Annotated in this window: 53 protein-coding genes and 1 pseudogene (2 of these 54 only partly in view); 17 read left to right on the top strand and 37 right to left on the bottom strand. The window is 62.4% G+C overall.

The annotated features are described in order from the left end of the window. Window positions 1-368: the 5' portion of a YkgB family protein gene (locus GYA95_RS14675; protein ID WP_003464991.1), read on the bottom strand. 151 nt of this gene lie to the left of the window's left edge; the window shows 368 of its 519 coding nt (coding positions 1-368); its start codon is at window positions 366-368; the stop codon falls past the left edge of the window. A 274-nt stretch (window positions 369-642) separates the two neighbouring features. Next, window positions 643-1077: an Hg(II)-responsive transcriptional regulator gene (gene merR, locus GYA95_RS14670; protein WP_000429838.1), complete on the bottom strand. Its 435-nt coding sequence runs from the start codon at window positions 1075-1077 to the stop codon at window positions 643-645. Window positions 1078-1148: 71 nt separating this feature from the next. Between merR and merT the strand changes: the two genes are divergently transcribed. The 6 genes from merT to merE are packed head-to-tail and all read left to right on the top strand — an operon-like array spanning window position 1149 to window position 4296. Then, window positions 1149-1499, top strand: coding sequence for a mercuric ion transporter MerT (gene merT, locus GYA95_RS14665; protein WP_001294667.1), 351 nt, complete (start codon window positions 1149-1151; stop codon window positions 1497-1499). Window positions 1500-1514: 15 nt separating this feature from the next. Beyond that, the gene (merP, locus tag GYA95_RS14660) at window positions 1515-1790 is read left to right on the top strand and encodes a mercury resistance system periplasmic binding protein MerP (RefSeq protein ID WP_000735441.1); all 276 of its coding nucleotides are present in this window, start codon (window positions 1515-1517) and stop codon (window positions 1788-1790) included. Between the two features lie 2 nt (window positions 1791-1792). Then, the gene (gene merF / locus GYA95_RS14655; protein ID WP_000654684.1) at window positions 1793-2038 is read left to right on the top strand and encodes a mercury resistance system transport protein MerF; all 246 of its coding nucleotides are present in this window, start codon (window positions 1793-1795) and stop codon (window positions 2036-2038) included. After that, window positions 2035-3681: a mercury(II) reductase gene (merA, locus tag GYA95_RS14650; RefSeq protein WP_000136268.1), complete on the top strand. Its 1647-nt coding sequence runs from the start codon at window positions 2035-2037 to the stop codon at window positions 3679-3681. The genes merF and merA overlap by 4 nt, the downstream gene beginning before the upstream one ends. A 16-nt stretch (window positions 3682-3697) precedes the next feature. Further along, complete coding sequence (gene merD, locus GYA95_RS14645; RefSeq protein ID WP_003465059.1) at window positions 3698-4063, top strand: mercury resistance co-regulator MerD; 366 nt, start codon at window positions 3698-3700, stop codon at window positions 4061-4063. Beyond that, window positions 4060-4296, top strand: a complete 237-nt coding sequence (gene merE / locus GYA95_RS14640) for a broad-spectrum mercury transporter MerE (protein WP_001087809.1) — start codon at window positions 4060-4062, stop codon at window positions 4294-4296. The genes merD and merE overlap by 4 nt, the downstream gene beginning before the upstream one ends. A 52-nt stretch (window positions 4297-4348) precedes the next feature. On the opposite strand, the gene GYA95_RS14635 is transcribed toward merE, so the two are convergent. Genes GYA95_RS14635 through GYA95_RS14620 form a run of 4 tightly spaced genes read right to left on the bottom strand, consistent with a single transcriptional unit; the run spans window position 4349 to window position 8831 of the window. Next, on the bottom strand, window positions 4349-4963 hold the full coding sequence (locus tag GYA95_RS14635) for a recombinase family protein (RefSeq protein ID WP_000904941.1): 615 nt from the start codon (window positions 4961-4963) through the stop codon (window positions 4349-4351). Between the two features lie 60 nt (window positions 4964-5023). After that, entirely contained in the window at window positions 5024-6241 is a 1218-nt protein-coding gene (locus tag GYA95_RS14630; protein ID WP_009288528.1) for a TniQ family protein, read from the bottom strand. Continuing rightward, window positions 6238-7146, bottom strand: a complete 909-nt coding sequence (locus GYA95_RS14625) for a TniB family NTP-binding protein (RefSeq protein ID WP_013741668.1) — start codon at window positions 7144-7146, stop codon at window positions 6238-6240. Before GYA95_RS14625 ends, GYA95_RS14630 begins: the two co-directional genes overlap by 4 nt. A gap of 2 nt (window positions 7147-7148) precedes the next feature. Beyond that, window positions 7149-8831, bottom strand: coding sequence for a Mu transposase C-terminal domain-containing protein (locus GYA95_RS14620; RefSeq protein WP_011494284.1), 1683 nt, complete (start codon window positions 8829-8831; stop codon window positions 7149-7151). 193 nt (window positions 8832-9024) lie between these two features. Here GYA95_RS14620 and GYA95_RS14615 point away from each other — a divergent pair, with 193 nt between their 5' ends. Then, window positions 9025-9642, top strand: coding sequence for a recombinase family protein (locus GYA95_RS14615; RefSeq protein ID WP_049277571.1), 618 nt, complete (start codon window positions 9025-9027; stop codon window positions 9640-9642). Here GYA95_RS14615 and GYA95_RS14610 read toward each other — a convergent pair. The 6 genes and pseudogenes from GYA95_RS14610 to GYA95_RS14580 all read right to left on the bottom strand — a co-directional run. Then, window positions 9557-9832: pseudogene (locus tag GYA95_RS14610) on the bottom strand (putative ATP-dependent zinc protease); the annotation flags it as partial. The gene GYA95_RS14615 and the pseudogene GYA95_RS14610 sit on opposite strands and share 86 nt — an antisense overlap. A gap of 150 nt (window positions 9833-9982) precedes the next feature. Then, window positions 9983-11227 carry an HD-GYP domain-containing protein gene (locus tag GYA95_RS14600; RefSeq protein WP_049277576.1) on the bottom strand — a complete coding sequence of 415 codons (1245 nt, stop codon included), beginning with the start codon at window positions 11225-11227 and terminating at the stop codon, window positions 9983-9985. Window positions 11228-11301: 74 nt separating this feature from the next. Beyond that, window positions 11302-12624: a methyl-accepting chemotaxis protein gene (locus GYA95_RS14595; protein WP_049277574.1), complete on the bottom strand. Its 1323-nt coding sequence runs from the start codon at window positions 12622-12624 to the stop codon at window positions 11302-11304. 584 nt (window positions 12625-13208) lie between these two features. Then, complete coding sequence (locus tag GYA95_RS14590; protein WP_161551419.1) at window positions 13209-13586, bottom strand: hypothetical protein; 378 nt, start codon at window positions 13584-13586, stop codon at window positions 13209-13211. A gap of 88 nt (window positions 13587-13674) precedes the next feature. Continuing rightward, window positions 13675-13881 (bottom strand): hypothetical protein, encoded by a 207-nt coding sequence (locus GYA95_RS14585; protein ID WP_161551418.1) that lies wholly within the window; start codon window positions 13879-13881, stop codon window positions 13675-13677. A gap of 51 nt (window positions 13882-13932) precedes the next feature. Beyond that, window positions 13933-14154 carry a helix-turn-helix domain-containing protein gene (locus GYA95_RS14580; RefSeq protein WP_028632437.1) on the bottom strand — a complete coding sequence of 74 codons (222 nt, stop codon included), beginning with the start codon at window positions 14152-14154 and terminating at the stop codon, window positions 13933-13935. Between the two features lie 140 nt (window positions 14155-14294). Between GYA95_RS14580 and GYA95_RS14575 the strand changes: the two genes are divergently transcribed. After that, window positions 14295-14603 carry a hypothetical protein gene (locus GYA95_RS14575; RefSeq protein WP_161551417.1) on the top strand — a complete coding sequence of 103 codons (309 nt, stop codon included), beginning with the start codon at window positions 14295-14297 and terminating at the stop codon, window positions 14601-14603. Between the two features lie 586 nt (window positions 14604-15189). Here the strand turns inward: GYA95_RS14575 and GYA95_RS14570 are convergent. The 5 genes from GYA95_RS14570 to GYA95_RS14550 all read right to left on the bottom strand — a co-directional run bounded on the left by GYA95_RS14570 (window position 15190) and on the right by GYA95_RS14550 (window position 19544). Further along, complete coding sequence (locus tag GYA95_RS14570) at window positions 15190-15846, bottom strand: hypothetical protein (RefSeq protein WP_232914264.1); 657 nt, start codon at window positions 15844-15846, stop codon at window positions 15190-15192. Between the two features lie 371 nt (window positions 15847-16217). Further along, window positions 16218-17510 carry a site-specific integrase gene (locus GYA95_RS14565; protein WP_161551416.1) on the bottom strand — a complete coding sequence of 431 codons (1293 nt, stop codon included), beginning with the start codon at window positions 17508-17510 and terminating at the stop codon, window positions 16218-16220. Between the two features lie 384 nt (window positions 17511-17894). Next, window positions 17895-18452 (bottom strand): hypothetical protein, encoded by a 558-nt coding sequence (locus GYA95_RS14560; protein ID WP_223997978.1) that lies wholly within the window; start codon window positions 18450-18452, stop codon window positions 17895-17897. 106 nt (window positions 18453-18558) lie between these two features. Beyond that, entirely contained in the window at window positions 18559-18984 is a 426-nt protein-coding gene (locus GYA95_RS14555; RefSeq protein ID WP_015271150.1) for a hypothetical protein, read from the bottom strand. Between the two features lie 137 nt (window positions 18985-19121). Next, the gene (locus GYA95_RS14550; protein WP_015271149.1) at window positions 19122-19544 is read right to left on the bottom strand and encodes a helix-turn-helix domain-containing protein; all 423 of its coding nucleotides are present in this window, start codon (window positions 19542-19544) and stop codon (window positions 19122-19124) included. An 82-nt stretch (window positions 19545-19626) separates the two neighbouring features. Here GYA95_RS14550 and GYA95_RS14545 point away from each other — a divergent pair, with 82 nt between their 5' ends. Beyond that, window positions 19627-20115, top strand: coding sequence for a DUF2938 domain-containing protein (locus GYA95_RS14545; RefSeq protein ID WP_015271148.1), 489 nt, complete (start codon window positions 19627-19629; stop codon window positions 20113-20115). A gap of 387 nt (window positions 20116-20502) precedes the next feature. Further along, the gene (locus GYA95_RS14540; RefSeq protein ID WP_013973508.1) at window positions 20503-20778 is read left to right on the top strand and encodes a hypothetical protein; all 276 of its coding nucleotides are present in this window, start codon (window positions 20503-20505) and stop codon (window positions 20776-20778) included. 181 nt (window positions 20779-20959) lie between these two features. On the opposite strand, the gene GYA95_RS14535 is transcribed toward GYA95_RS14540, so the two are convergent. Beyond that, window positions 20960-21727: a substrate-binding periplasmic protein gene (locus GYA95_RS14535; protein ID WP_015271147.1), complete on the bottom strand. Its 768-nt coding sequence runs from the start codon at window positions 21725-21727 to the stop codon at window positions 20960-20962. A 123-nt stretch (window positions 21728-21850) separates the two neighbouring features. Here GYA95_RS14535 and dnaX point away from each other — a divergent pair, with 123 nt between their 5' ends. The 3 genes from dnaX to recR all read left to right on the top strand — a co-directional run bounded on the left by dnaX (window position 21851) and on the right by recR (window position 25215). After that, window positions 21851-23923, top strand: coding sequence for a DNA polymerase III subunit gamma/tau (gene dnaX, locus GYA95_RS14530; RefSeq protein ID WP_161551415.1), 2073 nt, complete (start codon window positions 21851-21853; stop codon window positions 23921-23923). Window positions 23924-23987: 64 nt separating this feature from the next. After that, a complete protein-coding gene (locus tag GYA95_RS14525) occupies window positions 23988-24323 on the top strand; it encodes a YbaB/EbfC family nucleoid-associated protein (protein WP_003259671.1) in 336 nt (111 codons plus the stop codon). A gap of 289 nt (window positions 24324-24612) precedes the next feature. Then, window positions 24613-25215 carry a recombination mediator RecR gene (gene recR, locus GYA95_RS14520; protein ID WP_003259670.1) on the top strand — a complete coding sequence of 201 codons (603 nt, stop codon included), beginning with the start codon at window positions 24613-24615 and terminating at the stop codon, window positions 25213-25215. A gap of 144 nt (window positions 25216-25359) precedes the next feature. On the opposite strand, the gene GYA95_RS14515 is transcribed toward recR, so the two are convergent. The 16 genes from GYA95_RS14515 to ccoN (GYA95_RS14440) all read right to left on the bottom strand — a co-directional run bounded on the left by GYA95_RS14515 (window position 25360) and on the right by ccoN (GYA95_RS14440) (window position 41041). After that, on the bottom strand, window positions 25360-25908 hold the full coding sequence (locus GYA95_RS14515; protein WP_009683910.1) for an adenine phosphoribosyltransferase: 549 nt from the start codon (window positions 25906-25908) through the stop codon (window positions 25360-25362). Between the two features lie 55 nt (window positions 25909-25963). Beyond that, entirely contained in the window at window positions 25964-26698 is a 735-nt protein-coding gene (fnrA, locus tag GYA95_RS14510; protein ID WP_015271145.1) for a Crp/Fnr family transcriptional regulator FnrA, read from the bottom strand. Window positions 26699-26882: 184 nt separating this feature from the next. Beyond that, a complete protein-coding gene (hemN, locus tag GYA95_RS14505; RefSeq protein WP_015271144.1) occupies window positions 26883-28265 on the bottom strand; it encodes an oxygen-independent coproporphyrinogen III oxidase in 1383 nt (460 codons plus the stop codon). A gap of 185 nt (window positions 28266-28450) precedes the next feature. Then, window positions 28451-29134, bottom strand: coding sequence for a sulfite exporter TauE/SafE family protein (locus tag GYA95_RS14500; protein ID WP_015271143.1), 684 nt, complete (start codon window positions 29132-29134; stop codon window positions 28451-28453). After that, window positions 29127-29342, bottom strand: coding sequence for a cbb3-type cytochrome oxidase assembly protein CcoS (gene ccoS / locus GYA95_RS14495; protein WP_013973501.1), 216 nt, complete (start codon window positions 29340-29342; stop codon window positions 29127-29129). The genes GYA95_RS14500 and ccoS overlap by 8 nt, the downstream gene beginning before the upstream one ends. Further along, on the bottom strand, window positions 29321-31795 hold the full coding sequence (locus GYA95_RS14490; RefSeq protein ID WP_015271142.1) for a heavy metal translocating P-type ATPase: 2475 nt from the start codon (window positions 31793-31795) through the stop codon (window positions 29321-29323). Before GYA95_RS14490 ends, ccoS begins: the two co-directional genes overlap by 22 nt. Before the next feature lie 155 nt (window positions 31796-31950). Continuing rightward, a complete protein-coding gene (locus GYA95_RS14485) occupies window positions 31951-32475 on the bottom strand; it encodes a FixH family protein (RefSeq protein WP_015271141.1) in 525 nt (174 codons plus the stop codon). A gap of 15 nt (window positions 32476-32490) precedes the next feature. Then, a complete protein-coding gene (ccoG, locus tag GYA95_RS14480; RefSeq protein WP_015271140.1) occupies window positions 32491-33906 on the bottom strand; it encodes a cytochrome c oxidase accessory protein CcoG in 1416 nt (471 codons plus the stop codon). Window positions 33907-34165: 259 nt separating this feature from the next. Further along, window positions 34166-35146, bottom strand: coding sequence for a cytochrome-c oxidase, cbb3-type subunit III (gene ccoP, locus GYA95_RS14475; protein ID WP_015271139.1), 981 nt, complete (start codon window positions 35144-35146; stop codon window positions 34166-34168). After that, on the bottom strand, window positions 35143-35340 hold the full coding sequence (locus GYA95_RS14470) for a CcoQ/FixQ family Cbb3-type cytochrome c oxidase assembly chaperone (RefSeq protein ID WP_015271138.1): 198 nt from the start codon (window positions 35338-35340) through the stop codon (window positions 35143-35145). The genes ccoP (GYA95_RS14475) and GYA95_RS14470 overlap by 4 nt, the downstream gene beginning before the upstream one ends. Before the next feature lie 5 nt (window positions 35341-35345). Next, window positions 35346-35954: a cytochrome-c oxidase, cbb3-type subunit II gene (ccoO, locus tag GYA95_RS14465; protein ID WP_013973496.1), complete on the bottom strand. Its 609-nt coding sequence runs from the start codon at window positions 35952-35954 to the stop codon at window positions 35346-35348. After that, window positions 35954-37396 carry a cytochrome-c oxidase, cbb3-type subunit I gene (ccoN, locus tag GYA95_RS14460; RefSeq protein ID WP_015271137.1) on the bottom strand — a complete coding sequence of 481 codons (1443 nt, stop codon included), beginning with the start codon at window positions 37394-37396 and terminating at the stop codon, window positions 35954-35956. The genes ccoO (GYA95_RS14465) and ccoN (GYA95_RS14460) overlap by 1 nt, the downstream gene beginning before the upstream one ends. A 460-nt stretch (window positions 37397-37856) precedes the next feature. Next, complete coding sequence (gene ccoP, locus GYA95_RS14455; protein WP_015271136.1) at window positions 37857-38798, bottom strand: cytochrome-c oxidase, cbb3-type subunit III; 942 nt, start codon at window positions 38796-38798, stop codon at window positions 37857-37859. Beyond that, a complete protein-coding gene (locus GYA95_RS14450; RefSeq protein ID WP_015271135.1) occupies window positions 38795-38989 on the bottom strand; it encodes a cbb3-type cytochrome oxidase subunit 3 in 195 nt (64 codons plus the stop codon). The genes ccoP (GYA95_RS14455) and GYA95_RS14450 overlap by 4 nt, the downstream gene beginning before the upstream one ends. Before the next feature lie 5 nt (window positions 38990-38994). After that, the gene (gene ccoO / locus GYA95_RS14445) at window positions 38995-39603 is read right to left on the bottom strand and encodes a cytochrome-c oxidase, cbb3-type subunit II (RefSeq protein ID WP_013973492.1); all 609 of its coding nucleotides are present in this window, start codon (window positions 39601-39603) and stop codon (window positions 38995-38997) included. A gap of 13 nt (window positions 39604-39616) precedes the next feature. Beyond that, complete coding sequence (gene ccoN, locus GYA95_RS14440) at window positions 39617-41041, bottom strand: cytochrome-c oxidase, cbb3-type subunit I (RefSeq protein WP_013973491.1); 1425 nt, start codon at window positions 41039-41041, stop codon at window positions 39617-39619. A 50-nt stretch (window positions 41042-41091) separates the two neighbouring features. Here ccoN (GYA95_RS14440) and GYA95_RS14435 point away from each other — a divergent pair, with 50 nt between their 5' ends. Next, the gene (locus GYA95_RS14435) at window positions 41092-41784 is read left to right on the top strand and encodes an alpha/beta family hydrolase (RefSeq protein ID WP_015271134.1); all 693 of its coding nucleotides are present in this window, start codon (window positions 41092-41094) and stop codon (window positions 41782-41784) included. Window positions 41785-42090: 306 nt separating this feature from the next. Here the strand turns inward: GYA95_RS14435 and ppnP are convergent, their stop codons facing one another. Together ppnP and GYA95_RS14425 are read right to left on the bottom strand one after the other, a co-directional pair. Then, window positions 42091-42375 (bottom strand): pyrimidine/purine nucleoside phosphorylase, encoded by a 285-nt coding sequence (gene ppnP, locus GYA95_RS14430; protein WP_012315400.1) that lies wholly within the window; start codon window positions 42373-42375, stop codon window positions 42091-42093. 75 nt (window positions 42376-42450) lie between these two features. Next, entirely contained in the window at window positions 42451-43002 is a 552-nt protein-coding gene (locus GYA95_RS14425) for an exonuclease domain-containing protein (RefSeq protein WP_015271133.1), read from the bottom strand. Between the two features lie 172 nt (window positions 43003-43174). Between GYA95_RS14425 and GYA95_RS14420 the strand changes: the two genes are divergently transcribed. Then, complete coding sequence (locus tag GYA95_RS14420; RefSeq protein WP_015271132.1) at window positions 43175-43975, top strand: substrate-binding periplasmic protein; 801 nt, start codon at window positions 43175-43177, stop codon at window positions 43973-43975. A 63-nt stretch (window positions 43976-44038) separates the two neighbouring features. Further along, window positions 44039-45052, top strand: coding sequence for a GNAT family N-acetyltransferase (locus GYA95_RS14415; protein WP_015271131.1), 1014 nt, complete (start codon window positions 44039-44041; stop codon window positions 45050-45052). A gap of 53 nt (window positions 45053-45105) precedes the next feature. Here GYA95_RS14415 and GYA95_RS14410 read toward each other — a convergent pair whose 3' ends face one another. Then, entirely contained in the window at window positions 45106-45636 is a 531-nt protein-coding gene (locus GYA95_RS14410; protein ID WP_015271130.1) for an RNA polymerase factor sigma-70, read from the bottom strand. Window positions 45637-46317: 681 nt separating this feature from the next. Here GYA95_RS14410 and GYA95_RS14405 point away from each other — a divergent pair. Then, window positions 46318-56334 carry the 5' portion of a non-ribosomal peptide synthetase gene (locus GYA95_RS14405; protein WP_015271129.1) on the top strand. The gene runs 2937 nt beyond the window's last position, so the window shows 10017 of its 12954 coding nt (coding positions 1-10017); it begins with the start codon at window positions 46318-46320; the stop codon falls past the right edge of the window.

Genomic DNA, 56334 nt, shown 5'->3' with positions numbered 1-56334 from the left:
GTGGAAAACATAAAGCTAAGGGTTGTGAAGAACAGGCCTGCAGACAGAGCGCCTCCTACCACGGATAGTTTGGGCGACAGCATGCGGCCTGCGATCAGAGTGCCGATCGAAATCTCTAGTATGCCGAGCAGGCTGGAGAACATGTCGACCGAAAAAATGCTATACACCCATCCCAAAAGCGGGCTGTTGCTCACCAGTGGAACCAGGCCCTCGGCCTCGTAGTGGGTAAATTTCATGCCGCCGAACCAGAAGTAAATAATAGCGAGAGCCAAGTACGCGCCATAGATACCTAGCCCCATAGTTTTGGTTCCAAGCGTTAAGTGGGCCTGTACGCTGGACTTCGAGTTTTCAATGCCTATGGTTTTCATGTCTGAGCTTCCAGTAGTGAGTGAGAGTGTGTTGGCTGCCGAACGCCGTATGCGTTGGCGATGAGATTATTATGGCTGGCATCTCTAATCAAGAGGCATCAGAAAGTATTGATTTCAGTGCAGATCGTCTTGGGCGGTGCAATTCGCGATGAAGGGATCGCCGTGGAGAGCGATGAGTGCACTATTTCGATAAAGGAGTCGTTTTACATAGGTCGATGAAGGAGTCGCCTCAGAAAACGGAAAATAAAGCACGCTAAGGCGTAGTTCCCTCGGGCTACACCGCGTCCGCACTGCGCGGTTCTTTCTTCCCTTGCAGTGACGCAATCAGCGGGCAGGAAACGTTCCCCTTCCGCGCATGGCAGGCGCACACCAAATCAGACAGCACGGCCTCCATGCGCGCCAGGTCAGCCATCCTCTCGCGCACGTCCTTGAGCTTGTGCTCGGCCAGGCTGCTGGCTTCCTCGCAATGGGTGCCATCCTCCAGCCGCAGCAGCTCGGCGATCTCATCCAGGCTGAAGCCCAACCGCTGGGCTGATTTCACGAAGCGCACCCGCGTTACATCCGTCTCGCCATAGCGGCGAATGCTGCCGTAAGGCTTGTCCGGTTCCGGGAGCAAGCCCTTGCGCTGATAGAACCGGATGGTCTCCACATTGACCCCGGCCGTCCTGGCGAAAACGCCAATGGTCAGGTTCTCCAAATTGTTTTCCATATCGCTTGACTCCGTACATAACTACGGAAGTAAGCTTAAGCTATCCAATTCAGATTCGAAAGGACAAACGTATGTCTGAACCTCAAAACGGGCGCGGCGCGCTCTTCACTGGCGGGCTGGCCGCCATCCTCGCCTCGGCTTGCTGCCTCGGGCCGCTGGTTCTGATCGCCTTGGGGTTCAGCGGCGCTTGGATCGGCAACTTGACGGTGTTGGAACCCTATCGCCCCATCTTTATCGGCGTGGCGCTGGTGGCGTTGTTCTTCGCCTGGCGGCGCATCTACCGGCCGTCAGCCGCCTGCAAACCGGGTGAGGTTTGCGCGATTCCCCAAGTGCGAGCTACTTACAAGCTCATTTTCTGGGGCGTGGCCGTGCTGGTTTTGGTCGCGCTCGGATTTCCCTACGTCGTGCCATTTTTCTATTGATCACAGGAGTTCACCATGAAAAAGCTGCTTTCCGCCCTTGCCCTCGCTGCCGTTGTTGCCCCCGTGTGGGCCGCCACCCAGACCGTTACGCTGTCCGTACCGGGCATGACCTGCTCGGCCTGTCCGATCACTGTCAAGAAGGCGATTTCCAAGGTCGATGGCGTCAGTAAAGTTGACGTGACCTTCGAGACGCGCGAAGCGGTGGTCACCTTCGATGATGCCAAGACCAGCGTGCAGAAACTGACCAAGGCTACCGAGGATGCGGGCTACCCATCATCAGTCAAGAACTGATCATGAAAGACCCGAAGACACTGCTGCGGGTCAGCATCATTGGCACAACCCTCGTGGCGCTGTGTTGCTTCACCCCTGTTCTGGTCATTTTGCTCGGTGTGGTCGGCTTGTCCGCGCTGACCGGCTATCTGGACTATGTGCTGCTGCCTGCGCTGGCGATTTTCATCGGCTTGACCATCTACGCCATCCAACGAAAACGCCAAGCCGATGCCTGCTGCACCCCGAAATTCAATGGAGTAAAAAAATGACCGAAATCACCGTGAATGGCATGACCTGCACATCCTGCGCCACCCATGTCAAAGATGCTTTGGAAAAGATTCCCGGCGTGAATGCCGCTGTGGTGTCCTATCCAGAAAGCCGCGCGCAAGTCATGGCAGACACCGCCGTGAGCCACAACCAACTGCTGGCCGCCATCGCCGCATTGGGTTATCAAGGCTCGATCCGGGTTGGTGATTTCAAAGATGAACCAAAAATCCGTGATGCACTTGAGGGCGCCGGTTTGCATATCGCCATCATTGGCAGCGGCGGGGCCGCGATGGCGGCGGCGCTGAAGGCCGTCGAGCAAGGCGCGACGGTCACGCTGATCGAACGCGGCACCATCGGCGGCACCTGCGTCAATATCGGCTGTGTGCCGTCCAAGATCATGATCCGCGCTGCCCATATTGCCCATCTGCGCCGGGAAAGTCCGTTCGACGGCGGTATTGCGGCAACTGTGCCTGCGATTGACCGCAGCAAACTGCTGGCCCAGCAGCAGGCCCGTGTCGATGAACTGCGGCACGCCAAATACGAAGGCATCCTGGACGGCAATCCAGCCATCACCGTTTTGCACGGTGAAGCGCGTTTCAAGGACGACCAGAGCCTGGTCGTCCGTTTGAACGAGGGTGGCGAGCGCGAGGTAACGTTCGACCGCTGCCTGGTCGCCACCGGTGCCAGTCCGGCCGTGCCGCCGATTCCGGGCCTGAAAGAGTCACCCTACTGGACTTCCACCGAAGCGCTTGTCAGCGACACCATTCCCGCACGCCTGGCCGTGATCGGTTCGTCGGTGGTGGCGTTGGAACTGGCGCAAGCCTTTGCCCGGCTCGGCAGCCAGGTCACGATCCTGGCACGCAGCACCTTGTTCTTCCGGGAAGACCCGGCCATCGGCGAGGCCGTGACAGCCGCTTTCCGCGCCGAGGGCATCGAGGTGCTGGAGCACACGCAAGCCAGCCAGGTCGCCCATGTGAACGGCGAATTCGTGCTGACCACCGGACACGGTGAATTGCGCGCTGACAAGTTGCTGGTTGCCACCGGTCGGGCACCGAATACGCGCAGCCTCGCGCTGGACGCGGCGGGGGTCACTGTCAATGCGCAAGGGGCCATCGTTATCGACCAAGGCATGCGCACGAGCAACCCGAACATCTACGCGGCCGGCGACTGCACCGACCAGCCGCAGTTCGTCTACGTGGCAGCGGCCGCCGGCACCCGTGCCGCGATCAACATGACCGGCGGCGACGCAGCCCTCAATCTGACCGCGATGCCGGCAGTGGTGTTCACCGACCCGCAAGTCGCCACCGTGGGCTACAGCGAGGCGGAAGCGCACCACGATGGCATCGAGACCGACAGTCGCACGCTGACACTCGACAACGTTCCGCGAGCGCTTGCCAACTTCGACACACGCGGCTTCATCAAGCTGGTCATCGAGGAAGGTAGCGGACGGCTCATCGGCGTGCAGGCGGTGGCCCCGGAAGCGGGCGAACTGATCCAGACGGCGGTGCTCGCCATCCGCAACCGCATGACGGTGCAGGAACTGGCCGACCAGTTGTTCCCCTACCTGACAATGGTCGAGGGGTTGAAGCTTGCGGCGCAGACCTTCAACAAGGACGTGAAGCAGCTTTCCTGCTGCGCTGGATAAAAAAAGGAGGTTTTCAATGAGCGCCTACACCGTGTCCCGGCTGGCCCTTGATGCCGGGGTGAGCGTGCATATCGTGCGCGACTACCTGCTGCGCGGATTGCTGCGTCCGGTGGCGTGCACCCCGGGCGGCTATGGCCTGTTCGATGATGCCGCCTTGCAACGGCTGTGCTTCGTGCGGGCGGCCTTCGAGGCGGGCATCGGCCTGGACGCGCTGGCGCGGCTGTGCCGGGCGCTGGATGCTGCGGACGGCGATGAAGCGGCCGCGCAGCTTGCCGTTCTGCGTCAGTTCGTCGAGCGTCGGCGCGAAGCGTTGGCCGATCTGGAGGTGCAGTTGGCCACCATGCCGACCGAGCCGGCACAGCACGCGGAGAGTCTGCCATGAACAGCCCCGAGCGCTTGCCGTCCGAGACGCACAAACCGATCACCGGCTACCTGTGGGGCGCGCTGGCCGTGCTCACCTGTCCCTGCCATTTGCCGATTCTCGCCATTGTGCTGGCCGGCACGACGGCCGGCGCGTTCATCGGAGAGTACTGGGGTATCGCAGCCCTCACGCTGACCGGTTTGTTCGTCCTGTCTGTGACACGACTGCTGCGGGCCTTCAAAGATCGATCATGAGCGCTTCCCATTGAGACAAACCACGCTGTCGCTACGTTGCCTCATGCCGGCATCAAATTCGGCTGAGTAGCTTCTCGCCATCTGGACGTAGCTCACCCTTGGGTGAAACATGCCGATACAGGGTCTGCCGCGTGACGCCAAGTTCCTGGCACAGGTCGCCGACCTTGGTCTCTGGCTGACCCATTGCCGCCATCGCCAGCCGCAGCTTGGCGGCGGTCATCTTGAACGGCCGGCCGCCTTTCCGCCCGCGCGCGCGGGCCGAGGCTAGGCCGGCAATCGTGCGCTCCGCGATCAACTCGCGCTCGAACTCGGCCAGGGCGGCGAAGATGCCAAAGACCAGCTTGCCGGCGGCGGTCGTGGTGTCGATGGCCGCGCCGTGCCCGGTTAATACCTTCAAGCCGATGCCGCGCCCAGTCAGGTCGTGCACGGTGTTGATGAGATGTCGCAGGTCGCGTCCGAGCCGATCCAGTTTCCACACGACCAGTGTGTCGCCAGTTCGCAACGCCTTCAGGCAGCTCGTCAAGCCGGGCCGATCCTCGCGCATGCCGGATGCCTGGTCCTCGTAAAGATGTACTGGATCGACCCCGGCGGCAATCAGCGCGTCGCGCTGCAAATCGGTAGCCTGGGAGCCGTCCGCCTTCGATACCCGCATGTAGCCTATCAGCATGTCGTACCTGTCACATATACGTTCGATTATGTGACAGTTTGCATCGGGAAGCTCTGCACGTCAAAATTTGTCACTTAACCCGTCATTCTGTCTAAGGCATGCAAAGGGTAGGCTAGGCTCATAATGTGACAGAAATTCCGGGGGGATGCCTTCCTTCGCGAAGGTGGCGCGCAACTGTTCCAAGGAAGCGGGGTCGCGCCGACCATAGGAAGCCAACGCGAACAGCGAGCGTGCCGTCTCGGGGTTGTGTCGTGCTTCAATGATGGCCTCATCAATGGCCTGGATTGCACGCTGCCAGTGATCGACGGGTTCGGGCTTCGGCGCTTTCGCCGGCAGGCCACTGGTGAACCCGGTTTGGGGCTCGGACCAGAATAGCTTTGCGTGCTCGCCTGGCGGGCTTATATCCCTCACCTCAATCAAGCTGATTGCCGTTGCCGCCGCCTCCAGCATCTGCAACCGTACTGCCGGGTTCAGGGTTTCATACGGTCGCCACAGACTTTGCCCAGCACGCAGCGGATGCCCGCAGCATTCCCAGATTTGGCGGAGATACCCCGCGTAGGTGCCGCACGTCGAAAGCGGGGTGTTCAGCTCATCGAGCAGCGTGCGTAGCAGCCTAAACCACAATCCGGCGTGGATGCGTCGGCGCGGCAACTCCACGTGGCCGGTCGTCAGTGCCTGCCAGGTACGCTGGTCCATCGCCGCAATCGCGTCGCTGGCAGTGCGCGGTTCGGCGTCGGCGTTCTCCCAGCCGAGAAACCGCCCTGGCACGCCCCAATAGGATTCCAGCCAGCAGCCATGCAGTGGGCAGCTCAGCATCAGGGGCAGCTTCCACGCGAGCAGTACGGCTTGGTTCTCCGGATCGTTCAGGCAGAGCGGACAGGCGCGGTGTATCGGTTGGGTGGGCAGCCAGGCACGCCAGCTCGTGATGGATCGCGTCTTACGGCGGAGTCTCGGCAGCAGTACCGAGAGCTGGAACGCATAGGTTTCCAATGCGGCTGGAATCTGATCATCAAGGCTGTCCAGTAGCCAAGGCACCCAGCCGGCGAAACTCATGCAGCGCAGCCGATCCAGCTCGATACCGCTCCGCTGGGAGAGCATCGCCAGCAGCGCCAGTGGTGGCGCGGTGTCCAGGTCATCAACCTGGCCGTGACCAAGATCGTGCTCCAGCAGCTCGGACACTTCCATGTGATAGCAAAGGGCCACGCGGTTGAGCCACGAAGACAGGGCTTCGGCTTCCCTGGGTGCCGGATGCAGTGGCCAGCGTGGCGCTGGCTTCACATCAGTTCCCGCTCGAATTGCCGCCGCCGCTCGCTGGGACCGGTGTAATCGGCCATGCTGAGCGTGCGGTGGTTGATCGCTTCCTCACCACTCTCCACGGCGGCCACGGCCGCCGCCATCAAAAGGTGCGCCAGCTCGCCAATAGTGCCCTCGCTGCGCGTGAGCAGGTAGCGAGCCATGTCCAGCGTGGCAATCGACGAAGGTCGCCGCAGCGGGAGCGAAGCCGCGAAGCTGGCCAGCAGTGAACAGCAATCGTCGTTGGCCTCCCACACCGGCAGCATCATCGGCTCGAAGCGATTTTCCAACTGGTCATCCGAGCGGATGGCCAGGTAGGCGTCGCGTGTGCCCACACCGACCAGCGGGATGCGCAATTCGTTGCCGAGGAAGCGCAGCAGGTTGAGGAATTCCCGGCGGTTGACGCTGTTGCCGGCCAGGACGTTGTGCAGCTCGTCGATCACCAGCAAACGCACACCGAGCTTGCGCAGCAGTGTCAGCGCCAGTTGCTCTATTTCCGGCAGCCGTGGGCGCGGTCGCAATGGTGCTCCCATCGCCGCGAGCAGCGCGACGTAGAAGCGGATCACCGATGGCTCGGACGGCATCTGCACGACCAATACCGGGATGTGCTCCTGGTCGGCGTCGGAGCTGGCCGGGTGGGCGCGGCGGAACTTCTCGACGATCATCGACTTGCCGTTGTTGGTTGGACCGACCAACAGCAGGTTGGGCATGCGTTGTTTGTTTGGCCACGTATACAGGGCTTCCAGCCGGTTCAACGCCTCGACTGCTCGCGGATAGCCGATCCAGCGGTCGGCGCGAAGGCGATGGATGCGCTCGTCCGCCGGGAGACGGGCCAAGCCCTGGGCCGCCGGCAGCAGGTGGGACAGGTCGATGATGGGATATTCGTCCACGGCTACCACTCCTCAATCTGGTCGAACGGTTTGGCAGGTGGCTGGTTGTCCGCCTGCGGGTCTGCCATGTCCGTGTCCGCTGGTGGCGTGGTTTTGACAGGTTGTTCCGTTGACTTGAGATGCTGGCGTCGATCCGCGTCGCGCCGCGCCTTGCGCGTGGCTTTCTGCGCAGTGGTCACGATTTCGCGCATCTGCCCGATCATGCGGAACAGCGCCGACTCATCCACCTGTTCGCGCCCTTGCTGCCGCAATTTCGCCAGCGCCTGCCGTTGTTCCCAGAGGGTGACAGCCGGGTGCGACAAGGTACGGTATGGAATTTCCAGATAGTGCTGCCCCTCCGGCTCCAGCACCCAAATGCGGCTGATGTCGCGTGGGTCGCGCCGGATCAGGAACGCAGGCAGGCGGTCGCGCCGAGCTATCCACGGCTTGAGCGCATCGGCGTAGTAGTGGATGTGGTCGATGACGAAGCCAGTGCGGGTCAGGGTGCGGCGGAGGACGGGCAGGAAATCGACCAGAAAAGCCGTGGTGCGAGTGATGACGGTTGGAACGCCGGTACGCGCGACAGCTTCGGCCCAGCGTGCGGCCGGCGGTTGGAGCAGGCCGTTGTGCACGGAGCCGTGATAGGTGCCAACCGCCAATGCGAGCCAGCGTTCCAGCTCGCGCAGTGTCAGGGCGGCCATCTTCTCGGAGGCGTATTCCCCGCGCTGGTCAGGGTTGGAGAAGGTCGTCCCCGGCAATTCGTCGTGGATCATTTGCATCGCCGTGCCGATGATCCGTTCCACGATGCCGCCATAGTGCGGCTGCCCGAGAGGCCGATAGTCCAACCGGATGCCATGCTGCTCGCAGCCACGGCGTAGCGCCTCGCTCTTGAATTCGGCCGCGTTGTCCAGGTAGAGCAGCGCGGGCTTGCCGCTCATCGGCCAGTCCATTTCCACGTCCAACCTTTCCAACCAAGGGCGCTTGTCGCAACCGGCGTGTGCGAGGCACAGGCCGACCGAGACGGCAGATGGCGCTTCTAACGTGACCACCATGCCAACCACGCAGCGGGTGAACACGTCGATGGCGAGGGTCAGGTACGGACGGCCAATCGGTTGCCGGTCGCGCTCGTCCACCACGATCAGGTCGATGACTGTGTGGTCGATCTGTACCTGCTCCAGCGGTGCGGAGACTGGCGGAGGAACACCGCCAACACCTTGCAGGATGCGGGACGCATCCTGGCCTTCCCGAAGTCGAGTGGTCTTGAGTGGATCAAGGCTGGCGATCCGCAACGCGACCGTGTTGCGCGCCGGCATCCGCAGCTTTTGCAGCTTGCACACCCGCGCAACTTCACGGTGGAACGCCGCCAAGCTGCGCTTCTGCTTGGTCAGGAAGCGCTTTTGCAGTAGCTCGCGGATGATTCGTTCGACCGACTCCGGCAAGCGGCCTTTACCTTTGCCACCGCTCGACTGTCCAAGAGCCAAATCAGTGACCAGCCCCGAACCTTGCCGGGCACGGCGGATCAGGACGTAGACCTGCCGCCGGGACAGACCCAGCGCCTGGGCTGCTGCGTCGGCCGCTTCATGCCCGACCGTCTCCGACTGCGCCAACGGCCCAATGATCTCCGCGCGGCAGCGAGCACGCTCCCATGCCTGTTCTGACAGGGTGGCTACGCCGCGCTCGGCAATCGGTACGGTATCGGTCGCCATGCTCGCCTCGCTTTGGTGCACACGAGTATTGAGCATAGACGAGTTTCGTGCAGAGGAGTCCTGATATCGGGCTGTCAGGAGCCGTATGCACAGCAGGCTTCATGTCTCGTTGATTGGTGCAGTCGTCTTCTGAAAATGACATCCCGATGCAAACTGTCACATAATCGAACGTATTTGTGACAATGGGGGCGGTATGCTGATCGGCTACATGCGGGTATCGAAGGCAGACGGCTCCCAGACAATTACTCTGCAACAAGATGCTTTGATTGCTGCCGGAGTGGCAGCTGCACATCTGTATGAGGACATGGCTTCGGGACGGAAAGATGATCGGCCCGGATTGGCCGCGTGTCTGAAGGCCCTGCGTGAAGGCGATACCTTGGTGGTTTGGAAGCTCGATCGACTAGGGCGTAACCTTCGCCACTTAATTAACACTGTCCACGACCTTACCGCGCGTAGCGTAGGACTGAAGGTGCTTACCGGCCACGGTGCGGCCATCGACACTACTACTGCGGCGGGAAAGCTGGTGTTCGGGATTTTCGCGGCACTGGCAGAGTTCGAGCGGGAGTTGATTTCTGAGCGGACGGTCGCCGGGCTCGTCTCGGCGCGTGCTCGCGGCAGGAAAGGGGGGCGCCCGTTCAAGATGACCGCTGCCAAACTACGCCTAGCGATGGCGGCCATGGGACAGCCGGAAACCAAGGTGTCGGATTTGTGTGAAGAGCTGGATATTACCCGTCAGACGCTCTATCGACATGTCTCGCCCAAGGGCGAGCTGCGGCGTGACGGAGCGAAACTACTGGAGAGAGCCCAATGAGTTGCTCAGAATCCTGATTCTCAAGAGTATGACGCCCGATCAGAACGGGGTAGTTCATCTTGCCTTGATTCTTCAAGGAGAACTGCTCGTTATAGATCTGGTCTCCAATGCAAATAGTCATCTGCACCACCGGTTGGTGCTCGGCGCCACCGGCACCCCGGACTTTTAAATTACGCTCAACCTTATGCTCGAACGGACAAGTTGTTTTACCTTCTGTCCATTATGGTTCACCCTCAGTCACGCAAGCGGCTGAACACATAGCCGTGATCTTTTTGTGAGGTATGGCAGGCAAAGCAGGCGGTTGTCGCGTTGGTCCTCACGACGCGATTGCCGTCGATGTTTAATCGAAATGCGACCTCTTGCTGGCGGGGAGGCCCGACCATAGCTCCTCGATGTTCTTGAAACCCCAGTCGCTAGCCGACTCGCGGCCGACGATCTTGTCACGACCGGCCAGTTTGCTAAGATCAACCAGTTCCTGGGCAATGGGCATTTTCGTGCGGGTCGAGAAGAACACCTTGACCATGGGTGTCAGCAGTGAACTCTTGTGCTGCTCCATGATGACGCCGAGACGCCCACTTTCTAAGCGCACCAAGGCGCCAACCGGGTAGATGCCCACCGACTTGACGAAGGCCTGGAACACCTGGTCGTCGAAGTGTCCCTTCCATTCAGCCATCTTGCGAATCGCTATGGCGGGATCCCAGCCCCTCTTGTAGGGGCGCTCCGACGTGATCGCGTCATACACGTCACACACCGCGCCCATGCGCGCGAACAGACTGATTTGCTCACCGACCAGGCGATAGGGGTAGCCGGAGCCATCGACCTTCTCATGATGGTGCAGGCAAACGTCGAGCGTGAGCGCGCTGACCTGGCGGCTTTTCAGCAACATCCTGCCGCCCGCTCTGGGATGGCTGCGCATGATGCTGAACTCGGCGTCGGTCAGTTTGTCAGGCTTATTGAGGATCGCATCCGGTATGGACACCTTGCCGATGTCGTGCAGGAGGCCGGCCAAGCCTGCCTCCCGGACTTGGTCGGCCGACAGGCCAAGCTGGCGGGCCAGGGCAATCATCAATGCACACACCGCCACAGAGTGCATGTAGGTGTATTCGGCGGAAGTCTTCAGACGTGCCAGGCTGATTAAGGCATTGGGGTGACGCAGTACCGAGTCGGAAACTTCCTCCACCAGCGCCGCGACGTGCTCCAAGTTGATAGCTTGGCCCATGCGCGCCTCGTTGAACATCTCGACAATGGCGACTTTGGAGCGGGCGCAGAGCTTGAGGGCACGTGACAGCTCTTCAGTCATCCCGGCTAGAGGCGGCAGCGCCGTGTTGTCCACGGCTAGCAATCGGGCTTCGGTTTCAACCTCAACTTCTTCGAGCGTATTGCTTGCCTGGCCTTGGGCAGTGTCCTGCCCCTTGCTGGTGTCGATCCATAGCGTCGTCACATTGGATTTGAGGATGCGCTGTCGATCGTGCTCGCTATGGAGCAACCAACGCGCTCTCCAGAAAGGGTGGTCCATCCATGAACCACAAAGCTCATGGATGTACATGCCGAGGCGGACCTCGGTAACCGCGATACGTTTCAGCACGATGAAGATCTCCCCATAGGATTTGACCACACGTCTGTTATGCGCAGTGCCGATGATCCGGCTGTTCGTGAGTTCTACCGGGTATGACCATGCTCCTTGGCCAGCATACTCACCGCCTGCACCGCATTGCTGGCACCGTCGCTAATTTGCTGGATCACCGCGCCCGCCTGATCCGCCAGGTCGACGCCTTTAGTGGCCCGGTCACGGGTGCCTTCCATGCTCTTGATGGCTAGCTGTGTTTCGTTCTGGATCATGCCAATCATCCCGGAAATCTCCGCCGTCGAGCCACTGGTGCGTGCGGCCAACTGACGGACTTCATCGGCCACCACCGCAAAGCCGCGACCTTGTTCACCCGCTCGAGCGGCTTCGATAGCAGCGTTCAAAGCCAACAGGTTGGTCTGATCGGCAATTCCGCGGATGGTGTTGACGATGGTGGTGATCTGCTCGGAGCGTTCGCCAAGTTTGGTGATGAGGGCTGACGAACCTTCGATATTCGAGGCAATCTCCCGCATTTCACTCGCTGCTTGTTGGATCACCGTGGAGCCATGTTCAGCCGCTTGGCGTGTCTCGACCGAGATGTGATACGCCTCGCTAGCGCTCTGAGCGTCCTGCGCATGCTTCTCCATCTTGGCGGTGATGTCTGTAGCAAACTTCACCACTTTGCATAACCGTCCGCTAGCGTCATACACCGGGTTGTAGTTAGCTTCCAGCCACAAGGTTTGCCCGCGCTTGCCTACCCGTTCGAATTGCCCACTGAAAAACTCGCCCTGATTCAGGCGTCGCCAGAAGTCCTGGTACTCGCTGCCGTTGGCCAGTGCTGGACGGCAGAACAGTTTGTGATGTTTGCCCTTGAGTTCGGCCAGACTGTAACCGACCACATCCAAGAAGTTCTGGTTGGCGTCAATAATGCTGCCGTCCAGATTGAACTCGATGATGGCCATGGACCGGTCTATGGCCTGCAACTTATTTTTGGCTTCACTCTCCTGTTGTACCCACAAGGTGACGTCAAGGGCATACTTAACCACCTTCACCACGTTACCAAGCTCGTCCTTGACCGGGTTATAGCTGGCTTCCAGCCAGATCGTCTGGCCATTGCCGGCAATTCGCTCGAAGGTGCCCGACTCGAACTGGCCGGCGTTGAGACGGGACCATAATTGTGAGTACTCGCCACTGCGGGCATAGGCAGGCGTGCAGAATTGGCGGTGCGGCTGGCCGAGCACTTGCTCCAGGCGATAGCCCATGGTCTTTAAAAAGTTGTCGTTGGCCCGGAGGACGATGCCATTGAGGTCGAATTCGACTACCGCCATGGAGCGGTTGATGGCTTCGAGCAGACTGGCTTGCTGGGCGATGGTTTGTTGCAGGGCGCTGATATTTTTTTTATTAGAATTGAATAGCACGATGGCAATAGCTCTGAAGTGGAAACCGATGAAAGTCCGTCCATAGTGATCGCGCTTGCCAACCAAAAAACCTTGCTCATCGGTGTAAGCGGCTCAATGTCTCCGTCCATGGTTACCGTTGCAAGATGCTGAATGTTGGAAGTTTATGCAACGACTATTAGTGTCTATTTGCTACCACTCGTGTCCTGCAAGACGCTATTAGCATGAAATGTCCATCTGGCGGCATGCCATAGCTGTCAGTACCCCAGATTGACTAGCGTCAGGTTACTCATTTTCCTGACACACCTTTGCCTACAAATTTGCGAGTGGTGGGGTGGGGCTCGGATGTACATGACCTATAGAGATCCTCTCGTGCCAGCCCATGAGTCCGCAACAGCGAGGGCTTCCTCAGTAGTGCAATCGACTTCTGACCTTAGGTGCAATCGACTTCTGAAAATGACAGGCCTTGGGGCTGTGGGTGTTCATGGCTTGCTATCCTTTAATATCTCTTTCGATAGATCAATGATAATGCAATCATTTGTCTATCTGCAATAGAGATATGATAGTTGGCACATGCCAGCACTCTTGCTACCAAACAAGTAGACTCATTTGATAGAGCTGACAGGGAACAAGAGGCTGAAGTCTTCCAGTCTGCTGACCCCCTCTGAAGCTGATTCAGTTGCTAGATGGTTATCAATCGTAGACGCAGTCAATGAGCCTAGCCCACCAGCCAGTGCTCCTATGACCACCCCCTCACCTACAGATGCGTCGATAGCATCGGTTACAAGGTAAGCGCCAACACCTGCCAAGACTGTACCCGTAACGCCGCCAACACTGAGACCGTTCCCCTTGTCAGTCATGGCATCAATGCCAACTCCAACAGCAGTGACCACGGCAGTAAATTTGGCGCCAAAGCCTGCCTGTCGATGGCCTCTGATTGACGTCATCGGCTTTGCTTGGTGATCCAATGGTTTGTCGGTCATGCTCAATCCCTCAGCAAGGCGCACCTGATAAAGTGGCATATTGGCATCAACTGTCAGTAGCGGGCCAGTAGCGAGACCTACCTATCGCTTAGGACCGAAGCGATTCTATGCCCTTGGCGATGCCCTCTACATTCGCATCGAGAGTGGCCAGTGCACTCAATACATTGTCATGCACGTTGGTTGACCCGCGTTGACTGATCCACAGGCTCACCTCTTCCAAGGCTGCACGTATGGCGATTTGATTGAGGTGCAGCAATTCAAGTGTGTCAGCGGTGATTGAAGTGCGGTCATCCATGTCTGTAGTCCTGTAAGGGATCGTGCATGAGTGTAGCGGCGATCTACGTGACTACAGACCTTCAAGCAGTTCAGACAGGGACATGCTCAGCCCGTCAGCAAGCACCTTGGCAGCTTCAAGGCTGGGATTTGCGGTGCCCGTCTCAATGCGAGACATGTAAGTACGGACAAAGCCGCATTTGTCAGCGAACGCTTCTTGGCTGAAGCCTTGGCTGCTGCGTAGGTTTCGGATTCGTTGGCCAAAGGCCTTTCGTAGGTGTTGGTTTGTCTGCATCCCGGCATGATGGTTGGATGCACCCTGATCGTGAACACATTGATCGATGACACTCCAATCGTTGACACACTAACTGATACAATTGTCTCAGGCCCCCATACGCTGGGGAAGCGAACGCCTAGCCCTGAGAGACCAATGAAATGAACGAAAAACTGTTCGTGCTGACCAGTCGCAAGAAGAAGACAAACCACATCCTGCACCTGATCCTGACCGTTCTGACTGGAGGGCTTTGGTTGATCGTGTGGGGCATCACAATGCGAAGCAACGAGGGTCAGAACAAGAAGATCGATAGGGAAATCGACCGGATCATGCACTACAAGTCTCAGGGCTTGAGCGATGCTGCCACGCACCAGCAGATCAAGACAGACAAGCTGAATGCTGATGTGCTTCAAGGAAGGGTGATTTTCGTTGTGTTGGTGGTAGTGTTCCTGTACTTCTACCTACGGTAGATGCTGCGCACCTTCAGCGGAGCGTCAAAGCAAATTCCTTGATCAGCTCCGCTGGGCGTTTGCACCGAAAGCGGCAAGCTTTCAGTGATTGCACTGTGTATGACCGTAGGTCAGGATCGTGGACACCTAACGGTGTAGAGGGGGTGAAACAACCAAAACCCCCAACCTACTAATCCGTACTATCCACAGCTGACGCTGTCCCTGTGCACAACATCCGATCCGCAGGACTGAGTTTTGCACAATCAGAGCGTAGCTCTAGTGGCTGCTCGCAGTCTTGTTGTCCAACCATGTTCTTGGTTGGTTGGACTAGTACGCTTGGTTGTTAGGGTCAGCTAAAAATGGCATCTGTTTTCATTTGGGATAACTTTGTGGTTTGTTGTCCCGGTGTACGACCCATTGCTTGCGCAATAGGGGAAGGGGGTAGTACCTGAGTCAAAATCTACCCAGTGCAGAACTTTCTGCCCGAGAGTAGCCCTTGGGTAATGCGAGAAGATTCCTATCTATAATAAGAGTTCTTCAGATCCCTTGATTTTCTTGGCTTGCAAGGCATTTCTTGCGTAACTTTTCTAAAAAATCTACGCATGTGCTACGCAGCAACATTGAAAAAAGCACCACTCTGCATTGCAGATTCCGGTCTTGAAGGCAGCCCGTCTGTAGGGCGATACCAATCTTGAACGTACCGATCGCGGGCCTTGTCCGATCCTCTGAAAATCAATCGAGGGTTGATGGCAAGCTTGATCTCACCAGTGCGGATATTACCGCTTCGCGAGGTGGTGACGCGCAACAGGTTCGCCCCCGTCAGCACGTTCAATTTCTTCATCAGGTTTGATTCTTTAGTACCCAGTGCAAGCGCCAAATCGGCTTGCGTGGTGTAAATGACATTACGGTAAAGTACAAGTTGATGCAGTGCTTCCAGCAACCGCTGTTGAGGCAGTGTAACCCGGCAATCAACTCCAGTGCGAGACCACTCGCCCCTGCAGTGATCCACTGTATCTCTCAAACTGTGCAGAGTGTGGTCTGGCAGCTTGCGTCGATCAACGAATTTCAAATGGTGGTGAAAATCATCCATGCTTCGACAGTCGCGGAGGCTTGGTTGATGGTCGACAGAGCTGGAAAGTACTGATGGTTTATCATCGTAACCATGAATCTCCCCTGTGAGCTTGTCTATTACGAGACCGTCAACAGTGATCAGGTTTGTCGAGATGGTGGTGCTGGGGGAGTTTGAGGCGAGCGGGTACATCATGGGATTGGTCTCCTTTTCAAGTTAATCGCATAGGCATTCCTCTCAAGTTGTGCCGGTTGGGGTATTGGTAAATCGCAGGCGTTAAAAAGCCCCCTTGCAAGGCACCAATTCGGTGGTCGCGGTGGAGGCTTCTAAATTTTTTGTCTACCTACTGGGTAGGGGAGAATCATACTCTTTAGCAGGCTCATCTGTCAACTAATAATACTTGACAGGACGGATTTCCCGAAAAACCAATTTCAGGGAGAGAAACGCCTTTTGCTTAGTTCAGACCTCCCTTTTGCCCCGTAAACATTGGGTTTGGCGTGAAAGGCGGCTGGATATCATCCCGCTGAAGGGAAGGTTTACCGAGGTTATTGATGGGTTATTCGAGGTTATTTGATGTGCTTCATGGCCTCGATCATCGCCTTGATTGGCGTCCTGCTGCCGTAGATGCCAAAGGTCACGGAGCTATCTTCATGACCCACCATCCGCTTGATCAGTGAGTCTTGCACGCCAGCATCACGCAGGTCATCGATGAAGGTGTGGCGGAAGCTGTGGAAGGTTTTGCGCGGGTCGGTGATGCCGAGTTTCGTCTTGTAGCGTCCAAACCATTTAGATGCCGCGTGACCTCGTTTACCGCGTACTGCTTCAAGCTCGGGGAACAGGCGATCAGCTCCATCTGTCCTCACCGATTCAGCGTACTGCAACAATCCCAGCACAATCAGTGAAGGGTGCAGGGGAAGTACTCGGCGGCTGCTGGCATTCTTAAGGTTCTGGCCTTCACGGCTGTCGTCGATGCGGATGCACTGGACGCCCTGTTGCTCAATGAAGTCATCGACACGCAGTTGGCACAGTTCTTCCAGTCGTGCCCCAGTGGTTCGTCCAAGGAGTGGCAGCCAGTAACGCCACGGGTGTTTTCGGGCTTCTCTTCGCAGTACATCGTGGTTCAGCAGGGCATTTAGGTCGTGTCGTTCAAAAGACAGCCGGGCTTCCTTCGCTGATCCTGTCATCACTTTCATGCCCGTCAGTGGGTTGTCTGTGACGTACCCATTCGTTTTGCACCAGTTCAGGAAGGCAGTGAGCTTGCGTAGCCGATTGTTCACTGTGACAGCGGTAATGGTCTTGTAAGAACTTCCTGAGTCAACCACCTGCCTCAGCGTCTTTCCCTTGAACTCGGGGCGTAAGCCGAAATATTGCGGGGATAGGCTGAGCCGTTCCTTTAGAAGGCGTGCTTGGTGCGCATCGAAGGCTTTAGCGGGCATGTCACCCACCAACTCGAAAAGGTCTGATAAGGCTCGCTCGACTTCCTCGGTGCTGACCTGTCGCCATGTGCCTCCCCGTTTCCCTTCCTCTAAATAAAGCTTGGAGAGTGCAGCGAGGGTAGGGCTGTCGCTATTCCGTTTCGCTGAGACTGCCGTAGCGATCCGTGGAGCGGTTTGGATAGTGGGCGTGGGTGTAGAGTCCCGCCACTGTGAACACAGCGTACGAAGCGTCTGGAGGTCTGCAAAAGGGTGCTCGCTAAGGTGGTGATGCAACCGCTGCACCAGTGACGTGGCAATGAAGACGGCGCTTTGACGATGCCGTATGTTCAGGCTCAAACGCAAAGTGTTACACCTCGGGAATAGGTGCTTTGGCAGCTTGAGATTCAGGTAGTAGAGCGCCCCGCGCTTGATGATGTAGGCCATGGGTGTGACACCAAAGTGTTACAGGAAAGTGTGACAGTGCTGGCTACACCCAAGTTTTGAGCACCCATGCTGGGTGTGCGTACCGGTAGAACTCTGGTTGCCCCATCAGCCTGAAACCCTTGCCCCATAAGGTCTGCATTGATTACCAGCATGCTTGCATGCGACCTCGGCAGGCCCGGAAGGGAGCAGCCATAGCGGGAACATCGAGTGCCGGGGTGTGGCTGGTGGGGCCGCCTCCATTTCAGGTCCTTGAATTCTCAAGGATTTCTCGCTTTACCCAACTTCGCTCTGGTTTGGCCGCCAGTCCTGCCGCGACCGCGCCGATGCAGCGGAGTAGGCGCTGTCGTCCTACCCGCATCGAAAGCCGCTATCAGCAGGCGTTCATTACTTCAAAGAAACCTGTCTGGTCTCAAGTTTGAGTTCCTTCAGGCGCTTCAGCAGCGTGTTGATATTTGTGCGTGCCGAACCTTCATTGGCCAGGCGCAGGCGCTTGATCGCGATAACGGAGTCGCCAACGCCAGCGGTAAAGGGCGTCCTGATGATCTCTCGGAAAATTACGGTGTTTGTAGCGGACTCGGTCAACGTATATTCAGCCTCGCAGGTAACTTCGAAGTCCAGGCCAAAAATGGGTTGGTCGACGCGTAGCAGGTTGGCGCGCAGGGTGTAGGCGGCTGGTGCTTCGCCAAGCAGGTCAGCACTGGCAAGTGATTGTTTGAGTGCAGCGCCAAAGTCCGGGCCGTCGATTTCCGAAGTCCAGAGCGGGTTGGTGGCGTCTCCGCCATTTACTTCGGTTACCTGAATATTGCGATGCAGGCGTTGATCGTAAAACTGCGCATCGGTCTGGTCGGATGCCACGGACATTCCGGAGATTTGAGCAGGCGAAGCGCACCCTGTGCAAAGGGCAATAAATACCGAGACCAGAAACACACGGAAGTAGGTCACTTTAATAATCCTTGAGTGAGATGCCGGTAGTGCAAGACGAAAGCCATACATCGTGTATGGCTTCAACTATTGAAAGGCCGAGCGTCGCGCTGTGCGGCAGATGCCTTTACAGGTTGTATTTCTCATCGATTCTGCGTTTGTCGAGCGTGTAGCGCTTGAGGTCGATCGAGTCGGATTCCAGCTTGGCATCGAGTTCGTCCATGTCGTGCTTTTTCAGCGTTGCAACATGGGCTTTGGTGGCTTGGTAGTTGATCATCTCTGCAGCGTCATGCCCACTCACCGGGTCCCACAGAATGGAAAGCGGCCAGAACAGCAGGTTCACCACGCCAAAGCCATATGCACGACCATAGAACGAGCCGCCACCTGGAAGCAGGCCAAGGCCGGCAGCAAGCCCTGGGCTTTTTTCTTCAACCGCGAGGTTTCTGGCGCGATAGCTGGCAAGTTCCGACTCTTGGGCCGAATTGAGGCCGGTAGCACAACCAGTGGTCAGCGCTATCAGTGCGGCAGCGGTCAGATTTCGAATTGTGGACATGCAACATTTCCTGAGTGTGAGTACTGTTCTCGGCGCACGGCTGGGCGCGGAGGCGCGTAACTCTACACTGAGCAATGGCGTTTTGATATCGTATTGCCATTACTCTATTCAGATGATGAAGCATTCAGATGGTGGTTTTATCCTGGGCGCTTAAAGGTAGCTGTTGAACTGCCCTGTTTTTTCCCATGCCCTGCCGCCGACAGCTTCATCAGCCGCTGGAATTTCGGGCATTCCAGATGATCTTCCTCAGGGCACTGCGCCGCATGCCGCAGGCCTTTGCTCATTGCCTGCAAGCGCCTGATTCGTGCGTCCAGTTCGTCGGCCTTGGCGATCAGCATCTGCCGGTCGACCTGCAGGTCCACCAGCATCGCCCCCACTTCATCCAGCGAAAACCCCGCAGCCTGGCCCAGGGCGATCAGCGCCAGCCGGTCTGCAACATCGGCTGCGAACTGCCGCCGCTGGCCAGGCCCGGCGAGTGACTTGAGCAGGCCTTTCTTCTCGTAGTAGCGCAGCGTCGAGGCGGGTACGCCTGTGCGCTTGGCGACGTCGGCAATGTCCATTTCGGGCCCTTGACTTGAAGTTGACTTCAACTTCTATGCTGCGCGGCATGGTGATGACCGTCAATCTTGGAGGGCTTGTTCAATGACCTTTACTGCGATGTTTTCCGCTGCCTTGCCGATTGGTATCGGTGCCACGATGGTGATGGACTTGTGGGGGCTGCTGCTTAGGCGAATGGGTGTCGCCACGCTGAACTTCGCCATGGTCGGGCGTTGGGCGGGGCATTTGCTGCACGGGCGTGTGCGGCACCAGGCGATTGCCAAGGCGGAACCGGTGCGGCATGAGCTGGCGTTGGGGTGGGGGATTCATTACGCCATCGGCGTGCTGTTCGCGATGCTGCTGGTCATGATCGTGGGGGAGGGCTGGTTGCTGGCACCGACATTGTTGCCCGCGCTGGTTGTCGGTGTGGTGACGGTGGTGGCGCCTTTGTGTTTCATGCAGCCGGCGATGGGTGCGGGGTTCTTTGCGTCGAGGACGCCGACGCCTGTGCGCAACTGCCTGAAGAGCCTGGCCACGCATTTTGTGTTTGGCGTGGGGATGTTCTTGAGTGCGGGTTTGGTTGCGGCTGTGTGAGAGCGGCGAGGTGCAGGGCCTGAGGGGTGCGACACATTCCTCAAGACGAGCAGTCGGTAGCAATAATGCGATCTGCTTTCAGGATGCTTCCTACAGCTGTCAGGGCAATTTCCCGCTTTTGCTGTAGGAGGTGTCGAAATATCCTACGCACTCCGTCGACTCCCATCTGATTGTCCCGGGAATCACCGCCCACTAGGCTTTTGCGGTCGCTGTCGGTTCAGCGATCGGGTGTGGAAGCCTGGGGTGTGGTGGCTGTCGTCATGACAGTTGTACGTGGGAGGCCTCCGGCCTGCCGGGCTCACCATACCCCTGGTCTTCCACCCCGCGTACAACTGTCGCCCTACGTGTGGAAGCGAAAGGGTGTTCTCAGCCCGGTATGGTGAACCCATGAAAAAACTGGTCCCCGATCCACCCCACGTTTTCGAGCTTCCCCAAGGTAAATCCCTTTCCCGCGCCATCAGCGAAGGCATCGTGCCGATGGAGTTCGCGTTGATGAATGTCACCCACTACCTGATGTTTGCCTATAGCGACAGCCGGCGTGCGCTGGAGCGTATCCAGGACGAGGAGACGCGGCAGTTGCTGGAGCACGGGTTGCGGGCCATGCAGATTGCCTGGGGGCAGGCGGATGCTGTGGCACTGGCAGTTGAGCGTAGAAGCCAGTGAAGTCGGCCTTGGAGTAAGTAGAGATAGCAGGGATATCAATTAACCCTGTGGGAGCGGGTTGACCCGCGAAGAACGCGACGCGATGGATGGCACCGGCTTTGCCGGTGTTCGCGGGTGAACCCGCTCCCACAGCGGTCGTGCAAGCTTCGGGCGGGTTTGTCTTTCATCAGGTATGCGTGGCTCAGGGGCGAGCCACAGACATGGGTTCTTGGTTGGCCATCCCCCCATACCGCTGCACCATCCGCTCGATCTCCCCCGACTGCTTCATTCGCACCAGCGCCCGCAGCAGCTCTTGGGTCGGTATCGCCGGGTCATTGCGTACCATGCACCCCAGGTCCTGTTCTTCCAGTACTGCCAGCGCCTGCAATTGCTGTTCGGTGGGCAGGCCCTGGTTGAACCACTGCAACGACAGCTGGTTGCTTACCGCATGCCGATAGCGCCCGGCTTGCAGCTTCTGCAGCACCAGCAACTGGCTGCGGCTGTCCTCGCGGTGCAGGCGGCCCTGGTCGAGCAGCGGTTGCAAGGTCGAATAGGTGTAGCCAAGCACTGTGCCGATGGTCTGGGCAGGCAGTTGTTCCGGGGGCAGCGGAGTACTGTCGCCAGCGCGGCCTACCAGCAGGTCTCGCTGGTGCAGCAGTGGAATGCTCCAGACAAAATCCCCTGGCCGGTCATTGAACCACTGGGTGCTGACATAGCAGCGCACATCGATATCACCGCTGTTCATCGCCTCCTGCAGGCGCAGGCGGGCCATGACGTGGTATTCAGGGCGGATGCCCACTTCCTTGGCCAAGGCATGCATCAGGTCGTACAGCATGCCTTCCACCGGCTGGTCGCCTTCGATGCGCACCAGCGGCATGCTCCAGCTCTCGGCGACAGAAAAACGCACCACGGGCTGTTCAGCCTGGTTATAGGTGCTCCACAGCAGCAACAGGGCCAGCAGTGTTCGCAAAGGCAATCCTCCCTGGATGGCGCGCCAGTTTCAAAGCTTAGACGACTTGCGCAGGGTGCAATTTTGCCCCCGCTCCGCTAGCATTAGCGATCTTCCGCTCGATCAGGCTGCGATGGTTTTTCGATGAGTTATCAGGTTCTTGCACGTAAATGGCGTCCGCGCTCGTTCCGCGAAATGGTCGGCCAGACCCATGTGCTCAAGGCCTTGATCAATGCCTTGGACAACCAGCGCCTGCACCATGCCTATCTGTTCACTGGTACCCGGGGTGTGGGCAAGACCACCATTGCCCGTATCATCGCCAAGTGCCTGAACTGCGAAACCGGCATCACCTCCACGCCCTGCGGCACCTGCTCGGTGTGCCGGGAGATCGACGAAGGCCGTTTCGTCGACCTGATCGAGATCGACGCCGCCAGCCGCACCAAGGTCGAGGACACCCGCGAACTGCTCGATAACGTGCAGTACGCGCCGAGCCGTGGGCGCTTCAAGGTCTACCTGATCGACGAAGTGCACATGCTCTCGACTCACTCGTTCAACGCCTTGCTCAAGACGCTGGAAGAGCCACCGCCCTACGTCAAGTTCATCCTCGCCACCACTGACCCGCAGAAACTGCCGGCCACCATCCTGTCGCGCTGCCTGCAGTTCTCGCTGAAGAACATGAGCCCGGAGCGGGTGGTCGAGCACCTCAGCCATGTTCTGGCCGCCGAGAACGTGCCGTTCGAGCCGGATGCCCTGTGGCTGCTGGGGTGCGCGGCCGATGGTTCGATGCGCGACGCCATGAGCCTGACCGACCAGGCCATCGCCTTTGGCGAAGGCAAGGTGCTGGCCGCCGATGTGCGGGCCATGCTCGGCAGCCTTGATCATGGCCAAGTCTACGGGGTGCTGCAGGCGCTGCTCGAAGGCGATGCCCGGGCCTTGCTCGAGGCCGTGCGCAACCTGGCCGAGCAGGGGCCGGACTGGGCTGGCGTGCTGGCCGAGATGCTCAATGTGCTGCACCGCGTGGCCATTGCCCAGGCGCTGCCGGAAGCGGTGGACAACGGCCAGGGCGACCGTGAGCGGGTGCTGGCACTGGCCTCGGCATTGCCAGCCGAGGACGTGCAGTTCTATTACCAGATGGGCCTGATCGGCCGCCGTGACCTGCCACTTGCGCCGGACCCGCGCGGCGGTTTCGAAATGGTCCTGCTGCGCATGCTGGCGTTCCGCCCCGCCGACACCGACGACGCGCCGAAGCCGGTACTAAAGCCAATGGGGATCAGCCAGGCCACAGCTGATCCTGCAACACCGGTGGCAGCGCCGGCGGTTGCCGTGGCGCCGCCGGCCGCTGCTGTCGTGGCGCCGGTTGCACCGGTTGCCGAGCAACAAGTGCAGGCGCCCGCACCGGTCGAACCAGCGCCACAGCCGGTTGTCGAGCCTGTGGTGGCAGCTGAGCCTGCCCCGGTCAGTGAACCTGAGCCAGCACCAGAACCCGTGGCAGAGGTGGTTGACCTGCCATGGGAAGAGCCTGCGCCAACGCCCGCACCGGTAGTGGCCGAGCCTGCGCCGGCTCCTGCACCGGCCGCTGCGCCCACGCCGGCACCTGCCGCCCCGGCGCACGACGACGAGCCACCCTTCGACCCGTCCGCCTATGCCGCCGTGGGCATGGATCGCGACGACGAACCGCCCCTGGACGAGGACTATTACGGCGGCGAAAGCGACCCGGTCGGCTTCAGCTACCTGGACGAACTGGCCGAACACGTCCAGGAAGAAGCACCCAAGCCGGCAGCCGAACCGCTGCCCGCAGCCAAGCCGGCCACCGGCCTGGCCCTGCAATGGCTGGAATTATTCCCACAGTTGCCTGTATCCGGGATGACAGGCAACATCGCGGCAAACTGTACGTTGATTGCCGTCGATGGCGACGACTGGCTGCTGCACCTGGACCCTGGCCAGGGGGCGCTGTTCAACGCCACCCAGCAACGGCGCCTTAACGAAGCGCTCAACCAGCACCTGGGGCGCACGCTGAACCTGCGCATCGAGTTGATCCTGCCCGAGCAGGAAACCCCGGCCCAGGCGGCGGCGCGCAAACGCGCCGAGCGCCAGCAGGACGCAGTCACCTCGATCGAGCAGGATCCGTTGATCCAGCAGATGATCAAGTTGTTCGGCGCCAAGGTGCGGCAGGATACTATTGAGCCTGTAGAAGCCCTGGTTAATCAGGGCCAGTAACGGATAACCATGCGGCCGGCCCGGTGCCGGGCCGCATCACATGACCCAATCGAGGTATACCCCCATGATGAAAGGTGGCATGGCCGGCCTGATGAAGCAGGCCCAGCAGATGCAGGAAAAGATGCAGAAGATGCAGGAAGAGCTGGCCAACGCCGAAGTCACCGGCCAGTCCGGTGGTGGCCTGGTGAGCGTGGTGATGACCGGTCGTCACGACGTCAAGCGTGTCAGCATCGACCAGAGCCTGATGTCGACTGATGAAGACGACAAGGAAGTGCTGGAAGACCTGATCGCTGCGGCACTGAACGACGCGGTGCGCAAGGTCGAGCAGAACAGCCAGGACAAGATGGGCAGCATGACCGCCGGCATGCAGCTGCCGCCGGGCTTCAAGATGCCGTTCTAAGGGCATTTGCGTTACCGAAAACCGCCGCTGATACCAGCGGCGGTTTTTTGTGCGTTCCTGCAGCCTGCGCGGTCTTTGTAGGAGCGGCCTTGTGTCGCGAAAGGGCTGCGCAGCAGCCCCGGCAATCCATGCTGAGAAGCTGATAACCTGGGGCCGCTTCGCGCCCCATCGCGACACAAGGCCGCTCCTACAGGGACCGCGCAAGCCTTGCGATGTGCGCATGGCTGATTTGACGCCACTGCCCCCGCTGGGTATAAACCGCCTCTTATTGATTTGTCAGGCCTTTCCCATGAGCTTCAGCCCACTCATCCGCCAACTGATCGACGCCCTGCGTATTCTCCCGGGTGTTGGCCAGAAAACCGCCCAGCGCATGGCCCTGCAACTGCTCGAGCGTGACCGTAGCGGTGGCCTGCGCCTGGCACAGGCCTTGACCCAGGCCATGGAAGGGGTTGGGCATTGCCGTCAGTGCCGTACCCTGACCGAGCAGGAGCTGTGCCCGCAATGCGCCGACACGCGCCGTGACGATACCCAGTTGTGTGTGGTCGAAGGGCCGACCGATGTGTATGCAGTGGAGCAGACCGGCTACCGTGGTCGCTACTTCGTGCTCAAGGGCCACTTGTCGCCGCTGGACGGGCTGGGGCCCGAGGCGATCGGGATTCCGCAGCTGATGGCGCGGATTGAGGAGCAGGGCACCTTCACCGAGGTGATCCTGGCAACCAACCCGACGGTGGAAGGGGAGGCGACGGCGCATTACATTGCCCAGTTGCTGAGCGAGAAGGGCCTGGTGGCGTCGCGGATTGCCCATGGCGTGCCGCTGGGTGGCGAGCTGGAGTTGGTGGATGGTGGAACCTTGGCCCATGCGTTTGCAGGGCGTCGGCCGATTTCGCTCTGATTCAGAATTGTTGGGGCCGCTTTGCGCCCCATTCGCGGCACAAGGCCGCTCCTACAGGGGCCGCGTAATTTTCGGATATTTCGCGATCCCTGTAGGAGCGGCCTTGTGCCGCGAATGGGCTGCAAAGCAGCCCCAAAACCCAACTCAGTACTCGCTAAGAGAAAACTCGGTCAGGCAGAAAGTCGGTACCCCGGCCGCCTGCAGCCGGCGCGACCCGTCCAGCTCCGGCAGATCGATGATCGCCGCCGCCTCGAACACCTGCGCACCGGTCCGGCGCACCAGGTTGGCCGCTGCCAGCAGCGTACCGCCCGTAGCAATCAGGTCATCGAAGATCAACACCGAATCCCCTTCGCACAGGCTGTCGGCATGCACTTCCAGGAAGGCTTCGCCGTACTCGGTCTGGTAACCCTCGCTCAGCACATCAGCCGGCAGCTTGCCTTGCTTGCGGAACAGGATCAGCGGCTTGTTCAGTTGGTGTGCGATGATCGAGCCGATCAGGAAGCCCCGGGCATCCATGGCACCGATGTGGCTGAACTCGGCTTCGACGTAGCGCTCGATGAACTGGTCGGCTACATAGCGCAGCCCGCGCGGCGACTGGAACAGCGGGGTGATATCGCGGAAGATCACGCCCGGTTTGGGGAAGTCCACTACCGGGCGGATCAGGGCTTTGAGGTCGAAGGCGTCGCTGTGCATTGTTGCGGGTATCCTGGGAAAACGAATGCCCAAGTATACCCGCTAAACGCCGGCCTCAGGCCTCCATTGCTCCACCGGCCAGCGCGCACAGCTGGATCGGGTCGAGAATGTGCACTTCCTTGCCTTCGGCACGGATCAGGCCATTCTGCTGGAAGCGGGTGAACACCCGTGACACGGTTTCCACCGCCAGGCCCAGGTAGTTGCCGATTTCGTTGCGCGACATGCTCAGGCGGAACTGGTTGGCCGAATAGCCGCGGGCGCGGAAGCGTGCCGACAGGTTGACCAGGAAGGTGGCAATACGCTCGTCGGCGGTCTTTTTCGACAGCAGCAGCATCATCTGCTGGTCGTCGCGGATTTCCCGGCTCATTACCCGCATCAGTTGGCGGCGTAGCTGCGGTAGCTGCACCGACAGCTCGTCGAGGCGTTCGAACGGGATTTCGCACACCGAGGTAGTTTCCTGGGCCTGGGCCGACACCGGGTAGGCTTCGGTGTCCATGCCCGACAGGCCGACCAGCTCGCTGGGCAGGTGGAAGCCGGTGATCTGCTCTTCGCCGCTGTCGCTGAGGCTGAAGGTTTTCAGCGCGCCGGAACGTACCGCGTAGACCGAGCCGAAATTGTCGCCCTGGCGGAACAGAAACTCGCCTTTTTTCAACGGCCGCCCACGTTTGACGATTTCATCCAGTGCATCCATGTCTTCCAGGTTGAGCGACAGAGGCAGGCACAGGGGGGCCAGGCTGCAGTCCTTGCAATGGGCCTGGTTGTGTGGGCGCAGTTTGACTGGCTCGGACATTTTCATTCGATCCTTGTGGGAAAGCACACATAAGACGTAAGGGTAACTCACGGCATAGGTTGTAGGCCAGCGTGCGCTGTTGTGGTGCGAGCTGGCCCGGCCCCGGCGGGTGTGCGCCGGGGCCTTCGCTGTGCCCATGGTGTGCCTGGCAAGGAACTTTGTCCATGCGGTTGAACGACTCGGTTCAGATCACCCGCGAGAAGCGCTGGCGGTTGTGCATCGCCAGGTAGGCGTCGAACACCATGCATACCGAGCGCGCCAGCAGGCGGCCGGCCGGCAGGATGCGGATGCCTTTGTCATCCAGGCGGATCAGGCCGTCGCGCTGCAAGGTCAGCAGTTCTGGCCAGAGGTCGTTGAAGTAGCCGCGAAAATCAATGGTGAATGCCTGTTCGATCGGCTCGAAATCGAGCTCGAAATGGCAGATCAGTTGCTGGATCACTGCACGGCGGATGCGGTCGTCGTGGTTGCACAGCAGGCCGCGCTGGGTGGCCAACTGGGCGTTGGACAGGCTGTCCTGGTAGGTGTTGAGGTCGCTGCTGTTCTGGCAGTACAGGTCGCCGATCTGGCTGATGGCCGACACGCCCAGGCCGATCAGGTCGCAGTGCCCATGGGTGGTGTAGCCCTGGAAGTTGCGCTGCAGGGTGCCTTCTTCCTGGGCGATGGCCAGCTCGTCGTCGGGCAGGGCGAAGTGGTCCATGCCGATGTAGCGGTAGCCGGCGGCGGTCAGCTGGTCGATGGTGGCGTGCAGCATCTCCAGCTTGGCGGCCGCGCTGGGCAGGTCATTGCTGTCGATGCGCCGTTGCGGCATGAAGCGTTCGGGCAGGTGGGCGTAGTTGAACACCGACAGGCGGTCGGGTTGCAGGCGGATCACTTCTTCGACAGTGCGGGCAAAGCCTTCCGGGGTTTGCTTGGGCAGGCCGTAGATCAGGTCGAGGTTGATCGAGCGGAACTGCAGGGTGCGCGCGGCTTCGATCAGGGTGCGGGTCTGCTCCAGGCTCTGCAGGCGGTTGACCGCGCGCTGCACGGCTGGGTCGAGGTCCTGCACGCCCAGGCTGACGCGGTTGAAGCCCAGTTCGCGGAGCAGGCCCATGGTCGACCAGTCGGCTTCGCGCGGGTCGATCTCGATGCCGTAGTCACCGGAGTCGTCGTCCAGCAGGTGGAAGTGCTGGCGCAGGGTGGCCATCAGCTGGCGCAGTTCCACATGGCTGAGGAAGGTTGGCGTGCCGCCGCCGAAGTGCAACTGCTCGACACGCTGCTTGGGATCGAGGTGGCAGGCGATCAGCTGGATTTCCTGCTCCAGGCGCTGCAGGTAGGGCGCAGCGCGGGCGCGGTCCTTGGTGATGACCTTGTTGCAGGCGCAGTAGTAGCAGATGTTGGCGCAGAACGGCACGTGCACGTACAGCGACAGCGGGCGCACGGCCCGACGGCTCTCGCGCAGGGCGTGGAGCAGGTCGAACGAGCCCACTTCGCTGTGCAGTTGCACGGCGGTCGGGTAGGAGGTGTAGCGTGGCCCGGCCAGGTCGTAGCGGCGGATCAGGTCGGTATCCCAACGTAGGTCGTCGAGCATGAGGGTGGTCCCCGGAAAGAGCAGCAGTGCCCCGGAGTCTATGGCCGTCTGTAGGAATCTGTGTTGATTTGTATCAAGAGCATAGGGGCTGCTCTGCAGCCCTTCGCGGGCTTGCCCGCTCCCACAGGGGTACACATGATCCTGTGGGAGCGGGCAAGCCCGCGAAGGGCCGCAAAGCGGCCCCCTCAATGCCCCATCAACCAGTGCTGATGCGGCCCCGGCATGGTCCAGATACCAAACAGCATCACCAGCACCCCGCCAGCCACCCGCACACTGCGCCGTTTCAACAACCGGTTTACTCGCTCAGCCGCCAGCCCCGTGGCCAGTAGCACCGGCCAGGTCCCCACGCCGAACGCCAGCATCAGCGCCGCGCTGTACCCGGCATTGCCCTGACTGGCCGCCCACAGCAGGGTGCTGTATACCAGGCCGCATGGTAGCCACCCCCATAGCGCCCCCAGCAACAACGCCCGAGGCACGCTGGACACCGGCAGCAAGCGCGACGCCGCTGGCTGAATATGCCGCCACAGTCCCCGGCCCAGCGCCTCGATGCGGGTCAGCCCGCTCCACCAGCCTGCCAGGTACAGCCCCATGGCGATCAACAGCAGCGCCGCCACCACCCGCAGTGCCAGCGCCGCCGGGCTGCTGGCCACGGCCCAGCCGGCCAGGCCCAGCAGCAGGCCGGCACAGGCATAACTGAGAATGCGGCCAAGGTTGTACGCGAGCAGCAGGCGCATGCGCCGCCCACGTTGTTCAGGCGGGATGGCAAGGGTCAGCGCGCCCATCAGGCCGCCGCACATGCCCAGGCAGTGGCCGCCGCCGAGCAAACCGAGGATCAACGCCGAGCCCAGCAGGGGCAGCAGGTCAGGCACGGGGCGGGTTTTCCTTGTCGGTGTCGGCCTTGCTGTCGTCAGGTTTCACCGCCGCCTGATGGCGCGGGTCCTGGTCGTCGAACAGGATGCTGTGGGCAGGGCTTTCCAGGTCGTCGTACTGGCCGCTGTCCACCGCCCAGAAGAAGATGTACACGGCCACGCCGACCAGCAGCAGGGCCGCCGGGATCATGACATAGAGGGCGGGCATGGCGACTTCCTCCCAGGCAGGGGCGCTTCGGTCGATGGCAAACCCGATGCCGGGGGCAGGCGGGTCAGGCGCAGGGCATTGAGCACCACGATCAGCGAACTGACCGACATGCCGATGGCTGCCCATACCGGGGTGATCCAGCCGAGCGCGGCGAACGGCAACATCAGGCCATTATACAGGGTCGCCCACAGCAGGTTCTCGAGGATGTTGCGGCGGGTGCGGCGGGATAGCTCGAAGGCCTGTACCAGCGCCTGCAAACGATTGGACAGAAGCACGGCGTCGGCGCTGGTCTTGGCCAGGTCGGTGGCGCTGCCCATGGCGATGCTGATGTCCGCGGCGGCCAGTACCGGCACGTCGTTGACCCCGTCACCCAGCATCAGCACCTTGCGCCCGGCCGCCTGCAGCGCCTTCAGCCGGTCCAGTTTGTCGTCCGGGCGCAGCCCGCCGATGGCCTGGTCGATGCCCAGCTGCGCGGCCACTTCGGCAACCATCGGCGAGCTGTCGCCCGACAGCAGCAGCGTGCGCCAGCCACGGGCCTTGCAGGCCGCCAGCAGGGCAGGGGCATCGTCGCGCAGGCGGTCGTCCAGGCCGAACCAGGCCAGCGGGCCCTGGCGGTCGCCCAGCAGCAGCCACTGGCCGCGCGGCTCTGGCACTCCGGGGATTTCCGCGCCGCTCAGGGCGCAGACGAAGGTGGCCTGGCCAATGCGCAGGCGCTGGCCTTCGACCAACCCTTCCAGGCCCAGGCCCGGTACGGTCTGCACCTCGTCAGCAGGCGTGGCGGTGCGGCCGAAGGCACGGGCGATGGGGTGTTCGGAGCGGTTCTCCAGCGCTGCGGCCAGGGCCAGGCAGCGGTCGGCGGGCAGGCTGCCGAGCGGTCGAATGCTGCGCAAGGTCAGGCGGCCTTCGGTCAGCGTGCCGGTCTTGTCGAAAATCACCGTGTCGATCTGGTTCAGGCCTTCCAGCACATGGCCACGGGTCACCAGCAGGCCGAGCTTGTGCAACGTGCCAGTGGCTGCGGTAAGCGCCGTTGGCGTGGCCAGGGACAGCGCGCAGGGGCAGGTCGCTACCAGCATGGCCAGCACGATCCAGAACGCCCGCGCCGGGTCCAGGTGCCACCACCACAGGCCGATGGCCGCGGCGGCCAGCAGCGAGAACAGCAGGAACCACTGCGAGGCCCGGTCGGCGATTTCGGCCAGGCGTGGTTTTTCGGTCTGGGCGCGTTCCAGCAGGCGAACGATGGCCGACAACCGCGAGTCGTGGCCGAGGGCTTCGACTTCCACGTTCAGGGTGCTTTCGACGTTCAGGGTACCACCCGTGACCCGCTCGCCGACCCGCCGTGGTTGCGGCAGGTATTCACCGGTCAGCAACGATTCATCGACGCTGGAGCGGCCTTCGACGATGCGCCCGTCGGCGGGGATTACCGCGCCTGGCAGCACCTGCACTGTGTCACCGCGCTGCAGTTCGCTGAGCAGGATGCGTTCGCTGCGGCCGACGGCGTCCAGGCGCAGGCACGAGGCCGGCAGCAGGTTGACCAGCTGCGCGGTGGCCGCGGCGGTGCGTTCGCGGGCGCGGCGCTCCAGGTAACGGCCAGTGAGCAGGAACAGCGCGAACATGCCCACGGTGTCGAAATACAGCTCGCCGCTGCCGGTGATGGCGGTCCAGATACCGGCGCCGAACGCCAGGCCAATGGCCAGCGACACCGAAACGTCCATGGTCAGGTGGCGGGTACGCAGGTCGCGTGCCGCGCCTTTGAAGAACGGTGCGCAGCTGTAGAACACGATGGGGATGGTGAGAAACAGCGCCACCCAGCGCAGAATGGTGTGCAGCTCGGGCGACAGGTCGATGTTGAATTCCGGCCAGGTGGCCATGGTTGCCATCATCGCCTGGAACCACAGCAGCCCGGCCACGCCCAGGCGGCGCAGGGCGCTGCGGTTCTCGCGGGCCAGTTGCTCGGCGGCCTGGTCGGGCTGATAGGGGTGGGCGGCGTAGCCGATCTGGCGCAGCTCTGCGAGCAGGCGCGAGAGCGGCAGTTGCTTGTCATCCCAGTTCAGCAGCAGGCGGTGGTTGGACAGGTTCAGGCGCGCCTCGGCGACGCCGGGCAGGTTGCGCAGGTGCTTTTCGATCAGCCAGCCGCAGGCGGCGCAGCTGATGCCTTCGACCAGCAGGGTGGTCTCGGCCAGGTCGCCAGCATGGCGAACGAAGGTTTGCTGAACGTCGCTGCGGTCGTAGAGGGCCAGTTCGTCCTGTAGCTGCCTGGGCAGGGCCTCGGGGTTGGCGCTGTTGTCGCTGCGGTGCTGGTAGTAGTGTTCCAGGCCACCGGTGACGATCGACTCGGCCACTGCCTGGCAGCCGGGGCAGCAGAACTGCCGGGACTCACCGAGGACCACGGCGTTGAAGCGGCTGCCGGCGGGGACGGGCATTGCGCAGTGGTAGCAGGGGGTGGGCTGGGTCATCACATCATTGCCTTACACAAATCGGCCGGCTGGCGCGCATCCCTGTAGGAGCGGCCTTGTGTCGCGAAAGGGCCGCGAAGCGGCCCCGGGACTTCAGCAGCGGTGCATGAATCGCTGGGGCTGCGCTGCAGCCCTTTCGCGACACAAGGCCGCTCCTACAGGTGCTCGGCGCCTTGAATGGCTTCGTCACCCAGTTGCAAAGTGACACCATGCTCCACTTTCTCTTCCTCGAACAAGCGCCAAACCTGGCCACCTTCGCTACCCAGCAGCTCAACGAAGCGCCGCCCGTCAACCTTGTCCTCCAGCTGCCCCACATAGCGCCCAGCCTCGACCCGGCTCAACAGCACCTTGCGGTCTTTCTCCGGCTGGGTTGGCGAGATCAGGTTCAGCTCCAGGCTCCGCGGGTCGCTGTTGCCGGCCAGGCGCACGTCCACTTCGCCGGTCAGCTCGTCCAGGTGCACGCCGGCCTTCAGGCCCAGCGTCTGCGCCAGCAGTTCTCGGTCCAGCGAGCGGTTGATGCCCTTGCCAGCCTCGTAGTAGTTGTCGTTCACCAGGTTGTCCGGGTTGTGCACGGCGATGCTGACCATGGTCAGGCTCAGGCACACCGAGGTGGCGAGAATGCCGATGATGATCCAGGGCCAGAGGTGCTTGTACCAGGGGCTGGCGGCGGTGGCAGGCATTGTGGGTTATCTCTCTTAGCGGATCTGTGGGCCGATGAAGCGGCTCTTGGCTTCAACCTGGGCGTCGCTGTCATCGGCGCTCTTGAGGATGAAGGTAATTTCGTTGGTGGTCGATGGCAGTTTCTCGGGCGCGATCGACAGCTGCACCGGCAGGCTGACGATATCACCAGCGTCCACGCGGATCTCGCGCTGGCCTTCAAGCTTCAGGTCCGGCAGGCCGGTGGCGTCCAGCACGTAGACGTGGTCACGCTGGTCCTTGTTCATCACCTTCAGGCTATACACGTTCTCGATCCGGCCCTGGGCGTTCTCGCGGTACAGCACGCGGTCCTTGCTGACGTCGAAACCGACCAGCGAACGGGTGGCGAAGGCGGTGGCCAGGCCGACCATCATCACCAGCAGTACCACGGCATAGCCGATCAGGCGCGGGCGCAGCATGTGGGTCTTCTGCCCGGACAGGTTGTGCTCGGTGGTGTAGCTGATCAGCCCCCTTGGGTAATTCATCTTGTCCATGATGTTGTCACAGGCATCGATGCACGCGGCGCAGCCGATGCACTCGATCTGCAGGCCGTCACGGATATCGATGCCGGTGGGGCAGACCTGCACGCACATGGTGCAGTCGATGCAGTCGCCCAGGCCGGCGGCCTTGTAGTCCAGGTCCTTTTTGCGCGGGCCGCGGGTTTCGCCACGACGCGGGTCGTAGGAAACGATCAGCGTGTCCTTGTCGAACATCACACTCTGGAAGCGCGCGTAGGGGCACATGTACACGCACACCTGCTCGCGCAGCCAGCCGGCGTTGCCGTAGGTGGCGAGGGTGAAGAAGCCGACCCAGAAGTAGGCCCAGCCGTCGGCCTGGCCGGTAAAGAATTCGATGGCCAGTTCACGGATCGGCGAGAAATAGCCGACGAAGGTCATGCCGGTGACGAAACCGATCAGCAGCCACAGGCTGTGCTTGGCGAACTTGCGCAGGAACTTGTTGCCGCTCATGGGGGCTTTGTCGAGCTTCATGCGCTGGTTGCGGTCGCCCTCGGTGACCTTCTCGCACCACATGAAAATCCATGTCCACACGCTTTGCGGGCAGGTGTAGCCGCACCACACCCGGCCGGCGAACACGGTGATGAAGAACAGGCCGAAGGCGGCCACGATGAGGATGCCCGAAAGCAGGATGAAGTCTTGCGGCCAGATGGTGGCGCCGAAGATGTAGAACTTGCGCTCGGGCAGGTTCCACCACACGGCCTGGTGGCCACCCCAGTTCAACCACACCGTGCCGAAGTACAGCAGGAACAGCACAGCCCCGCCGACCATGCGCAGGCGCCGGAACAGGCCGGTGAAAGCGCGGGTGTAGATCTTTTCCCGGGAGGCGTAGAGGTCGACGGAATCCTTCCCTTTGTTGGCAGGCGGGGTGACGTCATGTACCGGAATTTGCTTGCTCATCATCAAGTCCCACGGCAGTGGAGAAGTGCCGCAGCCAGTGCATGCCGGCCGCAGTCTCGCGCAATCTGCTAGCGCTCTGCGGCCCATGATACGCCGCTGATGGCAGTATGGGGCTGCACTGCGACCTTTAGTCGCGTTGGGTTCGTGGTATGAATCGTGTTATGGCAGGTGTCAATTGATCCAGGTCATGGGGCCTGCAACAAATGTGTTTTCAGTACCGGCCTCTTCGCGGGTTTACCCGCGAAGAGGCCAGGCCTGCTTACTCGGCCTTGGCCGGTGCCTGGTCCTGCTGCGACAGGCTATACACATAAGCCGCCAGCAAGTGCACCTTGTCATTCCCTTGCAGCTGCTCCTGGGCCGGCATCTGCCCCTGGCGACCGTAGCGGATGGTCTGTTGCAACTGGGCAAAGCTCGAGCCGTAGATGAACGCCTGCGGATGGGTCAGGTTCGGCGCGCCCATGGCTGGCGTGCCCTTGCCCTCGGGCCCGTGGCAGGCCACGCAGTTGGCGGCGAAGATCTTCTGACCGTTTTCGGCATCGGCTTTCACGCCCTCTGGCAGCGTGCGGCCATCGAGCTTGCTGACCACGAACGCAGCCACGTCGGCCACGCCCTGCTCGCCGATCACTTCGGCCCAGGCCGGCATCACGCCGTGGCGGCCGCCCATGATGGTTGCCTTGATGGTGTCCGGCTCGCCGCCCCAGCGCCAGTCGTTGTCGGTAAGATTGGGGAAACCATAGGCACCCTTGGCGTCGGAGCCGTGGCATACCGAGCAGTTGGAGGCGAACAGCCGCGCGCCCATCTTCAGGGCCTGCGGGTCCTTGGCCACCTCGGTGATGGGCATGGCGGCGAACTTGGCGAAGATCGGCCCGAAGCGGGCGTCGGCCTTGGCCATTTCCTTTTCCCACTCGTGCACGCCGGTCCAGCCCGGCTGGCCGTTGGAAAACTCGGTCTGCTTGTCGTTATCCAGGTATGAGTAGCCTGGCAGGACGCCTTTCCAGTTGCCCAGGCCCGGGTACAGCACCAGGTAGCCGAGGGCGAAGATGATGGTGCCGACGAACAGCCAGAACCACCATTTCGGCAGTGGGTTGTCGTACTCCTCGATGCCATCGAAGGCATGCCCGACGGTTTCGTCGGTGACCTCTTCGCGCTGGCCCTTGCGGGTCGACAGCAGCAGCCAGGTCAACGAGAAGATGGTGCCCAGGGTCAGGACGGTAACGTACAGACTCCAGAAGGTTGTCATTGTTTTTTGCTCCCAGAAGCTTTTGCGTGCTCTTGCTCGACGTGGCGGCAGGCCTCGGGGTCATCCGCGAAGGGCAGTTGGGTCGCTTCGTCGAAGTCCTTCTTGCGCCGTGGGTTGAACACCCACAGCGCCAGGCCCACGAAGGCCACCATCACCACGACGGTGCCCAGGCCGCGAATCATCCCGATATCCATCAGCGTCACCGTTTGCTCTTGATGATGGTGCCAAGACCCTGCAGGTACGCGACGATGGCGTCCATTTCGGTCTTGCCCTTGACCGCGTCGCGGGCCCCGGCGATGTCGGCGTCGGTGTATGGCACGCCGAGGGTGCGCAGCACTTCCATCTTCTTCGCGGTGTCCTTGCCGTCGAGCTTGTGCTCGACCAGCCACGGGTACGACGGCATCTTCGATTCCGGTACCACGTTGCGCGGGTTGTACAGGTGCGCACGGTGCCAGTCGTCCGAGTAGCGGCCACCGACCCGGGCCAGGTCCGGCCCGGTACGCTTGGAGCCCCACAGGAACGGGTGGTCCCACACGCTCTCGCCGGCCACCGAGTAATGGCCGTAGCGCTCGGTTTCGGCACGGAACGGGCGGATCATCTGCGAGTGGCAGCCCACGCAGCCTTCGCGGATGTAGATATCGCGGCCTTCAAGCTCCAGCGCGGTGCGCGGCTTCATGCCTTCCACGGGTTTGTTGGTGACGTCCTGGAAAAACAGCGGGACGATCTGGGTCAGGCCACCGACGCTCACGGCGATGACCATGAAGAAGGCCAGCAGGCCTATGTTCTTCTCGACGGCTTCATGCTTCATCAGTGCGCTCCCACGACGACGATCTTGGCGGCTTCCTCAGCCTGTGCCGGGTTGGCGGCACGTACGGTACGGAACACGTTGTAGGCCATCAGCAGCATGCCGGTGGCGAAGAACGCACCGCCCAGGGCGCGGACGATATAGCCAGGGTGGCTGGCCTGCAGTGCTTCGACGAAGGAGTAGGTGAGGGTGCCGTCATCGTTGATGGCGCGCCACATCAGGCCCTGGGTGATGCCGTTTACCCACATCGAGGCGATGTACAGCACGGTACCGATGGTAGCCAGCCAGAAGTGCGCGTTGATCAGGCCGACGCTGTGCATCTGCTCGCGGCCATACAGGCGCGGGATCATGTGGTACACGGCACCGATCGAGATCATCGCTACCCAGCCGAGGGCGCCGGCGTGAACGTGGCCGATGGTCCAGTCGGTGTAGTGCGACAGCGAGTTCACGGTCTTGATGGCCATCATCGGGCCTTCGAAGGTGGACATGCCGTAGAACGCCAGCGACACCACCAGGAAGCGCAGGATCGGGTCGGTGCGCAGTTTGTGCCAGGCACCGGACAGGGTCATCATGCCGTTGATCATGCCGCCCCAGCTTGGCGCCAGCAAGATGATCGACATCACCATGCCCAGCGACTGCGCCCAGTCAGGCAGGGCGGTGTAGTGCAGGTGGTGCGGGCCGGCCCAGATGTACAGGGTGATCAGTGCCCAGAAGTGCACGATAGACAGGCGATACGAGTAGATCGGGCGTTCGGCCTGCTTCGGTACGAAGTAGTACATCATCCCCAGGAAGCCGGTGGTGAGGAAGAAGCCCACGGCGTTGTGGCCGTACCACCACTGGATCATCGCGTCTGTGGCGCCGGAGTAGGCCGAGTACGACTTGAACAGGCTTACCGGCAGCGAGATGTGGTTGACGATGTGCAGCATCGCGGTAACCACGATGAAGGCGCCGTAGAACCAGTTGCCGACATAGATGTGCTTGGTCTTGCGCTTGACGATGGTGCCGAAGAACACCAACCCGTAGGTGACCCAGACGATGGCCAGCAGGATCGCCAGCGGCCACTCGAGCTCGGCGTACTCCTTGGTGGTGGTGTAGCCCATCGGCAGGGTGATCAGCGCCCCGACGATCACCGCCTGCCAACCCCAGAAGGTGAAGGCGGCCATGCTGTCGGAGATCAGCCGGGTCTGGCAGGTGCGCTGCACCACGTAGTAGCTGGTGCCGAACAGCGCACAGCCCCCGAAGGCGAAGATCACCAGGTTGGTGTGCAGCGGGCGCAGGCGGCCGAAGCTGGTCCAGGGCAGGTCCAGGTTCAGTTGCGGCCATACCAGCTGCGAGGCGATGAAGACGCCGAGGCCCATGCCAAGGATCCCCCAGACCACCGTCATGATGGCGAACTGGCGGACGACCTTATAGTTATAAGCAGTCGGACTGATTGCTGTGCTCATTGCTAAGGTTCCACGGTTTTGATGTTCTTGTTGGTCGAAAAATCGGCGCCAGTATTGATAACCACCGGGGTTACTGCAACGCAACTTTGGTACGCCGACCCGTGCCCGAGCCCGTTCACTGATGTCCCGCAGCGATCGGGTCTGGACGATTGTACACAAATAAATATTTGTAATGTGTACCGTTTTTCGCCTTTTTCTGATCGATCGGTCAAGCTTTTTATCGGGACGGCGACAGGCTACGCGCCGCGTCTGCTTCGGTCCTTTCGGAGCGAGGCCCACTGAGGCAACAAGCTTAGTTCTGTTCGGAGGGGGTGCAAGGGAGGGTAGAGCGGGGGCAAGGTGGGAATGGGGCTGCTTTGCAGCCCGTCGCGACACAAGGCCGCTCCTACAGGAAGTACGCAATCCCTTGTAGGAGCGGCCTTGTGTCGCGATAGGGCCGCAAAGCGGCCCCTGGGCGGTATTACTTGGCAGTCACGGTTTCAGCAGCACCATCCTGCGACAGGCTATACACATACGCCGCCAGCAGGTGCACCTTGTCGTTGCCCTGGATCTCCGCCTGCGCCGGCATCTGACCCTGGCGACCATAGCGAATGGTCTGCTGCAGCTGGGCAAAGCTCGAACCGTAGATGAACGCCTGCGGGTGAGTCAGGTCTGGCGCGCCCATGGCCGGGGTGCCTTTGCCTTCAGGTCCGTGGCAGGCCACGCAGTTGCCGGCAAAGATCTCCTTGCCCTTGGCGGCGTCAGCCTTGACCCCTTCCGGCAGGCTGCGGCCATCGAGGTTGGTGAGCACGAACGCGGCCACATCCGCCACGCCCTGCTCGCCGATCACTTCGGCCCAGGCCGGCATCACGCCGTGACGACCGTTCATGATCGACGCCTTGATGGTTTCCGCTTCGCCGCCCCAGCGCCAGTCCTTGTCGGTGAGGTTGGGGAAGCCATAGGCACCCTTGGCGTCCGAGCCGTGGCACACCGAGCAGTTGGAGGCGAACAGGCGGCTGCCCATTTTCAGCGCCTGCGGGTCCTTGGCCACTTCTTCCACGGGCATGGCGGCGTACTTGGCAAAGATCGGGCCGAATTTTGCGTCGGCCTTGTCCATTTCCTTCTGCCATTCGTTGGCGCCGGTCCAGCCATTTTCATAGCCCGGCAGGATGCCCTTCCAGTTGCCCAGGCCCGGGTAGAGGATCAGGTAGCCGACCGAGAACACCAGGGTGCCGACGAACAGCCAGAACCACCACTTGGGCAGCGGGTTGTCGTATTCCTCGATGCCGTCGAAGCTGTGGCCCATGGTCTGGTCGGTGGTGTTGTTGCTCTGGCCCTTGCGGGTGGCGAGCAGCAGCCAGGTCAGGCCAATCAGGCTACCGATGGTCAGTACGCAGATGTACGTACTCCAGAAGGTGGTCATTGCCCGTTACTCCTTTTTGCAGCAGGTTTCTGTCCGGCAGAGGGCAGGCGGTCGTCGACGAAGGGCAGCAGGCGCGCTTCGGCGAAATCACGGTCGCGGCGGCGGTTGAATACCCACAGGGTGAGGCCGATGAAGGCGATCATCACCACCAGGGTGCCCAGGCCGCGGATCATGCCGATGTCCATTCCCATCGCATTCACCTCTTGTTCTTGATCGCGGTGCCGAGCACCTGCAGGTAGGCGACCAGGGCGTCCATCTCGGTCTTGCCCTTGACCGCGTCGCGGGCCCCGGCGATGTCATCGTCGGTGTACGGCACGCCCAGGGTGCGCAGGGTGCGCATCTTGGTGTCGGTATGGCTGTTGTCGACCTGCTGGGCGACCAGCCATGGGTACGACGGCATCTTCGACTCCGGTACCACGTTGCGCGGGTTGTACAGGTGCGCACGGTGCCAGTCGTCCGAGTAGCGGCCACCGACCCGGGCCAGGTCCGGCCCGGTGCGCTTGGAGCCCCACAGGAACGGGTGGTCCCACACGCTTTCACCAGCCACCGAGTAGTGGCCATAGCGCTCGGTTTCGGCACGGAACGGGCGGATCATCTGCGAATGGCAGCCCACGCAGCCTTCGCGGATGTAGATATCGCGGCCTTCCAGCTGCAGCGCGGTGTAGGGCTTCATGCCTTCCACCGGCTTGTTGGTGACGTCCTGGAAGAACAACGGGACGATCTGGGTCAGGCCGCCGATGCTGACGGCGAACACCATCAGCAGGGCCAGCAGGCCGACGTTTTTCTCGATGACTTCATGTTTCATCAGGCAGGTCTCCTCAAGCCAGCTGGGCGTTCGCAGGGGCGACATCGAGCGCCGGCGAACGCACGGTGCGCCAGGTGTTCCAGGCCATCAGGAACATGCCGCTGAGGAAGATCGCACCGCCGACGAAGCGCACGATGAAGCCTGGGTGGCTGGCCACCAGGGTTTCCACGAACGAGTAGGTGAGCGTGCCGTCGCTGTTGACCGCGCGCCACATCAGGCCTTGGGCGATGCCGTTGACCCACATCGAGGCGATGTACAGCACGGTGCCGATGGTGGCCAGCCAGAAGTGCGCGTTGATCAGGCCGATGCTGTACATGCGCTCCTTGCCGAACACTTTCGGGATGGTGTGGTACAGCGCGCCGATCGAGATCATCGCCACCCAGCCGAGGGCGCCGGCGTGCACGTGGCCGATGGTCCAGTCGGTGTAGTGGGACAGGGCGTTGACCGTCTTGATGGCCATCATCGGGCCTTCGAAGGTGGACATGCCGTAGAACGCCAGCGACACCACCAGGAAACGCAGGATCGGGTCGCTGCGCAGTTTGTGCCAGGCGCCGGACAGGGTCATCATGCCGTTGATCATGCCGCCCCAGCTTGGTGCCAGCAGGATCAGCGACATCACCATGCCCAGCGACTGCGCCCAGTCGGGCAGGGCGGTGTAGTGCAGGTGGTGCGGGCCGGCCCAGATGTACAGGGTGATCAGCGCCCAGAAGTGCACGATCGACAGGCGATAGGAATACACCGGGCGTTCGGCCTGCTTGGGCACGTAGTAGTACATCATCCCCAGGAAGCCTGCGGTCAGGAAGAAGCCCACGGCGTTGTGGCCATACCACCACTGCACCATGGCATCGGTGGCACCGGCATAGACCGAGTAGGACTTGGTCAGGCTGACCGGCAGTTCCAGGTTGTTGACGACGTGCAGCATCGCCACGGTGAGGATGAAGCCGCCGAAGAACCAGTTACCGACGTAGATGTGCTTGGTGTTGCGCTTCATCAGCGTGCCGAAGAACACGATGGCGTAGCTCACCCAGACGATGGTGATCAGGATGTCGATCGGCCATTCCAGTTCGGCGTATTCCTTGGAGCTGGTGTAACCCAGCGGCAGGCTGATGGCCGCCAGCAGGATCACCAGTTGCCAGCCCCAGAAGGTGAACGCGGCCAGGCCCGGTGCGAACAGGGTGGTCTGGCAGGTACGTTGCACCGAATAATAGGAGGTGGCGAACAGCGCACAGCCGCCGAAGGCGAAGATCACCGCATTGGTATGCAGGGGGCGCAGGCGGCCGAAGCTGGTCCAGGGGAGGTCGAAGTTGAGGGAGGGCCAGGCGAGCTGGGCGGCGATGAAGACGCCGAGCCCCATCCCGACGATTCCCCACACCACCGTCATGATGGCGAATTGGCGGACCACCTTGTAGTTATAGGCGGTACTGCTGGTTGTGTTCATGTATGGGTTCCCATCCACGGTTATTTGGCAGGCTTTACAGCGAGGCAAGCATGATTAATGGGCAAAGTGCCGGTATTGACGGGGATCAATGGGCGAAGGTCGGAAATGTCCCAGGCTTGCGCTGCGATCCCCCGCACGTTCGGGGCAAGGACGGCTACAAGGGCTGCCTGATCCTGGCTCATGGCGCAGGTGCGCCGATGGACAGCGGGTTCATGGACGAAATGGCGCAAAGGCTTGCGGCGCTTGGGGTAGCGGTAGTGCGCTTCGAGTTCCCGTACATGGCCGAGCGCAGGGTTGCCGGCGGCAAGCGGCCGCCGAACCCGCAGAGGGTGTTGCTGGAATGCTGGCGCGAGGTGTACCGGCAGGTGCGACCTTTGGTCGCGGGCAAATTGGCAGTGGGTGGCAAATCCATGGGCGGGCGCATGGCCAGCCTGCTGGCCGATGAACTGGAAGCGGATGCACTGGTGTGCCTGGGCTATCCGTTCTATGCGGTGGGCAAACCGGAAAAGCCACGGGTCGAGCACCTGGCCGAATTGAAGACGCCGACGTTGATCGTGCAGGGCGAGCGGGATGCGCTGGGTAACCGCGAGGCGGTGGCAGGGTATGCGTTATCGCCGGCGATCGAGGTGAGCTGGCTGGTGGCGGGGGACCATGACCTGAAGCCGCTGAAGGCCTCGGGGTTCAGCCATGAGCAGCACTTGCAGGCGGCGGCTGAGAAGGTTGGGGCATTCCTGTCGCAATAGTGCTGGATTCTTCGCGGGTGAACCCACACAGGTTCACTACAGGTCTGAAACTTGCGCAGCACCTGTGGGAGGTTGCGGCATTCCTGTCGCAATAGTGCTGGATTCTTCGCGGGTGAACCCGCTCCCACAGGTTCACTACAGGTCTGAAACTTGCGCAGTACCTGTGGGAGGTTGCGGCATTCCTGTCGCAATAGTGCTGGATTCTTCGCGGGTGAACCCGCTCCCACAGGTTCGCTACAGGTCTGAAACTTGTGCAGTACCTGTGGGAGCGGGTTTACCCGCGAAGAGGCCGGTACAGGCTACCGCTTAGTCACGGTACTCGCACAGGTAGGCAGTATCCACCGCCACCTTCAGCTGGAACTTGCTGTCGGCGGCCACATTGAACTTGTCACCGGCGTTGAAGGTTTCCCAGTTGTCGCTACCCGGCAGCTTCACGGTCAGGGCGCCGGAAACCACGTGCATGATCTCGCGCTTGGCAGTGCCGAACTCGTATTCGCCCGGGGCCATCACGCCGACGGTGGCCGGGCCTTCAGTGCCTTCGAAGGCGATCGACTTGACAGTACCATCGAAGTATTCGTTGACCTTGAACATGGGGCGACTCCTGAAAAGGGGGGATGAAAAAGGGCTGGCCAGTATGCCCAAGCCCACGGGCCCCGTCATCTGCTTTCAGGTAGCGTCCACCGGCAGGCTCAACGGCAGCAGCCGCGCGGTATTGCGCGCATCTTCCAGGGCCCGGTGCTGCTGCCCGCAAAAGTGCATGCCGGCCAGCTGCAGTGCACCATTCAGCCCAGCGGGGCGCTGCAGGTGGCGGGCCTTGGCGAAGCGTTGCTTGAGGTTGATGTGCGGCAGGGTCCGCAGCAGGCTGTCCAGCCCATGCTGCTGCCACTCCTGGTGCAACTGCTGGCGGTCGTAGTCGCCCCAGCTGACCCAGGCCTGAAGCTGCCCGCGGTGGTGCCCGAGCCAGCGCTCGAAGCTTGCCCATACCTCGCGGAACGACGCGGCACTGTCCACGCTGGCCTGGCTGATGTGGGTCAGCTCACGGCAGAACGGGGTCAGCTGCGGCCGCCGCCGAGGCTTCACGAAGCGCTGGAAGTGGTCGACCTCGCGGCCATCGCGGGTAACCAGGCTTGCGCCGATTTCAATGACTTCCATCTCTGTGACCGGCCACCCACCATCGTCGGTGGTGGCTTCCAGGTCGATCACCAACCAGTGGCCCATACCAGGCTCCCTTGCAGATCCTGCTAGAGCGTAGCGAAACTCCGGGCATCCGGCATCCCCTGGCAGTTTGCCCGCAGCTTTGGCGCAAAGGGCCACTAACCGGCAGTTGTGTCCGGCCCGGAAAACGCCTAGCTTAGGCGGACCCCGGCATGAACCGTGATGAGTGTCCGTCTTGACTCCAGCGACCGGCCTGAAGGCCCTGTCTTCCCTGATGCTGCTGGCCGTGTTCTGGCTGGCGGTGCCGGCATGGGCGGCAAGTACCGTTGAAGTGAAGATTGGCGCGGCGCATTTTCCGCCCTACACCGTGCGCCCGGAGCAGGGTGCCGACACCGGTCTTCTGCCGCAGTTGGTCGACGCGCTCAACCGCGCGCAGCAGCACTACCGCTTCGTTCTGGTACCCACGTCCATTCAGCGGCGTTTCGGCGACTTCCAGCAAGGCCGTACCGACATGGCCATTTTCGAGAACCCGCAATGGGGCTGGCAGCAGATTCCCCACAAGACCGTGGACATGGGCCTGGAAGACGCCGAGGTGTTCGTCGCTCGCCAAGCCAATGGCGGTGACCCGCATTACTTCGACGACTTGAACGGCAAGCGCCTGGCGTTGTTCAATGGCTATCACTATGCGTTCGCCGGCTTCAACTCCGACCCCGAATACCTGCGCACCGCCTACAACGCGACCCTGACCTACTCCCACGACAGCAACCTGCTGATGGTGCAGGCAGGCCGCGCCGACATCGCCCTGGTCACGCGTTCCTACCTCAGCGATTTCCTGGCACGCAACCCGGCCAGCCGGGAGCGGTTGGTGCCCTCGCAACGCATTGACCAAGTCTACCATCACTACGCCTTGTTGCGCCCGGGGGCGCCCATCGGCGAGCAGTCGTTCGCGGCGCTGCTGCGGGCCCTGCGCGACAGTGGCGAGCTGGCGCGCATCTTCGAGCCCTACCGCATCACGGTAGCGGCCCCGCGCGACTAAATTCCCGTGATGCGGCAACGTTCTCAGCAGTGAGCCTTTCTTTCATTGCCGCGAGTCAAGCCCATGCCGTTCGATGCCGCATCACAGCCCCAGTCAGCGCCACGCTGGCGCAGCCTCAGTGCCGAGGAGGGGGACAGCTGGCTGAGCCTGTCCCTCGAAGGCCGCGCGTTGATCCAGTTGCGCCTGGAGATGGGTGCTACTCTGCATGTCCACCTCGAGCGGCTGTGCCCCGAGCGCCCCTATGTGGCCTTGTGGGCCGCCTGTTATTGGCTGCTGGCCCGCGATGCGGCCTGCCAGCGTCTTGCCTGGCACCTGCCCGAGCCGTTGCCTCAGGCATTGACCAGTGGCCTGCTGCTGGCCGGCGAGCAGCCTGGCCAATACCTGTGCGAGCGGGCGCTGTTCTGGCAGCTGCCACAGCCGTGGCTGGGCGAGTCGGCCAGCGTGGCCTACCCACAGCAGATGCAGATCAGCAACGGCAAGCGCCACCCACGCCGCGCGCCCAAGCCTCGTGGCGAGGTGTACCGGCGCTTCGATACGCGCCTGGGCAGTTGGGTATCGCTGCGTACCTTGGAGATCGAGCATGACCTGGAGCGCTTCAACCGCTGGCAGAACAACCCGCGGGTGGAGGCGTTCTGGCAGGAGGGTGGCACCCTTGCGCAGCATCGCGAATACCTGGGCAAGCTCGAGGCCGATCCGCATGCCCTGACGCTGATCGGTTGCTTCGATGACCAGCCGTTTGCCTACTTCGAGGCGTACTGGGCCAAGGAAGACCGCATTGCGCCGTTCTACCCGGCCGATGACTACGACCGTGGCATCCATATGCTGGTGGGGGAGGAGAGCCACCGCGGGCCGCACAAGGTGGCCAGCTGGCTATCGGCGCTGGTGCACTACCTGTTCCTGGATGACCCGCGCACCCAGCGGGTGGTGGCCGAGCCGCGTGCCGACAACGGCAAGATGATCGGCTACATGCACGACCAGTGCTTCCATTGCGACAAGGAGTTCGACTTCCCGCACAAGCGTGCGGCGTTGATGATTCTGGGGCGGGAACGGTTTTTCGATCGTTGCAAACTGGCTTGATATCGGGGTGGCTTCTTCGCGGGCGTGCCCGCGAAGAAGCAGACTCTGCCTGATCAGGCCTGCCGACTGGCCGTCTTGCGGCAATGCACCAGCGCATCGCGGATCATGAAGTTGACCAGCGTCGGCGACACTCCCAGCTCCTTGGCAATGTCCTTCTGCGGCACGCCATGCAGGCGGTACATCTCGAAGGCATAGCGGGTGCGCTGGGGCAGTTCGTTCAGCGCCTCGGCAATGTCATCCAGCGCGGCAAGGTTGATGTGGGTGGCTTCGGGGGAGGCGTTTTGCACGACTACGTTAAGGCCTTCCTCCTCGCTGCCGGAGTACTTCAACTCCATCGCCTGCTTGCGATAGTGGTCGATGGCCAGGTTGCGCACGATCTGGAACAGGTAGCTCAGCTGCGCCTTGAACGACGATGTGATCTGCGGGGCGGCGCTGAGCCGGAAAAAGGCGTCCTGCACCACATCTTCGGCGCGCGATCGACAGCCGGTAATGCGGGCAGCGATCTTGACCAGAATGCTGCGGTTGTCGACGAAGGCCTGCAGTAATGGTGAATCGCACTTACTTGTGGATAGTTGTTCCGCCATGGAAATCACCTTGTCACAGAGGGGAAAGGACGCACCCAAATTTGGGAAGCTTCCTACGACGGGCGACAAGCTATTCAGAATGATAATGATTGTCAAATGCGAAATGTAATTAGTTTCATGTGATTTCAGTTCTAAGGTGTGAGGGTGGCTAGGTGCATGTCAGGGCATTTTCAGCGCCTGTGAGATCGAGCGCCGCCCGCGCGGCGCTTCGCGGGGCAAGCCCGCTCCCACATTTGTTGCAACGTGCCGAACCTGACAGGCCATGGTTGCCAGCCTTGTTGGGCTGGCTGGATTCCTGAGTTGGCATTGCTGTCGCCCCACTTGTCTCAAGCCTTGTACCAAAGCTGACAACGCCTCTCCCACAGGCATGGCCACGTTGCAACAAATGTGAGCGGGCTTGTCCCGCGAAGCGCCGCGCGGGCGGCGCTCGATCTCACAGGCGCAGAAAGTGTCAAGGTGAATACTCGCGAAGCGCCGCGCGGGCGGCGCTCGATCTCCCAGGCGCAACATCTCTCAAGGCAAACCCCCGGCAACCCTCACGCCCCCCCAAAGCCTCACCACCGCTAATTTCTCCCCCCGCCCATCCGTTCCCCTGTGTACACCTCAGGCCGCCACATGCCGCTGCGCCCACGTTCGCGCAGCAGCCGGCCCGACCCAACCAGACACTGGCAGGAACACCCCATGACGGACGCCTTCGAACTCCCGCTCTCGCTGGTCCAGGCCCTGGCGCAACGCGCCGCGCAGACCCCGGACAAAGTCGCCTTGCGCTTTCTGGCCGACGCTCCCGGCGAGCAGGCCGTGCTCAGCTACCGGGACCTCGACCAGCGCGCACGCACCATCGCTGCTGCCTTGCAAAGCCGGGCCGGTTTCGGCGACCGCGCAGTGCTGTTGTTCCCCAGCGGGCCAGACTATGTGGCGGCGTTCTTCGGCTGCTTGTATGCCGGCGTGATTGCGGTGCCGGCCTACCCGCCGGAGTCCGCGCGCCAGCACCACCAGCAGCGCTTGCTGTCGATCATCGACGACGCAGAGCCGCGCCTGCTGCTGACCGTCGCGGCCCTGCGCGACAGCCTGCAGGGCCTGGAGGCCCTGACAGCGGCCAACGCCCCCGAGCTGCTGGCGGTGGATGGCCTGGACCCGGCACTGGCTGCAAACTGGCGCGAACCCGCGCTCAAGGGTGATGACATCGCCTTCCTGCAATACACCTCCGGCTCCACAGCACTGCCCAAGGGCGTGCAGGTCAGCCATGGCAACCTGGTGGCCAACGAACAACTGATCCGCCAAGGCTTTGGCATCGACCTCAACCCAGACGATGTGATCGTCAGCTGGCTGCCGCTGTACCACGACATGGGCCTGATCGGCGGCCTGCTGCAGCCGATCTTCAGCGGCGTGCCCTGTGTGCTGATGTCGCCGGGCTACTTCCTGGCCCGGCCGCTGCGCTGGTTGCAGGCCATCAGCGAATACGGCGGCACCATCAGCGGCGGCCCCGACTTTGCCTACCGGTTGTGCAGCGAGCGGGTCAGCGAGGCCTCCCTGGCCGGGCTCGACCTAAGCCGCTGGCGGGTGGCCTATTCTGGCTCCGAGCCGATCCGCCAGGACAGCCTGGCGGCCTTTGCCGACAAGTTCCAGGCCTGCGGCTTCGACCCGCAGAGCTTCTTCGCCAGCTACGGCCTGGCCGAGGCGACCCTGTTCGTCAGCGGTAGTCGCCGTGGCCAGGGCATCGCCGCGCTGGAGCTGGACGCCGAAGCCTTCGCCGCCAACCGTGCGGAGCCTGGCAAGGGCAGTGTGCTGATGAGCTGTGGCTACCCGCAGCCCGGGCATGCCGTGCGCATTGTCGAACCACAACGCCTGCAGGTGCTGGACGACAACCAGGTGGGCGAGATCTGGGCCGCCGGCCCGAGCATCGCCCTGGGCTACTGGCGCAACCCCGAGGCCAGCGCCCGCACCTTCGTCGACATGGACGGCCAGACCTGGCTGCGTACCGGTGACCTGGGCTTCATGCGCGAAGGCGAAGTGTTCGTCACCGGCCGCCTGAAGGACATGCTCATCGTGCGCGGGCAGAACCTGTACCCGCAGGACCTGGAAAAAACCCTCGAGCGCGAAGTGGATGTGCTGCGAAAAGGCCGGGTGGCAGTGTTCGCCGTCGAGCAGCAAGGCGAGGAGGGCATTGGCGTGGCGGTGGAAATCAGCCGCAACGTGCAGAAGGCGATCAAGCCCCAGGAGCTGATCAAGACCCTGCGCCAGGTGATCGCCGACGCCTGCCGCCAGGCACCGGCCGTGGTCCTGCTGCTGAACCCGGGTGCGCTGCCCAAGACCTCCAGCGGCAAGCTGCAGCGTTCGGCCTGCCGCCTGCGCATGGACGATGGCAGCCTGGACTGCTACGCCCGCTTCCCTGAGGTGAACGAGCCCGTTGCTTCAGTGGGCGCAGGCGATGAACTGCAGGCGCGCATCGCCGATGTGTGGCGCGACATTCTCAAGGTCGAGGCGGTGGCGGCAGACGACCACTTCCTGCTGCTGGGCGGCAACTCGATCGCCGCCACCCACGCCACCGCACGCCTGGCCGATGAACTGGGCATCGAGCTGGGCCTGCGCACCCTGTTCGAAGCGCCGATACTGGCTGACTACGCCAAGGCCGTGGCCGCGATCATCTCCGAAGGCGGTGGCCGGGTCGGTGCCATCGCTACACTGGAACGCACCCAGGCGCTGCCCCAGTCGCTGGCGCAAAACCGCCTGTGGTTGCTGTGGCAGTTGGACCCGCAGTCGGCGGCCTACAACATTCCGGCCGGCCTGCAGTTGCGCGGTGAGCTGGACGAAAACGCCCTGGAAACAGCCTTCCAGGCGCTGGTTGCGCGCCATGAATCGCTGCGCACCCTATTTGCCGAAGAGAACGGCCAGGCCCTGCAGCGCATCCAGGCGCAGCAGCCGTTCGACCTTCGCCGCCTGGACCTCGAAGGCCAGGCCGCCGAACAGGTCGCCGCCCAACGTGAAACCGAAGCTCGCCAGCCGTTCGATCTGACCCGGGGGCCGTTGCTGCGGGTGACCCTGGCGCGCCTGGACGATGAACACCATCAACTATGGGTGACCCTGCACCATATCGTCGCCGACGGCTGGTCGCTGAACATCCTGCTCGACGAATTCGCCAAACTGTACGCCGCCCACTGCCAGGGCCTTGAGGCCAACCTGGCACCGCTGACCCTGGGTTATGCCGACTACGGCACCTGGCAGCGACAGTGGCTGGCCGCAGGCGAAGCCGAGCGTCAGCTGCAGTACTGGCAGGCGCGTCTGGGGGATGATCTGCCGGTGCTCGACCTGTGCACCGACCACCCGCGCACCAGCCAGCGCGGCCACCGCGCCGCCCGCTTCAACCTCAAGGTACCGGCCAGGCTCACCGAAGCGCTCAAGGGCCTGGCCCGCGAACAGCAGGCCAGCCTGTTCATGGTACTGCTGGCCGGCTGGCAGGCGCTGTTGCACCGCTACAGTGGCCAGGCCGATATCCGTGTCGGCGTGCCCAACGCCAACCGCCCGCGCCTGGAAACCCAAGGCATGGTCGGCTTCTTCATCAACACCCAGGTGCTGCGTGCGCAGCTCGACGGCCGCCTGCCGTTCGACCAGTTGCTGGCCCAGGTGCGCCAGGCCACCCTGGATGCCCAGGCCAACCAGGACCTGCCGTTCGAGCAACTGCTCGAAGCCCTGCCCGAGGCTCGCGAGCAAGGCCTGTTCCAGGTCATGTTCAACCACCAGCAACGTGACCTGTCTGCGCTGCGCCGCCTGCCGGGCCTGCTGGCCGAAGAGCTGCCGTGGCACAGTCGCGAAGCCAAGTTCGACTTGCAGCTGCACAGTGAAGAAGACCACCAGGGCCGCCTGAGCCTGGCCTTCGACTATGCCGCCGAATTGTTCGATGCCAGTACCGTCAAGCGCCTGGCCCAGCACCTGTTGGCCCTGCTCGAGCAGGTGTGTGCCGGGCCGCAGCGGGCGCTGGGCGAGGTGCAACTGCTCGACGAGCCTGGCCGCGCGCAACTGCTGAGCTGGGGCGAGGCACCCGCTGCGCCGCCGCAGCGCCTGCTGGTCGAGCAGCTCAATGAACAGGCACGCCTGACCCCGCAGCGCACCGCCCTGGTGTGGGACGGTGGCAGCCTGGATTACGCAGAGTTGCACCAGCAAGCCAACCGTCTGGCCCACTACCTGCGTGACAAAGGCGTGGGCCCAGACACTTGCGTGGCCATCGCCATCGAGCGTTCGCCGCAGCTGCTGGTGGGCCTGCTGGCCATTCTCAAGGCCGGTGGTGCCTATGTGCCGCTGGACATCGATTACCCGGCCGAGCGCCTGGCCTACATGCTCGCCGACTGCAACGCTGGCCTGTTGCTGAGCCACAGCAGCCTGCTGGGCAAGCTGCCACAGGTTGATGGCGTCAGCGCCATCGCCCTCGACCAGCTGCACCTGGACAGCTGGCCAAGCCATGCCCCCGGGTTGCATCTGCATGGCGACAACCTGGCCTATGTGATCTACACCTCCGGCTCCACCGGCCAGCCCAAGGGCGTGGGCAATACCCACGCGGCACTGGCCGAGCGCCTGCAATGGATGCAGGCCAGTTATGTGCTGGACGACAGCGACGTGCTGATGCAGAAGGCGCCGATCAGCTTCGACGTTTCGGTGTGGGAATGCTTCTGGCCACTGGTGACCGGTTGCAAGCTGGTGCTCGCCGGCCCTGGCGAGCACCGCGACCCGCAGCGCATCGCCGCGTTGGTGCAGGCCCATGGCGTGACCACGCTGCACTTCGTGCCGCCGCTGTTGCAGGTGTTCGTCCAGGAGCCGCAGGCGGGTGCCTGCGGCAGCCTGCGCCGGCTGTTCTCCGGTGGCGAAGCGCTGTCCGCGGCACTGCGTGACCGCGTGCTGCAGGTGCTGCCACAGGTGCAGTTGCACAACCGCTATGGCCCGACCGAAACCGCCATCAACGTCACCCACTGGCACTGCCAGGCCACCGATGGCGAACGCTCGCCGATCGGCCGCCCGCTGGGCAATGTGCTGTGCCGTGTGCTGGACGACGAGCTGGAACTGTCCGCCCCCGGTGTGCCGGGCGAGCTGTACCTCGGCGGTGCAGGCCTGGCCCGTGGCTACCTGGGCCGCCCGGGCCTCACCGCCGAGCGCTTCGTGCCCCGGGCCGACGGCAATGGCGAGCGCCTGTACCGCAGTGGCGACCGCGCCCGCTGGCAGGTGCAGACCGCGGCGCTGGAATACCTTGGCCGCCTCGACCAGCAGGTCAAGGTGCGTGGCTTCCGTGTCGAACCCGAGGAAGTCCAGGCCTGCCTGCTGGCGCAAGCGGGGGTCGAACAGGCGCTGGTGCTGATTCACAAGGATGCCGTAGGTGCGCAACTGGTCGGCTACTACAGTGGCAGCGCCCAGCCTGATGCATTGCTGACGGTGCTGGCTGAACAACTACCGGCCTACATGGTGCCGGCACAACTCATCCCGCTGGCGCAGATGCCACTGGGCCCCAGCGGCAAGGTCGACCGCAAGGCATTGCCGGCCCCGGTGTGGCAGCAGCGGCAGCACGTCAAGCCGCAAACCGAGTTGCAGCAGCAGGTCGCCGCTATCTGGCGCGAGGTGCTGAACTTGCCGCGCATCGGCCTGCAGGACGACTTCTTCGCCCTCGGCGGCCATTCGCTGCTGGCCACTCAAATTGTCTCGCGCACGCGCCAGGCCTGCGATGTCGAGCTGCCGCTCAAGGCCCTGTTCGACGCCAGCGAGCTGGGCGCCTTCTGTGCCGAGATCACGCGTATTCGTGCTGCCGGTGAGCGCAACCTGCAAGGTTCAATCGCCCGCGTCGACCGCCGCCAGGCGGTGCCGCTGTCGTACTCGCAGCAGCGCATGTGGTTCCTCTGGCAAATGGAGCCGGGCAGCCCGGCGTACAACGTCGGCGGCATGGCGCGCTTGCGCGGCACCCTGCATGTGGATGCCTTCGAGCGAGCGCTGCAGGCGCTGGTGGTGCGCCACGAAACCCTGCGCACCACCTTCCCCAGCATCGATGGCGTGCCGTATCAGTGCGTGGCCGAAGACAGCAGCCTGCACCTCGACTGGCAAGACTTCAGCGCCTTGCCCGCCGATCTCCGCCAACAACGCCTGCAGCAACTGGCCGACGACCAGGCGCACCAGCCGTTCGACCTGGAGCGCGGCCCGCTGCTGCGTGCCTGCCTGGTCAAAGCCGAAGAGCGCGAGCATTTCTTCGTGCTGACCCTGCACCATATCGTCACCGAGGGCTGGGCCATGGACATCTTCGCCCGCGAACTGGGCGAGCTGTACGAGGCCTTCGTCGATGACCGCGAATCGCCGCTGGCGCCGCTGCCGGTGCAGTACCTGGACTACAGCGTGTGGCAACGGCAATGGCTGGAAAGCGGCGAGGGCGCCCGCCAGCTGGCCTACTGGCAGGCCCGCCTGGGCGATGAACACCCGGTACTGGCGCTGCCTGCCGACCGCCCGCGCCCGGCAGTGCAGAGCCACCGTGGCGAGCTGTACCGCTTCGAGCTCGACCCGGCGCTGGTCTCCCGCGTGCATGCCTTCAACAGCCAGCGCGGCCTGACCCTGTTCATGACCATGACTGCCACCCTGGCCGCCTTGCTGCACCGCTACAGCGGCCAGCGTGACTTGCGCATTGGCGCGCCGGTGGCCAACCGCATCCGCCCGGAAAGCGAAGGGCTGATTGGCGCGTTCCTCAACACCCAGGTGCTGCGTTGCGAGCTGGACGGCCAGATGAGCGCCGCACAGTTGCTGGAGCAGGTACGCCAGGTTGCCATCGAAGGCCAGTCGCACCAGGACCTGCCGTTCGATCAGCTGGTGGAAGCCCTGCAGCCACCGCGCAGCAGCGCCTACAACCCGCTGTTCCAGGTGATGTGCAACGTTCAGCGCTGGGCCTTCCAGCAAAGCCGTCAGCTTGCCGGCATGCAGGTGGATTACCTGGTCAACGACGCCAGCGCCACCAAGTTCGACCTGTACTTGGAGGTGACCGACCTCGACGGCCGCCTGGGTTGCTGCCTGACCTACAGCCGTGACCTGTTCGACGAACCACGCATCGCGCGCATGGCCGAGCATTGGCAGCAATTGCTGGTGGGCCTGCTCGACAACCCGCAACAGCGCCTGTGCGAGCTGCCGATGCTGAGCAGCGCCGAGCAGCAGTTGCTGGCTGGCCGGTTGCAGGGCGAGCAGGGTCTCGCTCTCGACCAGACCGTGCACGGCCTGTTCGCCGCCCAGGCTGCGCGTACGCCACACGCTGGCGCGTTGACGTTTGCCGGCCGGCACATGACCTATGCCGAACTCGACCAGCAGGCCAACCGCCTGGCCCGCGCCCTGCGCGAGCGTGGCGTCGGCCCGCAGGTGCGCGTGGGCCTGGCACTGGAGCGTTCGTTGGAAATGGTCATCGGCTTGCTGGCCATCCTCAAGGCCGGTGGCGCCTACGTGCCGCTCGACCCCGAATACCCGCTCGACCGCCTGCGCTACATGATCGAAGACAGCCGCATCGGCCTGCTGCTAAGCCAGCGCGCGCTGCTGCAAACCCTGGGGCAGCTGCCCGAAGGCGTGGCGCACTGGAGCCTGGAGGACGACAGCGCCAGCCTGTCAGCCTACAGCTATGCGCCGCTGGACAACCTCAACCTGCCGCAGCACCAGGCCTACCTGATCTACACCTCCGGTTCCACCGGCAAGCCCAAGGGCGTGGTAGTCAGCCACGGCGAGTTCGCCATGCATTGCCAGGCGGTGATCGACGCGTTCGGTATGCGCGGCGATGACTGCGAGCTGCACTTCTATTCGATCAATTTCGACGCCGCCAGCGAACGCCTGTGGGTGCCGCTGCTGTGTGGCGCCCGCGTGGTACTGCGTGCCCAGGGGCAGTGGGGCGCCGAAGACATCTGCCAGCTGGTGCGTGAGCAGCAGGTGAGCATTCTTGGCTTCACGCCAAGCTACGGCAGCCAGTTGGCGCAGTACCTGGCCGGGCAGGGCGAGCAGTTGCCAGTGCGCCTGGTCATTACCGGTGGTGAAGCGCTGACCGGCGAACACCTGCAGCGCATCCGCCAGTCCTTCGCGCCGCAGCAGTTCTTCAACGCCTACGGGCCGACCGAAACCGTGGTCATGCCGCTGGCCTGCCTGGCACCACAGACGCTGCCGGCGGAGCTGGGCAGCGTACCGATCGGTCGCGTCATCGGTAGCCGCACGGCCTACATCCTCGATGAAGACCTTGCCCTGTTGCCGCAAGGCGGTGTTGGCGAGCTGTATGTCGGCGGTGCCGGCCTGGCCCAGGGTTACCACGACCGCCCGGGCCTAAGCGCCGAGCGCTTCGTCGCCGACCCGTTCGGCAGCGAAGGCGGGCGCCTGTATCGCACCGGTGACCTGGTGCGCCTGGGCAGCGATGGCCTTGTCGAGTACGTCGGTCGCGCCGACCAGCAGGTGAAGATTCGCGGTTTCCGTATCGAGCTGGGCGAAATCGAAAGCCGCCTGCAGGCGCATGCCGATGTCGACGAAGCTGTGGTGCTGGCCCTCGACCTGCCGGGCGGCAAGCAACTGGTGGGTTACCTGGTGTGCAGGCAGGCCGCTGCCGACAGCGAGGTCCAGGGCATGCTGCGCGACGCGGTGAAAGCCGATGCCCGCCAGCACCTGCCGGATTACATGGTGCCGGCGCACCTGGTGCTGCTCGACAGCCTGCCGCTGATGGGCAACGGCAAGCTCGACCGCCGTGCGCTGCCGCTGCCGGACCTGGAACAGGCACGCCAGCAGTACCAGGCGCCTGGCAACGAGGTGGAAGCGCAACTGGCGCAGATCTGGCGCGACGTGCTCAACGTTGCCCGGGTCGGCGTGCAGGACAACTTCTTCGAGCTGGGCGGCGACTCGATCCTGTCGATCCAGGTAGTCAGCCGGGCCCGCCAGGCCGGCTTGCAGTTCACTCCGCGCGACCTGTTCCAGCATCAGACCATCCAGACCCTGGCCGCCATCGTTCAGCGCAGCGAAGCCGCCAGCAGCATCGAACAGGGCCTGCGCCAGGGCCAGGCCGGCCTCACGCCGATCCAGCACTGGTTCTTCGACAGTAAAGTGCCACAGCCGCAGCACTGGAACCAGGCTGTTCTGCTGGAGGCACGCAAGCCGCTGGATGAGGGGGTACTGAAGCGAGCCTTGGCCGACCTGGTGCAGCACCACGACAGCCTGCGCCTGCGCTTCAGTCAGGCCCAGGGCCGCTGGCAGGCCGAATATGCTTCGCTTGCCACCGGGCAATTGCTGTGGACAGCCACGGTCGCCGACTTCGCCGATTGCCAACCGCTGTACACCGATTTGCAACGCAGCCTCGACCTGGAACAGGGCCCACTGTTGCGCGCCTTGCTGGTTAATGACGGGCAGGGCGGCCAGCGCCTGTTGCTGGCTATCCATCACCTGGTGGTCGATGGCGTGTCGTGGCGCGTGCTGCTGGAAGACCTTCAGGCGCTGTACCGAGGCCAGCCGCTGCCGGCCAAGACCCACGCCATGGGCGACTGGGCCGCACGCCTGGCCATCTATGCCGGCAGTGATTCGCTGCGCGACGAGCTGGGCTGGTGGCAAGGCCAGTTGGGCGGCGTGCGCCGCGAACTGCCATGCGATCACCCGCAGGGCGGCAACCTGCACTGCCATGCCCGTACCCTGGCCATCGGCCTGGATGTGGAGCAGACCCGGCAGTTGCTGCAGCAGGCCCCGGCGGCCTATCACACCCAGGTCAACGACCTGCTGCTGACCGCGCTGGCGCGTGCCCTGTGCCGCTGGAGCGGCGACGAAGAAGTGCTGGTACAGCTTGAAGGCCATGGCCGTGACGGGCTGTTCGAAGATATGGACCTGACCCGCAGCGTCGGCTGGTTCACCAACGCCTACCCGCTGAGCCTGCGCCCGCTGCCAGGCGAGGACGATGCAGCGCGGGCAGGCTCGATCAAGCGCATCAAGGAGCAACTGCGCCAGGTGCCGCATAAAGGGCTGGGTTATGGCGTGCTGCGCTACCTGGCCGATACGGCAGTGCGTGAGCAGATGGCGGCCCTGCCGCAGGCACGCATCACCTTCAACTACCTGGGCCAGTTCGACCAGCAGTTCGACAGCACAGCCCTGTTCCAGCCGCTGGACGCCGCGGCCGGCCTGGCCCACGACCTCGATGCACCGCTGCCCAACTGGCTGAGTGTCGATGGCCAGGTGTATGGCGGTGCCCTGCAACTGCGCTGGACCTTCAGTGCCGAACGCTACGACGAGCGGACCATCGCCTGCCTGGCCGAGGCCTATCGTCAGGAGCTGCTGGCGCTGGTCGAGCATTGCCTGGCTGATGGCAACGGCAGTTTCACGCCATCGGACTTCCCGCTGGCGCACCTGACCCAGGCGCAGATCGACGCGCTGCCGGTACCGGCAGCGCAGATCGAGGATGTCTATCCCCTGACGCCGATGCAGGAGGGCATGCTGTTGCACACCCTGCTGGAGCCGGGCACCGGCCTTTACTACATGCAGGACCGCTACCGCATCAACAGCGCGCTCGACCCCGAACGCTTCGCCCAGGCGTGGCAGGCGGTGGTGGCACGCCACGAGGCGCTACGCGCATCGTTCAGCTGGAACACCGGCGAGGCGATGCTGCAGATCATCCACAAACCGGGCAACATGCCGGTGGACTATCAGGACTGGCGTGGCCTCGACGACGACGCCCAGGAGCAGCGCCTGCAGGCC

The organism is Pseudomonas asiatica (assembly GCF_009932335.1).
Lineage (GTDB): Bacteria > Pseudomonadota > Gammaproteobacteria > Pseudomonadales > Pseudomonadaceae > Aquipseudomonas > Aquipseudomonas asiatica.
This window is presented reverse-complemented; position numbering and strand designations above follow the sequence as displayed.

Bases quoted from the DNA above. Each gene is read 5' to 3' on its own strand.
- merA (WP_000136268.1), top strand. From the start codon at position 2,035: ATGACCGAAATCACCGTGAATGGCATGACCTGCACATCCTGCGCCACC.
- ccoS (WP_013973501.1), bottom strand. From the start codon at position 29,342: ATGCCCGCCCTCTATGTCATGATCCCGGCGGCCCTGCTGCTGGTCGGC.
- ccoO (WP_013973492.1), bottom strand. From the start codon at position 39,603: ATGAAACATGAAGTCATCGAGAAAAACGTCGGCCTGCTGGCCCTGCTG.
- GYA95_RS14635 (WP_000904941.1), bottom strand. From the start codon at position 4,963: ATGCTGATAGGCTACATGCGGGTATCGAAGGCGGACGGCTCCCAGGCT.
- GYA95_RS14490 (WP_015271142.1), bottom strand. From the start codon at position 31,795: ATGACCCAGCCCACCCCCTGCTACCACTGCGCAATGCCCGTCCCCGCC.
- merE (WP_001087809.1), top strand. From the start codon at position 4,060: ATGAACAGCCCCGAGCGCTTGCCGTCCGAGACGCACAAACCGATCACC.
- GYA95_RS14615 (WP_049277571.1), top strand. From the start codon at position 9,025: ATGCTGATCGGCTACATGCGGGTATCGAAGGCAGACGGCTCCCAGACA.
- GYA95_RS14540 (WP_013973508.1), top strand. From the start codon at position 20,503: ATGAAAAAACTGGTCCCCGATCCACCCCACGTTTTCGAGCTTCCCCAA.
- GYA95_RS14585 (WP_161551418.1), bottom strand. From the start codon at position 13,881: ATGGATGACCGCACTTCAATCACCGCTGACACACTTGAATTGCTGCAC.
- merF (WP_000654684.1), top strand. From the start codon at position 1,793: ATGAAAGACCCGAAGACACTGCTGCGGGTCAGCATCATTGGCACAACC.
- GYA95_RS14470 (WP_015271138.1), bottom strand. From the start codon at position 35,340: ATGGATATCGGGATGATTCGCGGCCTGGGCACCGTCGTGGTGATGGTG.
- GYA95_RS14620 (WP_011494284.1), bottom strand. From the start codon at position 8,831: ATGGCGACCGATACCGTACCGATTGCCGAGCGCGGCGTAGCCACCCTG.
- ppnP (WP_012315400.1), bottom strand. From the start codon at position 42,375: ATGTTCAAGGTCAACGAATACTTCGATGGTACTGTCAAGTCGATCGCC.
- ccoP (WP_015271139.1), bottom strand. From the start codon at position 35,146: ATGACAACCTTCTGGAGTCTGTACGTTACCGTCCTGACCCTGGGCACC.
- GYA95_RS14450 (WP_015271135.1), bottom strand. From the start codon at position 38,989: ATGGGAATGGACATCGGCATGATCCGCGGCCTGGGCACCCTGGTGGTG.
- GYA95_RS14410 (WP_015271130.1), bottom strand. From the start codon at position 45,636: ATGGCGGAACAACTATCCACAAGTAAGTGCGATTCACCATTACTGCAG.
- GYA95_RS14565 (WP_161551416.1), bottom strand. From the start codon at position 17,510: ATGGCCTACATCATCAAGCGCGGGGCGCTCTACTACCTGAATCTCAAG.
- GYA95_RS14580 (WP_028632437.1), bottom strand. From the start codon at position 14,154: ATGCAGACAAACCAACACCTACGAAAGGCCTTTGGCCAACGAATCCGA.
- merD (WP_003465059.1), top strand. From the start codon at position 3,698: ATGAGCGCCTACACCGTGTCCCGGCTGGCCCTTGATGCCGGGGTGAGC.
- ccoP (WP_015271136.1), bottom strand. From the start codon at position 38,798: ATGACCACCTTCTGGAGTACGTACATCTGCGTACTGACCATCGGTAGC.
- merP (WP_000735441.1), top strand. From the start codon at position 1,515: ATGAAAAAGCTGCTTTCCGCCCTTGCCCTCGCTGCCGTTGTTGCCCCC.
- GYA95_RS14590 (WP_161551419.1), bottom strand. From the start codon at position 13,586: ATGACCGACAAACCATTGGATCACCAAGCAAAGCCGATGACGTCAATC.
- GYA95_RS14415 (WP_015271131.1), top strand. From the start codon at position 44,039: ATGCCGTTCGATGCCGCATCACAGCCCCAGTCAGCGCCACGCTGGCGC.
- GYA95_RS14435 (WP_015271134.1), top strand. From the start codon at position 41,092: ATGATTAATGGGCAAAGTGCCGGTATTGACGGGGATCAATGGGCGAAG.
- hemN (WP_015271144.1), bottom strand. From the start codon at position 28,265: ATGCTCGACGACCTACGTTGGGATACCGACCTGATCCGCCGCTACGAC.
- ccoN (WP_013973491.1), bottom strand. From the start codon at position 41,041: ATGAACACAACCAGCAGTACCGCCTATAACTACAAGGTGGTCCGCCAA.
- dnaX (WP_161551415.1), top strand. From the start codon at position 21,851: ATGAGTTATCAGGTTCTTGCACGTAAATGGCGTCCGCGCTCGTTCCGC.
- GYA95_RS14550 (WP_015271149.1), bottom strand. From the start codon at position 19,544: ATGGACATTGCCGACGTCGCCAAGCGCACAGGCGTACCCGCCTCGACG.
- GYA95_RS14545 (WP_015271148.1), top strand. From the start codon at position 19,627: ATGACCTTTACTGCGATGTTTTCCGCTGCCTTGCCGATTGGTATCGGT.
- ccoN (WP_015271137.1), bottom strand. From the start codon at position 37,396: ATGAGCACAGCAATCAGTCCGACTGCTTATAACTATAAGGTCGTCCGC.
- GYA95_RS14570 (WP_232914264.1), bottom strand. From the start codon at position 15,846: ATGATGTACCCGCTCGCCTCAAACTCCCCCAGCACCACCATCTCGACA.
- recR (WP_003259670.1), top strand. From the start codon at position 24,613: ATGAGCTTCAGCCCACTCATCCGCCAACTGATCGACGCCCTGCGTATT.
- GYA95_RS14575 (WP_161551417.1), top strand. From the start codon at position 14,295: ATGAACGAAAAACTGTTCGTGCTGACCAGTCGCAAGAAGAAGACAAAC.
- GYA95_RS14555 (WP_015271150.1), bottom strand. From the start codon at position 18,984: ATGTCCACAATTCGAAATCTGACCGCTGCCGCACTGATAGCGCTGACC.
- merR (WP_000429838.1), bottom strand. From the start codon at position 1,077: ATGGAAAACAATTTGGAGAACCTGACCATTGGCGTTTTCGCCAGGACG.
- GYA95_RS14425 (WP_015271133.1), bottom strand. From the start codon at position 43,002: ATGGGCCACTGGTTGGTGATCGACCTGGAAGCCACCACCGACGATGGT.
- merT (WP_001294667.1), top strand. From the start codon at position 1,149: ATGTCTGAACCTCAAAACGGGCGCGGCGCGCTCTTCACTGGCGGGCTG.
- ccoO (WP_013973496.1), bottom strand. From the start codon at position 35,954: ATGAAGCATGAAGCCGTCGAGAAGAACATAGGCCTGCTGGCCTTCTTC.
- GYA95_RS14525 (WP_003259671.1), top strand. From the start codon at position 23,988: ATGATGAAAGGTGGCATGGCCGGCCTGATGAAGCAGGCCCAGCAGATG.
- GYA95_RS14485 (WP_015271141.1), bottom strand. From the start codon at position 32,475: ATGCCTGCCACCGCCGCCAGCCCCTGGTACAAGCACCTCTGGCCCTGG.
- GYA95_RS14515 (WP_009683910.1), bottom strand. From the start codon at position 25,908: ATGCACAGCGACGCCTTCGACCTCAAAGCCCTGATCCGCCCGGTAGTG.
- fnrA (WP_015271145.1), bottom strand. From the start codon at position 26,698: ATGTCCGAGCCAGTCAAACTGCGCCCACACAACCAGGCCCATTGCAAG.
- ccoG (WP_015271140.1), bottom strand. From the start codon at position 33,906: ATGAGCAAGCAAATTCCGGTACATGACGTCACCCCGCCTGCCAACAAA.